Below are 57,671 nucleotides of genomic sequence, written 5' to 3'. Positions count from 1 at the left end.
TGCGCGTTTCCTGCTGAACGACAGCATGAGCCCGCTGACGGGCAATAACCAGGTGGAGCTTTTAATTAACGGTGAGCAGAAGTTTCCGGAAGTGATTGAGGCGATGAAAAATGCCAGGCATCACATACACATCGAATATTATATTTTCGAGGATGAGGTAATCGGCAACCAGATCAAGGATGTGCTGATACAAAAAGCACGCGAGGGCGTTGCCGTAAGATTTATATACGATGATTTCGGGAGCCGCTCTATCCGCAAAAACCTTGTACCCGAGTTACTCGAAGCCGGCGTACAGGCCTTTCCGTTCTACAAAGTGTATTTTATTTTACTGGCCAACCGTATCAATTACCGCAATCACCGTAAGATCATTGTGATAGACGGAACTGTGGGCTTTGTTGGCGGTATTAACGTGAGCGACAGGTATATCAACAACGATATTAACGACCAGGTTTACTGGCGCGATACGCATGTAAAGATAACCGGGCCGGGAACCTATTATTTGCAATACCTGTTTATCTGCGACTGGAACTTTTGCTCCGACTCGCACCTGAAGCCCGATCGTGAGCTTTTCCCCGAACATCCCGAAACCAATGGCGATGCCATTGTGCAGATAGCGGCCAGCGGCCCCGATTCCGACCAGCCTACCATCATGTTTTCGCTTCTGCAGGTTTTTGGCCTGGCCGAAGACGAGATACTGATCACTACACCATACTTCATCCCCGGCGAGAACATCCTCGATGCTTTACAAATGGCGGCAATCAGCGGTGTAAAGGTAAAGATATTGGTACCCGGCAAATCCGATTCGAAGTTTGTTGACTATGCAGCCCGATCCTATTATGGCGACTTGCTGAAAGTTGGCGTAGAAATATATATGTACAAAAAAGGTTTTATACACGCCAAAACCATTGTATCCGACGGGCAGCTGTCCATCATCGGCACTGCCAATATGGATCACCGGAGCTTTGAGCTTAATTTTGAGGTGAATAGCATGATCTACGACGATAAAACCGCCGGGCAATTGCGCGATGCCTTTTACAACGATCTGAAAGATGCCGTAAAGATCAACTCAAAAAAATGGGAAAACAGGCCTGCTTATAAGCAATTACCCGAAAAGGTTGCCAGGTTAATGTCGCCGTTATTGTAACGTAAAAGCGTTATGCAGCCTTAGATCTCCTTAGCATCGCTAAGGTTTATCCATCCTTCGCTTCCGTTGAGCAACCTGATCTTTATCCAGCCGCTGTTGTTTTCTACGATCGTCACCTTGGTACCATCATGTATCACAAATAAATTTTTTGCGTTGTTATCGGGGCCGCTTTTGGCCGTTACCGAGGAGCTGAAAACAATCGCCTCGTGGTGCGATTCGAAGTATGCCGTTTGCCTCCCGGCGATAAAAATACTGAATAAGCCCAGCAAAATAATAATCAAACCGGAGTAAAATGAAGCCTTTTTAAGCGCGATAGAATTTGCGAACAGGTAATAGGCAAGTAAACCAAAGCCTGCCATGAAAAACAAAATACTGATAGTGGATAGCGTATTCACCGAAGCCATCAATATGATGCTGTGCCACCAGTTCACCAGGAACAGCTGCGGGGCGTCGTCTATTTTATCAGTTGTTTTCAGATTGGCAAACTGGATATTGAAGTTGATATCATCATCGCCCGGGGCCAGTTTGCGTGCTTTTTCGTAATATAGCAAAGCTGATGGTATTTCGCCCAGTTTATAATAAGCATTGCCCAGGTTAAAATACACTGCTTCCGACTGATAACCGCTATTCAGTATTTTTTGGTACAATTCGACAGCGGCTTTATAGTTTGCTTTGGCGTATTGTGTGTTACCCTGCTCAAACAGCGCTTGCTCGGCATCCTTGCCAAAACCGGCATATGGCAGGGCGAATAATAGTAAGAAGTATATAATCCGTTTCAGCATGTTATATTTTCTCCTCAATATCGTTAATGATGTTCCGGGTACGGTCAAACACTTCCTGTTCTGATATCCCGCCTACAGGCGCAAAACGGGCCATCTCGCACAGGTCCAAAGTATCTGTCAGTTGTTTGACCAGGCCGTCATCTACCGAACGCGATTTCAGCTCCTGGGCAATATTCTCCTTATTCAGGTCGGCCGCAGGAATATTCAGTTTATCGCTGATGTACCCGTACAATCCTTTTGATATCGCCTCGTAAAAAGCATTGGTGTTGCGTGCCGTTAACTGCAACTGGGCATTGGCCAGGTGTTTGGCTGCCACCCTGCCGGCCTTGCGGCTCCTTACCTGCACTACATCGCTATTGTTCTTTTGATCCCATCTGCGGTAAGCAATTGCACCAATAAACGCCAGCGGGCCAAGCAATAGCAACAAATAATATAAAAATGAACCGTAAAAGCCCTCACCCTCTTTGTGCAGGTCGAGGCTATCTTTAATATAGCGGATATCCTTACCCAGTTCTTTTACATCCAGTTTATTAGCCGAAGTGTACGACGATACACTGTTAGCCGTAGCTATGCCTTTATCCACTTTTATCTGGAATGGCTTTGCGGGCAGCGTAACATATCTTTCGGTAGCAGGGTTAAAATACGAGAACTTAACCGGATCGATGGTGTAGGTCCCTTCATGACGCGGGATGATCAGGTAGTTATAGATCCGGCTGCCCGATACGCCGCTTGCCTTTTCGGTAACGGTGTCGGTTATCTTAGGATCGTATTTTTCAAAATCGGTTGGGAAATTGGTATTTAGTTTATCCAGCAACTTGATGTTTCCCGATCCGGTAATCTTTAACCTATAATTCAGCGCTTCGTTAGCCTTAAGTTCTTTTTTGTCCACCGAGGCATCAAAAGCAAAACTGCCCACCGCGCCCGAAAAGCCTTCGGGTTTACCCGCTTCGGGCAGCGGCTTTACGTGGATAGTTACCGGCTGACTTTCAATTTTGTATTTAACATCTTTATGACCGCCGCCAAAAAACTGCTCCATGATATCTTTTGCAGGCGCTTCCTGGCGTACGATAAAGGTCATGCCCAACGGATCGAGCACCAGGTTACCCGAATGCTCGGGGTATAATATGGTTTGGCGCAGTACGGCAACCTGGTAACGTACGCCTTTGTAGGTTTCAACCGTCCAGGTTACCTGCTGGTTGAGGTTTTTTACGTCCTGGCTCCAAAAGCCATTAAACTCGGGCTGCTTATCGCCCTGGTTGCCAACTATTGCCACCCGCGAGTATAATTTATAACTTACGGTAAGCTGCTCACCCTGGTACACATTAACTTTATCAGGAACAGCACGGATAAACAGATTTTTGGAGATATCGCCCGAACGGCCAACGGCAACATCTGGCTGCCCGCCAGACTGTTGCTGAGCCTGATTTTGCTGTGGCGCCTGCCCTTTCACTACTTTAATCGTGATCGGGTTCGATCTGTATTGTTTGCCATTTACCACTGTTGTTGCAGGGCCAATGGTAAATGTGCCTTCTTTGGTGCCTACCAGGTCATAGCTCAACGACATGCTCATGGTAGTGGCACCATTGATCATCGACATGTTCGACGATTGGTTGGGGCCGCCAACTACCTGGAAACCGTTCATATCAGGCGGCGAAAACTTCTCCATGTTGCCGTTAATAGAAAAAGTTACCTCGAAAGCTTCGCCGGTACCAACCGTACTGCGGTTAACAGAGGCGGTAAGTTTAAGGTCCTGCGCAAAAGCAATACCGGTGCAGAGTAATAAAAAAGATAGTATGTAGTACTTAATGCTCATTTACGGCTATAAATATAAGGCTTACCAATCTTTTGTGATGTGTACCTTAACACCTTTTAATTTTTTATTCTTCAGCTTGTCCTGTGTATCCTTTTCCTGGTTGTTCAAGGCATCCAACATGCGCTGGGCATCTTCTTTACTTATCTTGTTAGGTTGCTGGCCGTTCTGCTGATCCTTTTTATCCTGATCTTTATTCTGATCGTTTTTGTTTTGATCGGAGTTCTTTTTATCCTGGTCTTTCTTGTCCTGATCCTTTTTATCCTGGTTTTGCTTATTCTGATCCTGCTTGTTCTTGTCGTCTTTATTGTTTTTATTATCCTTGTTCTTATTGTTTTTGTTTTGCTGCTTTTGTTGTTTAAGTTTTTCCTGCGCATAGGCCAGGTTATAGCGGGTTTGATCATCGGCCGGGTTATTGATCAATGCTTTTTTATAGGCTTCGATACTTTCCTCCAACTTTTTCGACTCTAACAACGAATTACCTAAGTTATGGTAAGCCTGTGCTGCTACTGCTTTATTGGATGACGCGCCCAGCTTATTAAACTGCTCCTGCGCTTTATCATATTGTTTTTGTTTGTATAAGGCATCGCCCAGGTTAAAATTCCCTTCAACCGTTTCGGTCTTTTTTGCTACCGATTTGCGGTAAGCCTCTTCGGCCTCTTTATATTTTTGCTGCTCGTAAAGCTTGTTGCCCTGGTTGATATCACTTTTTTCCTGCTGAGCAAACAACAGGCAAGCGGGGCTTAACAAGGCTATCGTTAAAATCAGTCGCTTCATTTTTTGTTTACCTCAAATAGTTTAAGTTTACTCAGGCTCAGGTTTTTACGGTTCGATAAAAAGAACTCAACCAACAGTAAGATCAGCGCAAGCGCGATGAATATCTGGAAACGATCCTCAAAATCCTTAAAGGTTTTGCTTTCGTACTGTTTCTTCTGCATTTTGCCTACCTGGTCGAGCACAATGTTCAACCCACTGCTGGCATTGGTGGCGCGGACGTAAACCCCATCGCCGGCTTCGGCTATTTCTTTACACATATTCTCGTCGAGCTTACTGATCACCGTTTTACCCAAACTATCGGTATGGAAGCCTGATTCTTTGCCATTCACCAGGATCGGTATCGGCGAACCTTCTTCCGACCCCTCGCCTATCACGCTCACCACCACATCTTTATCGCGGGCGGCTTTGGTGGCGGCTACGGCATCATCCTCGTGGTTTTCGCCATCGGTGATGATGATCATGGCTTTACTGGTGCCATCCTTAAAATCGAACGACTGCATGCCCAGGTCTATCGCCGCGCCTATAGCCGTGCCCTGTACCGGCACCATATTGGTGTTGATGGTATTTAAAAACAGCTTGGCTGCCGAGTAATCGGTAGTAACGGGCAGTTGCACGTAAGCCTGCCCGGCGAATACGATAATGCCGATACGGTCATCGTGCAGGTTATCGATCATCTGCGCGATGGCGCGTTTGGCGCTCTCTAAGCGGCTCGGCGACAGATCATGCGAAAGCATACTGTTGGATACATCCAGCAGTATCATCAGATCAGAACCCTTGCGCTTTACATCTTCCATCTTCGATCCTATCTGCGGATCGGCCAAAGCCAAAACCAGCGAGGCATACGCGATGATGAACAGGGTAAATTTTAACAACGGGCGTTTGAACGATACTTCGGGTATCATCAGGTTGATCACCTGCCTGTCGCCCAGCGAGGCAATAGCATTACGTTTCCAGCGGGCTACCCACAGGTACAGCAATACCGCTGCCGGCACCAATGCCAGCGCCCATAAAAATTCGATATGTGCAAAACGGATCATCAGCTTAGGGCTCCTTTAAATTTGGTATTACGTAAGATAAACTCCAGCGAAAGCAGGATCAGTGCAATAACGGCAAACGGCAGAAACATCTCTGTTTTTTTGCGATACTGCGTTACGTCGATCTTGGCTTTCTCCAACTGGTCTATCTGGGTATAAATATTTTTCAGCGTTTCGTTATTGGTTGCCCTGAAGTATTTGCCACCGGTTATAGACGCTATTTTAGTTAAGGTAGGCTCATCAATATCCACTTCCATTTTTTGGTATTGGATGCCGTAGGGCGTTTGTACCGGATACGGGGCATAACCATGCGTACCGATACCAACAGTATACACCCTGATACCGAATTGCCTGGCTATCTCGGCGGCGGTTGCCGGCGCTATCGAACCCATATTGTTCGAGCCGTCGGTAAGCAGGATGATCACCTTGCTTTTGGCTTCGCTATCCTTTAAACGGTTAACGGCGGTTGCCAACCCCATACCAATGGCGGTACCATCTTCTATCATGCCGTTATGGATATCCTGGTAAAGATTGATCAATACACTGTGATCGATAGTCAAAGGGCATTGGGTAAAACTCTCGCCGCTGAAGATGACCAGGCCGATACGGTCGTCCGGGCGGGCTTTGATAAAGTCGATAGCGATCTGTTTGCCGGCCTCTAAACGATTTGGCTTAAAGTCTTCGGCCAGCATACTTCCGGAGATATCCGAAGCGATCATGATATCGATACCCTCGGTAGTAGTGTTCTGCCAGCTCAATGACGATTGCGGGCGCGCCAGGGCGATGATCAGTAAAATCACAGCCAAACCCCTCAACACAATGCCATAATGCCTCAAAACGCCTATATAGCTTTTCTTTGGAGTTGCGAAACCTTTGGTAGCCGACATGTTGAAAGTGCCGTATATCTGCTTTTCTTTCCAGATGTACCAGGCCACCATAAGCGGCACCAATATCAGCAGCCATAAAAATATGGCGTGCGCAAATTCAATTCCCTTAAACCAACTCATTGTTACCCTCTCCCTTATCCTGGTTTAACTGAACTTGTTTTTTAGTATTCATCACAAAAGCAATGGCATTTTCTATGCTCTGCTCGTTTTCGGCAGGCAGCGGTTTTTGTTTGGCGAATTTGACTAAGTCTGCCAATAACAATATCTGCCTTAGCTTGTTGCGGCTGTCATCATCAATATCCATGTAACGCAGCGCTGTGAATATCTCATCGCTCGTTTGCTCGTGCGCTTTGATGCCGTAGCGCTTTTCGAGATATTGACGGATGATATCGGTAAGCTCGCTGTGGTATTCTTTAACCTGATCAGCCTGCCAGAGTTTTTGTTCGCGTAAAGCGTTTAACTGGTTAATCGCCTCAATATCAGCAGGGATGAGCGGTTTTACTTCGGGCTTAGCTTCAACAGGCTTCTTAGGCCGTTTAAGCCAGAAATAAATACCGGCCAAAATAGCCAGCAGCGCCAATGCCGTACCGGCAACTGTTTTCCAATTATCGCGCAGCCAGTCGATAAAGCCATAGTCAACCTTAAAGGGCTGTTTGATATCGTAAATACCTTTGGTGGTATCAACCGCCACCGATTTAATGGTGAGCACCACCTCGTTGGTTTTGATATCGCCGCTTTTGGTATGGAAAACATACTGCGGTATAACGTACTGACCGGTATCGAACGAAGTAATTAAATACGAGCGGTGGATGGTTTCTTTATTGAGGTCATTCTTATCAAAAGTGGTATCCGGTTTACCGATGTTGAGTATCTGTACTTTGGCTACCAAACTATCGGCCAGGTGCGGAAAGCCTACAGTATCTTTAGCCGGGAAGGTGATACTCAGGTGCAATTTGGTTTGCTCGCCGATAAGCATCGTTGGCTTATCGATCTTAGCCGATACCGATACCTGCGCGCTACTTACTCCAACACAAGTAATTAAAAATAAAATGGTTATATATAAATACTTAAACTCAAATTTCATATCATCAACGCCTGCCTTCCCTCTTTTTAAATAATGTCATCAAAGGTTTAACATACGATTCGTGTGTGCCGATATCGGCTGTATCCACACCGCTGCGGCGGAAGGTATCCTGCAATATGGCGTTTCGTTTCAGGGCTTCGGCTTTGAAAGCCTGCCGCACTTCCTTATCGCTGGTGTTTACCCATTGCAGCAGGCCGGTTTCTTCGTCTTTTACAGGGATGAGGCCCAGATCAGGGAATTCCTCTTCGTGCTTATCGTACAAACGCAGCGCGATGATATCGTGCTTTTTGTTGGCTATCTTCAGTTCATCGCTAAACGCCGGGCTCATAAAATCCGAGATCACGAAAGCCGTGCTGCGTTTTTTGATCACACGGGTAAAATACTTTAAAACTTCGGCCACGTTGGTGCCCTTGTTTTCGGGTTTAAAGTCGATCAGCTCGCGGATGATCATCAGGATATGGCTCCTGCCCTTTTTGGGCGGGATGAACTTTTCGATCTTATCGCTGAAAAAGATCACGCCGACCTTATCGTTGTTTTGTATTGCAGAGAAAGCAACCACAGCGCATAACTCGGCCGCCAGGTCCTGCTTTTGCTGTTGCTGTGTACCGAAATTTCCTGAGCCGCTTACATCCATCAGCAACATTACGGTTAATTCGCGCTCTTCGTCGAACACTTTGACGTATGGATGGTTAAAACGGGCTGTCACGTTCCAGTCGATGGTGCGGATCTCGTCTCCCAACTGGTATTCGCGCACTTCGCTGAAAGCCATGCCACGGCCCTTGAATGCCGAATGGTATTCGCCCGAAAATATGTGATTGCTCAACCCGCGGGTCTTGATCTCAATTTTCCGTACTTTTTTTAACAGCTCTTTGGTGTCTCTGGCCATAACTTCTTAGTATCAAGTAGCGAGTATCAAGTATCAAGTATTTCGGACGACGTCGACAAGCAATGGGTCTCGATACTTGATACTAAATACTCGATACCATTAAGGTACTTCTACCGCGTTCAAAATCCCCGTTACAATATCCTCCTGCGTAATGTTCTCGGCTTCGGCTTCGTAGCTTAGGCCGATGCGGTGACGCAGCACATCGTGGCAAACGGCACGCACATCTTCGGGGATGACATAGCCGCGGCGTTTGATGAACGCATATGCCTTGGCAGCCAGGGCCAGGTTAATACTTGCACGCGGTGATGCGCCGTAGCTGATGAGGTTTTTATAGCTCGCCAGTTTGTACTGCTCCGGGAAACGGGTGGCGAATACGATATCGATGATGTATTGCTCTATCTTTTCGTCCATATATACCTCGCGAACCACTTTGCGGGCCTTGATGATATCTTCGGGCTTGATAACCGGGTTTGGTTTTAACATACCCGATGGCGAGATATTGGCGCGGATAATGCGTTTTTCGTCTTCTTTGCTTGGGTAGCCGATTACCACTTTCAACATAAAACGGTCCACCTGCGCTTCGGGCAGCGGGTAAGTTCCTTCCTGTTCGATGGGGTTTTGCGTAGCCAGTACCAAAAACGGCGACGGCAGCGGGAAGGTGCTTTCGCCGATGGTTACCTGGCGCTCCTGCATGGCCTCTAACAGCGCGCTTTGCACTTTGGCAGGCGCACGGTTGATCTCATCGGCCAGGATAAAGTTGCTGAACAACGGGCCCTTGCGCACAATGAACTCTTCCTTTTTCTGGTTATAGATCATGGTGCCCAGTAAATCGGCGGGCAGCAGGTCGGGTGTGAACTGGATGCGGCTGAAATCGGCCTGGATGCATTTGGCCAGCGTGTTGATGGCCAGGGTTTTTGCCAGCCCGGGTACGCCCTCGAGCAAAATATGCCCGTCGGCCAACAGGCCGATCAGCAGGCGCTCCACCATATATTTCTGACCGACGATCACCTTATCCATCTCCATTTTAAGCAGATCGATAAACTCGCTTTCGCGCTGTATCATCTCGTTTAGCGCGCGGATATCCGTTGAGTATGAAACCGGTGCCGGCGCAGCTTCATTGGTGCTTCTATATTCTTCCATGTTTTTTTGGGATGAATGAACAAGGATCAAGGAGTAAGGACTTTTTTGTCTTTGCTCCTTGATCTTTGCTCCTTTGTCTGTTTATTTCAATTCGAACCGCAAATTTATACGACATGAAATTTCACACAAGCGATATGTTAAAGTAAATTGTTAAATAATGTTAAATGGGTTGTGGGGCGAGGTGTGAATGGTTAGTGGTTTTGGAGATACACGCGGCACGCGTGCTGAAGCTATCCGAAGTCTCCCAACTTTGGATGCATATGCCTGTAGTCTTCAGACTGCAAACATAATGGTTCGAAGTCAGGAGACTCCGAACAGCAAAAGTTGTTGGCAGGATTTAACTACTACAAGTCAGAGACTTCGAATAACAAAAGACAGCAACACTCAAATTAACAGACTGTTAATAAACAACTTAACCAGTAAATTAAAAAATAACAGGACAGCACCGTGACAGCACCGGGACACGATCAGGACAGCATCGGGACACGATCGGGACAAAACTAATAAAGTAAATAAAGAGAATAATTAAATAAAGTAAATATTTATATACGCTGCGCTGTTTTTGCATTAGTGCAGTAAATGCTGCACCGGTTTACAAAGCTATCAGCTGTATCTTTGCGGCAGCTGTCTTAAAACTGTGAGACAGGTTTTACCCCGCCGTTTTTTATCTTTGGTAAATCAATGCGGGCCGTGCGTAATACGGGTAACCAGCTTGAGCGGGACTGATCCAACCGTCGGCAGTTTCACAAAACACAATAACCAGCCTGCTACAGGCTTAAAGGCACATGCCACAACAGAGGGTTTGCAAGCAATTTTTTTGATTAGAATGACCCCGCAGTTCTTTGACGTATCATTTCCCCTGTTTCTTTCTAAAATTTAACTGCCCGATACCACCACATTCCTACCCAAAGTTTTAAACCTGTCGCCGTTGGGTTGTACAACGGTGATGGTCATGTGGCCGGTTTTGCTGATGTTGATATCGCGCACGGTGCCTTGTTTGCCTTTGTGGATACCGGCTGTAACATGGCAATAGTCGCCGTTTTTTAGGTTTAGATTCGCGTCGCTCATGATATACTAATTTAAGATATTTTTCGCATCAATCGCTCGTCGTTGGTAAATGCTCGCGCGGTACGGCGTTTTTACGGTGGATGCGGTACATGAGGATAAGCATCAGGTTGTTTTTGTTGCCGCTGGCCGCCGGGGTATAATTATACTGGTTTATCCAGCCGGCCTGGAATATCCACGATCTGTCGAACTGGTAGCCCAGGGCGGCCGATACCCGATTGCGTTCAAAATTGGGCACTTCATTGTTCAGGAAAACCTCGTCGAACACCGACAGGAACCAGGTTTTCGCGATGATCTTGCTATGGTTAAAAGGCACAAACACGTTGAGCCTGTAGCGGAATCGGTTACGGTAATCGCCGTTTACCCAGCGCTGCTCCACGCGGTAACGGTGTTCGAGCTTCAGGCGGTACAGAAACTGGTTGGTAGTGATCTGCTCCCATAAACGGTTCTCGGTGGTAACGGGCCCTGCTCCTACGTTCTGATAATCGAACGTGGTATAGCGGCCGGTGCCTATAAGCGCGGTAAAATCCTTGTCGATATCATAGCTTATGCCTGCCTTTACCTCATCGTACATAAACTGGCTCATCACGCCGTTGGTACGCACCTGGAACTCGCTGTACCCGCCCCATTTATGGCTGCTGTCGCCGGGTAATACCAGCGTGGCAATTCCCCAGGTGCCCACTTTTGAATTTTGCGCAAAGGCAGCAGGCATCGTTAACAATAGTAAAAAGGCAAGGCAATACTTCAACATGTTAAATTAATGTTAATTTTTTGGCGAATATAAAACACCAAAACTTTTTAATTTAACGTTTGAAAAGAAAAAAGCTTGCTGACAGATATAAGCGCCGCGTATGGCGCTATTTTTATATTTGTATATGAGTGAAGGGCAACCAACAACCAGGTCTCAAAAACTGAAGATCCTTATAGTAGTTATTGTAGTTTTCGGCTTATCGGCTTTGATCGGTACCTGCCTCGATAGCCAGCGCAATGAGGCATTAAAAAACAGTACCATTCTGCGTGGGGTGATAACGGTTAAAACGCTGACCAAAAATGGTTGTGATTATGATGTAAGATTCGACCTTAAAGGCTACTCCCTCACCACCGAAATTTTTGCGGGCATGGATACTTTAGAGATTGGCGACAGCGTGCTTGTACAGGTATCCAACGAGCATCCACGCGATTATGCAGAGTTTATCAAAAGAGTAAAAAAGGTACATGCAACCGACTCTATAACCCTCCACTGATAACCTGTTATCGGGTAACACCCTCAAAATCCCTCCTATCCGTAAAATACTCCAAACACAAAACCCAGGCAATGTTAATGATAGCACTTAATTTTTGGATGACAGGCAAAATATCCAGGTAAGTACTGCTGAAATACAGGTACACACTGGCATAAAAAAGCAGCATCATGACGACAGAAAATACTTTAAACAGGTGCAGTTTGGTTTTGAAGATAAACACCGTGATATAGAAACAGGCAATAAGGGTAAGCGTACTGAGGATGGGCAACATGGCATCGTGTAGCGGAGTTACGGTTAAAAAAGTACAGATCACGGCTGCTACACCGCAATACCTGATCACCTTCGATGCGCCTTTGTTATCGATGTTTTTGGAGAATTTGATAAAGAAATAACCAAAGCTCAGCGCCAGGAAAAACATGCCTGCCGAAGCCCAGGGCCGTGCCAGGTTATCGGCGCCATCCATCGCTTTCGGACTGAACAGGTTGCTCATATAATTATGCCAGAAGCTGTACCCTACCGAGTGTGCGTCGGGCGGTGAGCCGCCGGGATAGCACAGCATGGCTACAGCCAGCAATATTATGCCGGTAAGTGTCCCCAAAAGGATGAGGTTTTTGCGCATAATCATATGTAAACAGATAAGTAGCACGGGGTGGTGCTACTTATACTGACATTTGAAGCTTTTATCATTTTTTATCTTTAGGCGGGGCCGGTGGTGGCGGCGGCGCTACACCTAACTGCGAAAAGAAGGTTGCTGTTGACTGTATGCTGCGGTGCGATGTCATTTTACCGTCTTTATTGAAGGTAAAGATATCGGCATCGTCGTATTTAAAGCTTTTGCCTGTGGGTTTCATACCCATCATCTCGTTTTTAAAGGTACCGGTTACCGTTCCGGTTACAATTACGCTGTCGCCATGGGCAAAGGCCATCAGGTTACTTTCTTTATAATCCGGGAAAGCAGCAATAAAGGCTTTAAGCATGGTTTTGACAGAGTCCTGATTTTTCATCGGTTTGTCTTCGCCGTTGCCATAATCAATAAAATCAGCAGCGCAGCTTGTAAACATCGGGTCGATCTTTTTGTCGCTTAAATTCTGTACCGCCGTAAGGGCCGTAATGCGGTTTTTCTCAGCCTTAACGGCTGTACTGTCGCCGCCGACAGTCAGCGTTGCATGGCCGTTACACGCCGCCAGAAAACCTGCGGCGATAACAACTGGAATGATTTTTCTCATAATCGGGAGTTTAAGTTTATACTAAGCTACAAAACAAAATGCGTGTAAACAAAATGGCGCACAAACTTGATTATCCTGCTTTCTTATCCGCAAAGAATGCAAAAATATTTATAAATTTATTGTAAGGTAATTACGTATATACCGACGAAGGGGATAATTGTAAAATTTTAACTTATCCAAAACCCAATGAAAACCTATAAAATAGCGATATCCGTTTTGTTACTCATTGCCGGCTTATTTAGCCTTGCAGCTTTCAGAACAAGCAAAAAAACAAATACCAGCTATACCGGCAACGGCTTCGCGCTGATAGAATTATTCACCAGCGAGGGCTGCTCGAGCTGCCTGCCGGCCGACGAACTGGTGGCGCGCGTGCAAAAGGAAACTAAAGACAAACCTGTTTATATCCTGGCCTACCATGTCGACTACTGGAACAACCTGGGTTGGAAGGATCAGTTTAGCAGCGCGGTGTTTTCGCAGCGCCAGCGCCAGTACGCGGCCTGGCTGAATGCCGAGGTTTATACGCCGCAGATTGTGGTGAACGGTAAACGTGAGTTTGTAGGGTCGGAAGACGGTACGCTGCACAATGCCATTCAAACCGGTCTGCAAAAAACCGACAACAATAGTTTAACCTTCAGCAACATCCGCATCGACCATAGTGAGCTGAACGTACAATACCAAACCCGGGGTGGTAACGCTTTACTGATAGCCTTTGTACTAAAATCGGCCTCAACCCAGGTAAAACATGGCGAGAATGGCGGCCGCACCCTGTCGCACATCAATATCGTAAAGAGTTTAAATGCTATAACCCTGCACCAGCCGAATGGCAATGCCAGTTTACATTTGCCCGAAGGTTATAACCCGCAAACATGGGATATCATCGGTTTTGTACAAAACACCTCGACAGGCGAAGTACTGTCGGCACAACGAATAACTGCACAAGGAGTTTAAAATGAGAAAGATCAAAGAGAAACATTCGCTGGCTATGCGCTGGTTCCATTGGGTTAATTTCCCGGTGCTCACCATCATGATCTGGAGCGGCATGCTTATTTACTGGGGCAACGATGTATATACCCTCAGCATAGGCGGGCATGTGTTTTTCAAATTCTTCCCTGAGGGTTTTTACCGCTTCTTCCATTTCAGCAGCCGCCTGGCCGAAGGGATGGCTTTCCATTTCTTTATGATGTGGTTCTTCTTTCTCAACGGGTTCCTGTATGTGGTATACAGCATCATTTCGGGCGAGTGGCGCAATCTGTTTCCCGAAAAAAAATCGTTTAAAGAAGCCTGGCTGGTACTATTGCACGATCTCCACATCCGTAAAACGGCTCCGCCGCAAGGCAAGTATAATGCTGCGCAACGCATTGCCTACTCAGCCATTATTGTGATGGGTTTTGGCTCAATAGCTACCGGTTTAGCGATTTACAAGCCCGTGCAGTTTAACTGGTTGTGCTGGTTGTGCGGTGGTTACCATGTGGCGCGCATCATCCATTTTATATTGACTTTGGGTTACGTATTCTTTTTTTTGATTCACATTTTACAGGTAGTATTGGCCGGCTGGCGTAATTTCCAGTCGGTGATCACCGGGTTCGAAGTTGTTAAAGAGCCCTCTGCAGAAACTGTACCACCTGTAACCGAAACACCGATAGACGATGGAAACGCCAATTGATCCAGAACAAAACCCCGAACCGGAAAAACCGGCAGCCAAAACGCCCGAACAAATCGCGAAAGAGCAGGATGCTTTGCTCGACGCTCAGATCAAACGGCGGAGCTTTATCGCTTTCGGCACATTTACAGCGTTGGGAGTTGCCGCTTATGGTTCGTGGCGCTGGTTGCTGAAATCGCCTGATGAGGTTGCTGGTGTAACCGCGGGCGCACACGCCCCGTTACGCCGGGCGCTCAATAAAAACGAGTTGTTCTTCAGGAAGCTGTTTTATAACGAAAAGCACCTGGTACGTACCTATCCTAAAGAAATGGCCGCAAAAAACGTGCGTGTGAACAGCGATGAGGGCCTCAAAACTAAGTTCGACCCGGCAGCCTGGGTATTACAGGTAAAAAAGAAATCGGGCGAGGTTTTAAAGATTACGATAGATGAGATACGCGCCTTGCCTAAAACCGAGATCGTGTTCGATTTTAAGTGCGTTGAAGGCTGGGACCAGATATCGCACTGGGGTGGCCTGAAATTCAGTGATTTTATAGAACACTTCGGTCTGCAAGAGGAAGCGAAACTCGAGTATTGCGGAATGGAAACGCCAGATAAACAGTATTACGTAGGCCTGGATATGCCAAGCGTGATGCACCCGCAAACCATGCTGGCTTACGAGGTAAACGACAAGCCGCTTCCCTTGGACCATGGCGCACCTTTAAGGCTGATCATCCCGGTAAAATACGGTATCAAAAACCTGAAACGCATTGGTACCATTAACTTCAGCGATCAGCGCCCGCGCGATTACTGGGCCGAGCTGGGTTATGATTATTACTCAGGATTATAAAGCAGCGACGATTTGTTGTACTGATGCCCGGTGTTTATAATTAGGGTCGAAAAACACGTGGGATATCTTTAGCTTTTTATCGATGATAAAGGTGGCCGGTACCGGTAGAACATGGTCGTTGTTGCCGTTGTTCACGTCCATATCGATCTTGTATTTTTTCATCAGGGCCAGCGTGGCATCATCAACCGTGAGGTTTACGCCGAAAGCCTTCATAATTTTGTACTGGATATCATGAATGATAGGGAACGACGCCCCGGTTTTGGATATGGTGGTGATGATACCCAGGTCGGTTTCGGGTGTAACCGCAATCACTACCGCTCCTTTTGCAGTAATGAGGTGCAGCGAGTCCTGCATATTTTTCACTTGCCTGATGCAGTACGTATCCCATTGGCCGCGATAAAAGAATACCACTACGGCATTATGATCCTTCATCAGCGATTTAAGGTTGAGCTTTTTATCGTTGTTATCGACGCCAGAGAACAGGGGCGCCTTATCTCCGGCTTTTAAAGGGGTTTGCGACCAGCTGTTGGCAAAAGCAAAAATTGCCAGCAGGGTAAGTATGCACTGTCTCATCAGTTAAGTTTAACGAAAATTGGGTGCATAAAGTTATAAAACAAAACGGGACAGCAAATGATTTTTTGCCATCCCGTTGAAACTATATATAAGGTTTGGTTAGTTAAAACACTTGTTCAAACATATTGATAGCGTCCTTGCTTTCCAAAGCCGAATGTCCCATCAAAAATTCGTCTACTTTACGTGCGCATTCCCGGCCTTCGCTAATGGCCCAAACCACCAGCGACTGACCGCGGCGCATATCGCCTGCTGCAAATACTTTACCTACATTGGTGCGATAGACACCCTCGCGGGCCTTTACGTTCTTACGCTCATCCAGGTCGACACCTAATTGCTCCAACATGCCGTGGTGTTGCGGATGCAGGAAGCCCATGGCTAAAAATACAGCCTGACAAGGTATCTCACGCTCCGAACCTTCAACCTCGGTTGGTTTTACCGGGCGGTTCATCACGTCGAGCTCCCAGGTTACGTCTACAACTTTCAGTGCGCGCAGGTTGCCGTTTTCATCGCCCAAAAACTCTTTGGTGCTCACACCCCAGTGGCGCTCCGCTCCTTCTTCGTGGCTGCTGGTTACTTTCAGCAGCATCGGGTAAGTTGGCCACGGCATGTGTACGGTGCGTTGCTCTGGCGGTTTGCCCATTACCTCAAACTGGGTAACCGATTTTGCTCCCTGGCGATTTGATGTACCTACGCAGTCGCTGCCGGTATCGCCACCGCCGATCACTACCACATCTTTACCCGCCGCCGAAATAGCCTCGCCTTTAAAATCGATACCGCTCACACGTTTGTTCTGTTGTTTCAGAAAATCCATCGCAAAGTAAATGCCTTTCAGCTCCCTTCCGGGGATAGGCAAATTACGCGGGATGGTCGATCCGCCGGCCAGGACTACTGCGTCATTATTGCGGATCAACTCTTCAGGGCTGATATCTTTACCAACTTCGGTGTTGCATTTAAACACGATACCGTCTTCTTCCATCACCTTGATACGGCGCTCGACAACACCTTTTTCCAGCTTAAAATCAGGGATGCCGTAACGCAGTAAACCGCCCGGGTTGTCATCACGCTCGTAAACGGTTATGGTATGACCTGCTTTTGCTAACTGTGCTGCAGCGGCTAAACCTGCCGGGCCGGAGCCTACTACGGCCACGTTTTTACCTGTTTTGATCAGCGGAGCGGTTTTTTTCACCAGGTTCTTCTGGTAAGCGATCTCGATGATATGTTTCTCGATCTCCTCGATAGCTACCGGTGGCTTGTTAATACCCAGTACACATGCCGACTCGCACGGAGCCGGGCAAATACGGCCTGTAAATTCGGGGAAATTATTTGTTGACGATAAGATCGTATAAGCCTCCTCCCACTCCTTGCGGTAAACAGCATCGTTAAACTCGGGGATGATGTTGCCCAGCGGGCAGCCCGAATGGCAGAACGGTACGCCGCAGTTCATGCAACGGGCCGACTGTTCGTTCAGCTTTTCTTCAGGGTATAAGCTAACAAATTCTTTATAATTAGCGATACGCTCTTTTGGCGATATCTTGGACGGAAGCTCTCTTCCAAATTCTTTAAATCCAGTTGGTTTGCCCATTATTCTACTCTACTTAGCTTATTGTTTGATATTGTGCCTGTTGCAAAACTTTTTTGTACTCTCGCGGGAATACTTTAACAAATTTGAGTTGTGCCGCTTCCCAGTTCTCCAGCAGAGATTTAGCAACGGTACTTCCGGTAATTTGTACATGCTTGCGCAGCAATGTAACGATCTGTTCCTTATCTTTTGCCGACAGCGGGTCGAGGTCGACCATTTCGGTATTGCAGTTTTCGGTGAATGTGTGCTCCGGATCGTAAACCCAGGCTAAACCGCCGCTCATACCGGCAGCAAAGTTGCGGCCGGTCGAACCTAAGATCAGCGCGCGGCCGCCGGTCATGTACTCACAACCGTGATCGCCTACGCCTTCTACAACTGCTGTGGCGCCCGAGTTACGCACGGCAAAACGTTCGCCTGCCATACCGCGGATAAATACTTCACCGGAGGTAGCGCCATACAAGGCCACGTTACCGATGATGATATTCTCTTCAGGAGTAAAGGTTGCTTCTTTTGATGGATAAATAGCCAATTGCGCACCCGATAAACCTTTACCTACATAATCATTCGCTTCGCCTTCCAGTTCAAAGGATAAGCCCTTGGTTGAAAAAGCGCCGAAACTTTGCCCGGCCGAGCCGACGAACTTGTAGTTAATGGTATTTTCGGGCAATCCTGCCGAGCCATACACTTTCGATATCTCGTTGGATAACATGGTGCCGATGGTACGATCGGTGTTTTTCACTTCGAACGATCCGAATACCGGGCTTTGGTCTTCCAAAGCAGGCTTGGCTTGCTCCAGCAATTTCCAATCCAGTATCTCGTCCATACCATGATCCTGTTTTTCGCTGTTGTAAAGCGTTAAGCCTTTGGCATTCGATACCGGGTGTAAGATACCCGAAAGATCGACTTTCTTCACTTTCCAGTGTTTCAGACCCTCTTTCACTTTCAGGAACTGTACCCGGCCGACCATCTCGTTAATGGTGCGGAAGCCTAATTCGGCCATAATCTCACGCATCTCTTCGGCCAGGAAGCGGAACAGGTTGACGATATGCTCCGGTTTGCCGCTGAACAGCTTACGTAGCTCTTCATCCTGGGTGGCAACACCTACAGGGCAGGTGTTCAAATGGCATTTACGCATCATGATACAGCCGCCTGCAACCAGGGCAGCGGTAGCAACGCCCCACTCTTCAGCGCCCATTAAACAGGCTATCGCTAAATCGCGACCGGTTTTCATTTGCCCGTCGGCCTGCAATACCACGCGGCTGCGCAGTTTGTTGCGAACGAGTGTCTGGTGAGCTTCGGCCAAACCTAACTCCCATGGCAAACCGGCGTGCTTGATCGAGCTGATAGGCGATGCACCGGTACCGCCGTCGTATCCTGCGATCAGGATCACATCGGCATGAGCCTTGGCAACGCCCGCAGCAATGGTACCAACACCGGCCTTCGAAACCAGCTTTACATTGATACGCGCAGCACGGTTAGCATTTTTTAAATCGAATATTAATTGCGCCAGATCCTCGATCGAGTAAATATCGTGGTGCGGCGGCGGTGATATTAAACCTACGCCTGGTGTGGCATGGCGGGTTTTCGCGATCCATTCGTCAACTTTATGACCTGGTAGCTGCCCACCCTCGCCAGGTTTAGCGCCTTGTGCCATTTTTATCTGCAATTCGTCGGCATTGGTAAGGTAGTTGGCAGTTACACCAAACCTTGCCGAAGCGATTTGTTTGATAGCCGAGCGCATCGAATCGCCGTTCTCCAGCGGGATATAACGCATTTCGTCCTCGCCGCCCTCGCCGGTATTGCTTTTAGCGCCGATGCGGTTCATGGCTATCGCTAAAGTGCTGTGCGCTTCGTGCGAGATAGACCCGAACGACATCGCGCCTGTAGCAAAGCGCTTCATGATGGCTTCTGCCGGTTCAACCTCGTCGATAGAGATCGCTTCGCGGTGGTGCGCAAAATCGAGCATACCGCGTATGGTAAAATGCTTATCTGTCTGATCGTTGATCAGTTTAGCATAGTTTTTATAAACGTTGTAGTCGTTGGTACGGGTAGCGTGCTGCAGCAGGTGGATGGTTTGCGGGTTGAACAGGTGCTGCTCGCCGCGGCGCTTCCACTGGTAAATGCCGCCTTCTGGTAACAGATGGCTGGCGTCTTTCGATGCGCCGAAACCGATGCGGTGTTTGCATAGTGCCTCGCGGGCTATCTCATCCAAACCTAAACCGCCTATGCGGGTTACGGCTCCTGCAAAGCAACGGTCTACCACGTCCTGATTAAGTCCCAGTATCTCAAACACTTGCGAACCGTGATATGATTGTAAAGTTGAGATACCCATTTTACTGAATATCTTCAGCAAGCCATCGCTAACGGCTTTCACATAGTTCTTTTGTAAAGCTTTCTGGTCGAGGCTCGCACCTAATTTGCCTTCGGCTTTCAATGTATCGATAGTAGCCAGGGCCAAATATGGGTTGATGGCCGTAGCGCCAAAAGCCAGTAAGCAGGCAAAGTGATGTACTTCCCAGATATCACCAGCCTCAACAACCAAACCTACCGAACCACGCAGGCCTTTTCGTACCAGGTGGTGGTGTACGGCCGATACTGCCATTAATGAAGGTATCGGCGCATGTTCAGAGTCAACTGCACGATCCTGAAGGATCAATACTTCAAAACCGTCTTCAACTGCATCTTCTGCATAGCGGCAAAGCCTGGCTATCCCCTTTTCGAGCGAGCCCGGCTGGCCATCGGCTTTAAAATAAGTTTGCAGTGTTTTAGCATGGAACAAGCCTGTATCGATACTGCGCAGCTTTTCGAGCTCATAATTGGTAAGGATGGGCTGTTTTAGCGCCACGCAATGGCAGTGCATTTTATCTTCATCCAGCAAATTGCCATTGCTGCCGATGAATGTTGCCAAACTCATCACCAGGCGCTCGCGGATCGGGTCGATCGGCGGGTTAGTTACCTGCGCAAAGAATTGCTTAAAGTAGCTCGATAAATGCTGGGGCTTGTCGGACAGAACAGCCAGCGGCACGTCGGTACCCATCGAACCAACGGGCTCTTTACCATCAAGCGCCATCGGCATGATAATGGTTTCGATATCCTCGCGCGAATAACCGAATACCTGCTGGTAACGGAACACCGAATCGGCCGAAAGGCTCGAGAACGATAAACGCGGCTCGGCCAGTTCCTCCAGTCGGATCTTATAATTTTCAAGCCAGCGGCCATAAGGCTGTCGCGAGCTTATTTTTCTTTTGATTTCATCATCAGCAATGATCTTACCTTGTTCGGTATCGATCAAAAACATCTTGCCGGGCTGCAAGCGGCCTTTGCGTACCACATCAGACTCGCGAAGCGAAGCTAATACACCCGCCTCTGATGCTGCAATAACACGGTTATCTTTGGTGATGACGTAGCGCAGCGGGCGCAGGCCGTTCCTGTCGAGCAAAGCGCCGATCAGCTTACCATCGGTAAACGAAATAGCAGCCGGGCCGTCCCATGGTTCCATCAGGGTAGCATGGTATTCGTAGAACGCTTTCTTAAGCGGGTCCATCTGCTCGTTGCCATCCCAGGCTTCGGGGATGAGCATCATCATCACGTGCGGTAACGAACGACCGGTGTGCAGCAATATTTCGATAATATTATCCAAACAGGCTGAGTCGGATTGGTTATTGTCGATCACCGGCAATAACATCTCCATCTCTTCCTGGCTGAAATAGGATGAAGCTAACGATTTCACACCCGAATAGAACCAGTTGAGGTTGCCCGTAAGGGTGTTGATCTCGCCGTTATGAGCAATCATGCGGAACGGCTGCGCCAAACGCCAGGACGGGAAAGTATTGGTTGAGAAACGCGAGTGGATCATACCAAAGGCCGACTCCATACGCGGGTCAGAAAGATCGTTAAAATACTGGCGTACCTGGTAGGTGGTTAACTGACCTTTATAAATAATGGTTTTGCACGATAACGAGGTGAAATAGAAATCGGCAACGGCGTCTTTCAGCGTTTCGTTAACGGTTTTGGTGATGAAGCGCCGCAGCACATATAACTTACGCTCAAAATCGTCGGCGTTGGTAATATGGTGCGGGCGGCCAATAAACAACTGTTCTACATCCGGTTCGGCGGCTTTGGCAGTTTCGCCGATGCCAGAGTTATCCACAGGTACTTTACGATAACCTAAAAATATCAAACCCAGCTTTTCAACAGCGTTTTTAATAATATTACGGCAGGCTTTCTTAACTGTGGGATCTTTTGGAAAAAAGGTCATCCCCACACCATACTCGCCGGGTTCGGGCAGGCTTATCTCGAGGGCGGCACATTCGTCCATAAAAAATTCGTGCGGCAATTGTATCAAAATACCCGCACCGTCGCCCGTTAGCGGGTCGCAGCCGCAAGCGCCGCGATGCTCCATATTTTCTAAAATGGTCAGGGCATCTAAAATGATCTGGTTTGATTTTTGTCCGTTAATGTGGGTAATAAAGCCGGTACCGCACGAGTCGTGTTCAAATTCGGGCCTGTATAAACCCTGCTGGTTAGAATCAGTAAGTTCCATGTTCGTTCAAAAACGCTATTAAAAGGTGTAATAACGAAGTTAGGCAATATGATGAAAATTATAAAATGTTTAATGTTTTTTTCACATTATCAAATTTCAGACTAATATTTATTATAAAAATTAAAAAAATGATAATTAATTTAAACATCTGTTATCAATTATTTAAAAAAACAAATCTTAAACTTACTTGTTAACTCAATATAAAGCCTACAATATCAATAGATTTTATATCAGATAGGCGAAGATTTTCTTTTTTTCAGAAAAACTTAACGCAGATATCCCAATGAAGATCGGAATTATAGGCGCGGGTAAAATCGGGGCGACAACCGCTCAGTTATTTGTCAAAGCCGGGCATGCGGTAGCTATCAGTAATTCGCGCGGACCCGAATCGCTGCAGGAGATCGTAAAAAAGCTGGGCGACAACGCAATTGCATTAAGCAAAAATGATGCTGCCGCTTTTGGAGAGATCGTATTGCTTGCCACGCCGTGGAGCAAGACAGAGGCCCTGCCCGACCCGCAGCTGGTGAAAGATAAAATTGTGATCGACGCCATGAACCCCTATAAACCCGGCGGCGGTTTATATAAACTGAGCAACTCGACAAGCAGCGAAGAAACTGCCAGGAAACTTCCCGGCGCCATTATAGTAAAAGCATTCAATACAAAAAATTTTAAGCACCTGGAGCTGGGAGGCCGTAAGGATTTACCTTTGCAGGAGCGAAAAGCCATTTTTATGGCCGGCGACAGTATCGAAGCCAAAGCCAAGATATCGCGGTTAATTGAAGAGATTGGTTTTGCCGCAGTTGATACGGGTAACCTGCACGATGGCGGTGAACTGCAGCAGCCGGGAACAAAAATTTACAATAACGATATTACCTGCGCCGAGGCGCGTGGGTTATTGGGGAAATAGGCCCCAACCAACCCTCCCCGCAGGGCTTTAAAAAAGTCTTCCCAACTGGGAGAGATTATTAATCGATGATTGTATTTAAAGGCGTTAATGAGGGCCTCGCCGTTTAGATGGGACTTTGCTCATCATGCCAATTTTAATAAATTTGTTGAAATGAAATTCGGAAAATTCATCCTTACCTCGCTCCTGCTTTTCTTTGCAGGTATCATAGCCCAGGCGCAAACCCTGCAGGTTGCTGCGGCGGCCAACCTGCAATCGGTAATTAAAGCGCTGGGGGCCGATTTTAAAAAGCAAACCGGTATCGAGATACAACCGATCACCGGCTCATCGGGCAACCTGGTTAACCAGATCAAGAACGGCGCTCCTTTCGATGTTTTTTTATCTGCCGATATTAGCTTTCCGGAGAGTCTTTATAAAGCGGGCTTCAGCATGGATGAGCCGGTGGTGTATGCCTGGGGTAACCTCATTGTTTGCAGCCGGCAAAAACTCGACCTGAAAAACTGGCAAAGCCTGTTACAGAAAGGCAAGGTTAAAAAAATAGCCATAGCCAATGCCGCAATTGCCCCATATGGCAAGGCTGCCGAAGAAGCACTGATCAAAACCGGCATCATGAACAGTGTAAAGCCCAAACTGGTTTACGGCGAAAGCATTGCCCAGGTAAATACTTACATCACCACCGGTGCGGTTACGGTAGGTTTTACCAGCCAGTCGTTTATTAAAGATGCCGATAAGAATGCAAAGCTTTACTGGGCGCCTGTCGACGTGAATTTGTACACGGCTATACAACAGGGCATGGTTATTTTAAAACACGGCAAGGAAACCAATTTTGAAAACGCTCAAAAGTTTTATAAATATATTTTATCTCCATCGGCAAAAGCTATATTTACCCAATATGGCTATCATGTACAATAAATCGTTTTGCTGCTGATGGATTGGTCGCCTATATGGCTAACGCTCAGGCTGGCCGCCATTACCACTGCTGTTTTGCTCGTTATCGGGTTGCCTGTGGCTTATTGGCTGGCCAAAGGCCGCTCTGTCTTTAAGCTCGTCATCGAGGCTGTCATTACTATGCCGCTGGTATTGCCGCCATCGGTTTTGGGGTTCTATTTATTGATAGCCTTCAGCCCGCAGCGTGGCTTAGGTTTATGGCTGCAGCAGCATTTCAACATCCAGTTTGTTTTTTCTTTCGAGGGATTGGTACTGGCCTCGGTTATCTATAGTATGCCTTTTATGATAGGGCCTGTTAAGTCGGCTTTGCAGCAATTGCCGTCTTCGCTGGCACAGGCATCATACACGTTGGGCAAAACCGAACTGCAAACGTTTATCAAGGTATTATTACCTAACATCCGGGCGTCTCTGCTTACGGCCATTGTGCTTACATTCGCGCATACTTTAGGTGAGTTTGGCGTTGTGCTGATGATCGGCGGTAATATCCCGAATGTTACGAAGGTGGCTTCGATCGCTATTTACGATTCGGTCGAGAATATGGATTATGCCACAGCCAATTCATATTCGCTGTTTCTGTTTGCCGTTACTTTTCTCATTGTGATGGCTGTTTTCATTTTTAACAAACGTACTGCTAAGATCCCGCTGGAATGATCATCATCGATATCGAAAAAAAATTGCGGGCCTATGAAGGACATAAGCTATTAAAGGTGAATACCGAGATAGCGCCTAACAGCATTACCAGTGTTACCGGTCCGTCGGGTGCCGGAAAAACTACTTTACTGAAGATGATAGCGGGTTTAACCACTCCTGAGAAAGGCAGGATCATCGTCAATAATGAGATTTGGCTTGACGCCGGTACGCGTATCAATCTATCCCCGCAAAAAAGAAAAACAGGTTTTGTATTCCAGGGTTATGCGCTTTTCCCCAATATGACGGTTAAACAACATCTCGAGTATGCCACAACCGACCAGGAATGGACAAATGAGTTGTTGCATTTTGCAAAGCTGGAGACTTTGGCAAATCACAAACCCGAATATCTTTCGGGCGGGCAGCAGCAGCGTTTGGCAATCATTCGCGCGTTGGCTGTTAAGCCTCAATTAATGTTGATGGATGAGCCTTTTTCGGCGTTGGATATGGAAATGCGGCAGGAGCTTATTGTGCAGTTAAAAGTATTACTTCAACGGTTCGACACGACCTGCCTCATCGTAACCCATAATCCGTACGAACTGGAAGCGCTTACCGGCAACACCATTCATATCTCATAAAAAAAGCTTCCCGGAATATCCGGAAAGCCTTAATTTATATAAGGGATGTTAATGAACTGTTTATTTTACTTGTTTAAAAAAGTACACATCGGCATCAGGAGTTACCCTAACCAATATTTCTTCTTTAGCGCTTTTTAAGTCGACAAAATAAACTACCGCATCGTTTTTGAAAGCGGAGCCGGCGTACAAATCGGTTACATCTCTTTCTTGTTTTGGTTCTAATTTGATCACTTCGCCAACTGTATAGCCTTTGTAGCTGGCAGCGATATCTTTTTGAGCGTCGGCCGGGATAGTTTTGTAGTCAACCGGTTGGGTTAAACCTAAAAACTCGCCGGTTAAGCTGTAAAAGGCAGTTACTTTTTTACCTTCTAAAACAAACTCTGCTTTCTGGCAGTTGCCGTCAACTTTCCAAACTACGTTTTTTGCGTCTTTATAATCGCTGCTGAATTGATTCAGGGCTGTGTAAGATGCTGCACTTGAGTTGCTGTTATCATTACCTTTTTTACCGCCATCCGCAAAAACACCTAATGATAAACCTGATACTAATATGGCTGTGATGAATACTTTTTTCATGACCTTGCTTTTTTATGTGTGTAAGTATTAATTACACAACAAAGGTGAGCATTTATTATTAATTTTACAACATAATTTAAATTTTTATGACATTTTGATAACAAAATGAAATTTTTATTAAAATTTTTAATTTCGACAGCTAAATACAGCTCCATATTAAAAATATCGCAAACCCAAAAACCCGGCACAGCAATTGCCAATTAACTGCAGATTAAAAGAACCAAACCTATCCCCCGAAAAAATTAACTCTTTGCGACAATTTGGTTACAAAGGCACAATATAAAGGAGATAGATAACTTTTATCTGTCGCAACGAACCCGGTATAAAGCCAATAGGGTTTTATGCTTTAATTATTTAGCCGATGCCAAAAAAAATACTCGCAGTTGATGATGACCTTTTTATACTGGATGCGTTAACAGAGCTTCTTAAGTATTCGGGATACGATGTCGAGTCGACCCCGAACGGGGACGATGTGTTTAAAAAAATAGACAGCTATGTACCGGATTTGGTACTATTGGATGTAATGCTGGCCGGGCTTGATGGCAGGGATATCTGCAAAAAAATAAAAAGCGAAGAAAAAACAAAGAATATTCCTGTTATTATGGTGTCGGCAACGCCGGCGGTAAACCAAACCATTCAAGATTACGGGGCCGACGATTTTGTAGCCAAACCCTTCGATATTTTTCAGCTGCTTAATAAAATTGAAAATTTATTGGCTGCTTAAAGCGCTTTAATGTAGTTTAAAAACAAGGTCATCGCCTGCTTCTTCTCATCGGTTACATCAAAATCTATCTTATGCATCAGGTAATCTTCCACATCAAAATTATCCACCTGTGGCAGTTCTTTAAATAATTCGCTGCGGCTGTCTAACCCTAATTTTAACGCTTTATTAAATTCGGTAATAAAATCTGCGTCGATGGGTTTGTTGGCTATCCAGCCGGCAAACATAAAGGGCAGCCCGGTAAAATTCAGCCATACTTCAGCCAGGTCGTACACGTATTTATACTGATCTTTTTTACCGAAGGTACGGTCGCCTATTTGTACGAAAGCCGTATGCCGATCCGTTGATTGTGAATAATCATCCGCGCCAACGATCAGTTCGGGCGATAGCTTCCAATAGTTTTTCAGCAGCACTTTAGCCAGGTTATTCGATGAGCGCGACTGCGGATCTAACTGAATGCGTTTAACATCCGTAATATCGCAATTGCTGAAGATGAAAACCGAGTTAACCGCCCCTACCGCACCGATGCAATAATCGGATACGATTTGCCAGTTTGGTATATTCAGAACCGCTGCTACGGGTATCAGGCCGATATCTGCCCGATCATCGATCAGTTTTTGAGCGCAATCGGATGGGGTATCAAGGCTTAAATCGATTTTATCCGATATATCGGCGTGTTGGATGCCGTAAATGAAAGGCTTGGTATTGGTATAACTAACGGCGGATATTCTAATTTTTTTCACAGATCGGTAGCAAGGTGTTTCAGGTGGTCGGAGTTATTAAAATCGGCGATACTAAATTTTTCGCCGTCGTAATTCACTTTGTATAAGATCACATTCTGGTGCGGAAAATCGTCCATCTTGGTCAACGGCACATTGGTCAGCAGGCACAAAAACAAACGCATGGCACGGCCATGCATGGCTATTAACACAGTTTTTTCTTCGGGATGGCTCATGATCACGTTGAGCGCCTCTTTTTGCCGCGCCTGTACTTCATTGGGGCTTTCGCCACCTTCAAATTTCGAATCTAAGCGGCCTTCGAGCCAATCGCGCATGATGTTTAAGAATGCCAGCCTGTTTTCGGGGGTGCTGGCTTCGCCTTCGTGTATGCCCCAGGCCAACTCGTCTAAACCGGGCAATTTTTCGAAAGGTATGCCCAGATCGATAAACTGTTGAACGGTTTGCCGGGTACGTTTCAATTCGGATACGTAGATCTTATCAAAAGGTACATCGCGGTAAGCTTTAAAAAAAGCTGCGGCCTGCAAGCGGCCCGTGTCATTCAAATCGGCATCGATGCCGCGTCCCTGGATAATGCCTTTTTTATTAAGTTCGGTTTGCCCGTGGCGGATAATGTATAGTGTTTTTTGAACCATATAGTGAGTGGTGAGTGGTGAATAGTCAGTTATTTAAATATTCACAACTGACTATTGACCACTCACTAATTTATTACCGGTAATTTATAAAATTGTGGCTTGGGTTCGTCAGGAAACTCAAAGTCGTTATAATCTGTCATTACGTTATATAAGGTATCCCTCTCTATCGGGTAACGGCCAACCTGTTTAATCAGTTCGACCAGTTGTTTGGTGCTCATGGCCGGGTTTTGCTCTTCGGCTCCTGCCATCGAATAGATCCTGGTGGTATCATCCAGCGTTCCGTCGATATCATCCACGCCAAAGTTTAACGACAGCTGAGCCGTGGTACGGCTGATCATCGCCCAATAAGCTTTGATATGATCAAAATTATCGAGGTAGATACGCGATATGGCGTAATTACGCAAATCCTCCACCACGGTAGATTCGGGCACGTTCGACATCTGGTTATCCTGGTTGCGGAACTTTAATGGGATAAAAGTCTGGAAGCCGCCGGTTTTATCCTGTAAAGTACGCAAACGCTCCATATGATCTACCCGGTGCCAGTATTGCTCGATGTGACCGTATAACATAGTCGCATTACTGCGCATACCTAATTTATGCCACTCTTCGTGGATGGCCAGCCATTGATCGCCCGTACATTTATCTTTAGCTATCTGGTCGCGGATTTCAGGGTGGAATATCTCTGCGCCTCCGCCGGGGATAGACTCGAGGCCCGAGTCTTTCATCAGTTTCATGCCCGTGGCGTAATCTATCTTAGCCTTTTTAAAGATGTAATGATATTCAACAGGGGTTAATGCTTTAACATGCAGATCGGGACGGTGTTGTTTTATTTTGCTGAACAGCGTGCTGTAAAACTCCACATCGTACTGCGGTAGCACACCTCCTACAATGTGCACTTCGGTAACCGGTTCGCCATCGTATTTTTTTACGATGTCGAGCATCTCGTCCATAGTATACTCCCAGCCTTCCGATCGTTGCTTGATCAGGCGCGAGTACGAGCAGAATTTGCAATCGTAAACGCAAAGGTTGGTAGGCTCGATATGAAAGTTGCGGTTGAAATAGGTTTTGTTGCTATGGCGCTTTTCGCGGATATAATTGGCCAGAGCGCCCAGATAGGATAGTTCGGCCTTTTCGTAAAGTAGTACGCCTTCATCAAAGGTGATGCGCTGGTTATCATATACTTTTTGAGCGATGGCTTTAAGTTCGGCCGAAAGGCGGGGATTATCCAGTAGTAGCGTTAAAGTTTGCTCAGCGTCCATATAGATTATAAACTTTGGGTACAAAAGTACAATAATGAGGATAATTTCATCATCATTTTGATGTAACAAACAATAGGTACGGCTTATTTAGAAATTATCTATTAAAGCAAATCCAATTCAATCCGTATTTTTACAGCTCAACATTCTTATCTTCATGAAAATCGAAACCATAGCCATACATGCCGGTAACCAGGCCAACGATTCTTCGGGCGCAGTAATACAACCCATCACCATGGCTACCACCTTTAAGCGCGGCGAAGACGGCGGTTACCCCGGTGGTTACATCTACAGCCGCAGCAGCAATCCTAACCGTACTGCTTTAGAAAATGTGTTGGCCAAGCTGGAAGGCGGTTCGGTTGCAGCCGCATTTTCATCGGGCAATGCGGCGGGAATGTCGGTTTTTCAAACCCTGAAACCCGGCAATCATATCATTGCGCCTGATGATATGTACCATGGTTTACGCAACCAGCTTAAAAACCTGTTTGCTGATACTTTGGAGTTCGATTTTATTGATGTGAATGACCAGGCGGTTCTGGAAAGCCATATCAAACCCAATACCAAACTCATCTGGCTCGAAACACCATCGAACCCGTTGCTGAAAGTTACCGATATTAAAATGGTGATCGGTGTAGCCAGACAACACCACATTAAAGTAGTATGCGATAATACTTTTGCTACGCCGGTATGCCAGCAACCTTTGGCTTTGGGCGCCGACCTGGTGATGCACTCTACTACCAAATACTTCGGCGGGCACAGCGACCTGATGGGCGGAGCTTTAATTGCTGCTCATGACGACGAATGGTGGCAAAAGATCAAACAGGTACACGAGTATGGCGGCGCTATCCCCTCGCCTCACGATTGCTATATGCTGGTGCGCAGTATCAAAACCTTACCTTACCGTATGAAGGGCCATGTGGACAATGCGATGAAGCTGGCTGATTTTTTAGAGAAACAACCGCAGGTCGAAGCGGTAATGTACCCTGGCCTGGCATCACACCCGCAACATCAGATCGCTAAAGAGCAGATGCTGAGTTTTGGAGGCATGCTGTCATTCGCGGTAAAGGGCGGCGAAGATGCCGCTCGCAAGGTGATCAACAGCTTAAAGATATTTACACAGGCCACAAGCTTAGGCGGTGTTGAAAGTTTAATAGAACACCGCGCCAGTGTTGAGGGGCCGGATACCAAAACGCCGAAAAACCTGCTCCGTGTGTCGGTCGGACTGGAAAATATCGACGACCTGATCGAAGATATAACGCTATCATTCAGTCACTTATAAAATATTGCAAAATTATGTTTTGCAGAGCTTACTACTAAAGTATATATTTGAAACATTATTTGGTAAAAACACCAAGATCAACACCCCTCAAAAAGGTTTTGATTTATAAAGAAGTGGCGAGAGATCAGGCTCATTAACCCACTGGCAACCCTCCTAAACGGGAGAAGGTGCCAAATCCTGGCCCGGCGAAATGGATTGCCGGGGAATATAAATGAATAACCATGAAAACGTTGTTTCAATTTTTAGATCCCTTTAATTCACGGAATGCCTTCCGTAGCAAATTTACATTTACGCCTGTTCCAAACGGTTGTATTTGTATGTGTTGTTGCTGTTGTTAAAACGCTATTAACTCAACTTATTTGGCTTTTGCCGGAAGTAATTTGTGTAAACGCCAGGGGCCCGAAGGTTCCGGGCGCGATTCTTTAATCCAGAGTCCAATTAAAAATCTAAAAACCATAATCTATGTCAACACCAAATTTCAAATTCGAAACCTTACAGTTACATGCCGGCCAGGAAGCCGATCCAACCACAGGCGCACGCGCAGTACCTTTGTATCAAACTACATCGTTCGTATTTAAAAACGCCGAGCACGGCGCAAACCTTTTCGCTTTAAAAGAGTTCGGCAACATTTACAGCCGCATCATGAACCCAACTACCGATGTGTTCGAAAAACGCATTGCAGCTTTAGAGGGCGGCGTTGCGGCATTGGCTACAGCATCGGGCCAGGCAGCACAATTTTTAGCACTAAACAACATCTTACAGGCCGGTGATAACTTTGTAACCTCGCCTTTTTTATACGGGGGCACTTACAACCAGTTTAAAGTTGCTTTTAAACGACTGGGCGTTGAGGCCCGTTTTGCAAAAGACGATACAGCGGAAAGTTTTGGAGCACTAATAGATAAAAACACCAAAGCCCTCTACCTGGAAACTATAGGCAACCCTGGCTTCAACATTGCCGATTTTGATAAGGTATCGGCTTTAGCCAAAAAACACGATCTGCCGTTAATAGTAGATAACACTTTTGGCGCTGCGGGGTATTTATTCCGCCCGCTGGAGCATGGCGCGCACGTAGTGGTACAATCGGCCACCAAATGGATTGGCGGACATGGCACCAGCATAGGCGGCGTTATCGTCGACGGCGGAAACTACAACTGGGGCAATGGTAAATACCCGCAGTTTACCGAACCCGCAGAAGGTTACCACGGCCTCGTATTTTCGGATGTGTTTGGTATCGGCGGGCCGTTCGGTAATATCCAGTATATTATTCGCGCCCGTGTTGAGGGCTTGCGCGATTTCGGGCCGTCGCAATCGCCGTTCAACTCGTTCCTCTTTATCCAGGGTATCGAAACCTTATCGCTGCGCGTACAACGCCATGTAGATAATGCGCTCGAACTGGCTAAATGGCTCGAAAAGCACCCGCAGGTTGAAAGTGTAAACTATCCGGGCCTGGAATCATCGCCGCAGCATCAGTTAGCTAAAAAATATTTAAAAAATGGTTTTGGCGCAGTTTTGACTTTCGAGGTTAAGGGCGACAAGGAAAATGCCGGCAAGTTTATCGATAGCCTTAAACTGGTGAGCCATCTGGCTAACGTGGGCGATGCCAAGACACTCATCATACAACCATCGGCCACTACACACCAGCAGTTGTCGATCGATGAACAGATCTCGGCCGGGGTAACGCCGAACCAGCTGCGTGTCGCAGTAGGTATTGAGCATATTGATGATATCAAAGCCGACTTTGAGAATGCGTTCGCTGCAATAAAACAGCAAACGCCCGAATTAGTATAATATAATAATGAAGCCCTCCCGGTTTTTAACCGGGAGGGTTATATAAATAATGAGCGCAGAAACATTTAAGTATTCAAAAAACTTTATACTCGAATCGGGTAAACAGCTGCATGGCCTGCAGGTTGGCTACCATACCTTCGGTAAACTAAATAAACACCGCAATAACGTGATCTGGGTGTGCCACGCTTTAACGGCAAACTCGGATGTATTGGACTGGTGGGCCGGCCTTTTCGGCGATAACAATTTGTTTAACCCTGCCGATCATTATATCGTCTGCGCCAATGTGCTGTCGTCTCCTTACGGCAGTACCCATCCCCTTGATATTGACGAAACTACGGGGCAACCTTACTATTTATCATTCCCGCTCATCACCATTCGCGATATGGTGAAAGCGCACCAGTTACTGGCCGATCATCTGGGTATCGACCAGATCAACGTTTTAATAGGCGGTTCGTTAGGCGGGCAGCAGGCTTTGGAATGGTCGCTGATCGATCCGGCTAAGATTAACAACCTGATATTGATCGCTACAAACGCCCTGCATTCGCCATGGGGCATCGCTTTTAACGAGTCGCAACGATTAGCCATTACTGCCGACCGTACCTTTTACTCGAATACGCCCGATGGCGGAGCGAAAGGTTTAAAGGCAGCACGCAGCATCGCCCTGCTCTCCTATCGCGGCTATGCTACTTACCATACAACGCAAAAGCACGACGAGCACGATAAACTGGAAAACTACAAAGCGGCATCGTACCAGAATTACCAGGGCGAAAAGCTGGTAAAACGTTTTAATGCCTACAGCTACTGGTATTTAAGCAAAGCGATGGATTCGCATAACGTGGGCCGCAACCGTGGCAGCGTTGAGGAGGCATTGGCACAGGTAAAATCAAAAACATTGGTGATCGGTATCAAATCGGATATCCTGTTCCCTGTTGCCGAGCAGCAATACCTGGCGGCACATATCCCTGATGCGTCGTATGTGGAGTTCGACTCGATATACGGGCACGACAGTTTTTTAATTGAGACCGAGACACTGACCAAGATCATCGGTGATTTTTTGGGCTCAGACATTAACGGAAAAGTAATAAAGCTGCAAACAGCATAATGTATAATGAGTAAAAAGTTAAAAATTGGCCTGTTCGGCTTTGGTGTTGTTGGACAAGGACTGCACGATATCATCATCACCAAAAATCTGAACCTCGAAATTGTTAGAATAGCTATTAAAGATGCGGCCAAGCACCGCTCCTTACCGGCAGAATTATTTACCACCAACCGGGACGCGATCCTGAACGACCCGGAGATCAATACCATCGTAGAGCTGACCAACGACCCGCCGGCGGCTTTCGAAATTGTAAAAAAAGCTTTAAGCAGCGGTAAAAACGTAGTATCGGCCAATAAAAAAATGATAGCCGATAACCTGGCCGAGCTGATCGAACTGCAATATCAACATGGCACTTCGCTGTTGTACGAAGGCTCGGTTTGCGGGAGTATCCCGATCATCCGCAACCTGGAAGAATATTATGACAATGAATTACTGCATTCTATCAGCGGTATTTTTAACGGTTCGTCAAATTACATCCTGACCAAAGTATGCAACGAGGGTTTAGATTATAACACTGCATTAAAACAGGCGCAGGATTTGGGTTTTGCCGAAACCGACCCCACTCTTGATGTAGGCGGGTTTGATGCCAAATACAAACTGGTGATAGCGGCTGCGCATGCTTACGGCGTGGTTGTAAAACCCGAGGATGTGTTGAACATCGGTATCCAAAACCTGGCTGCCGAAGATATTCAATACGCGCGCGAAAAACGCTTAAAGATCAAGCTCGTACCTGTAGCTAAAGAACTCGATGCCAAACATGTAGCCATGTTTGTAATACCCAAACTGGTTAACGACAGCGAGTTTTTATACAACGTAGAGAACGAATACAATGGCGTTGTGGTGCAGGCAGCTTTCGCCGATCAGCAGTTCTTTTTCGGCAAGGGCGCGGGCGGGCACCCGACCGGTTCGGCAGTACTGTCGGACATTGCGGCCCTGCGTTACGACTACCAGTACGAGTACAAAAAGGCGCACAGCAAACGCGACCTGAATTTTACCAACGACATCGAGCTGAACGTTTACCTGCGTTATAACGATGAAGGTTTGATCGATGCGTTAAAGTTCGAGCATATCCACGAGCGTTTTTACTCGGATACCTTCCATTTTGTAACCGGAAAGATCAAATTAAAAAATCTGATCGAAAACCAGGTACGTATATCAGATGACAAGGCTTTTATCGCTTTAGCCGGGCAGATAAAAGATGTGAGTTTGATTGTGTGATAAATAAAGATGACCGGAGTTTTTTGTAGATTTCTCCGGGATAAAAGGCCGCGATAACCCCGCGGCCTTTTGCGTTTTCGAGCATTGTTTACACCTGTAAATTTTATTTTCTTATTTTTACGTCAATAAACCCATACGCTACAACTCTTGATCGCATCCATCAAAAAGCTTTTTACCAACAAAACCTTTGTACTGGCGCTTTATTTTGGTTTGAGTTTACTTTTTGCTCTGAAGCAGGACCTGCTGCACGTTTACAACAACTATAAGATCTATAAATACACTTTTTACGATCTGATCCACCAGAAAAACCTGTTTTTGGAGTATCCGCAGTTTTTTGAGGATAAAAATCACTACGGGCCTGTTTTCGCGGTTTTAATTGCGCCATTTTACCTATTGCCCGATGGTATTGCTGTGATGTTGTGGAGTTTGTTCAACTCGTTTATGTTGTACAAGGCTGTTACGATGCTGCCTGTCGATAACAAAAAACAAGTGGCGATTTTACTGATCTGCACTAACGAACTGGTGACCACTTCGCTGAGCGTACAGGTAAACCCTTTTATTACCAGTTTGATCATTTTCAGTTTTGTGTTCATCCGGAACGGGAAAGATTTCTGGGCGGCGTTGGCTATTGCCCTGGGTACTTTTATTAAGCTTTATGGTATTGTTGGTCTGGCTTTCTTTTTCTTCTCACAAAACAAACCGAAGTTCGCGCTGAGCATGGTGTTTTGGTTCGTGGTGTTGTTTTGCTTGCCGATGGTATTTTCGTCGCCGCATTTTGTTGTGCAATGCTATAAGGACTGGTATCACAGCTTATCGGATAAAGACATTCAGAACAGTGGCTCAACCATGCAGGATATTTCGGTTAAAGGTATGGCCAGGCGCATTTTTGATGTGCCAAACCTCTCGAACATCTGGTTTTTAATACCGGGCGTGGCGCTTTTCTTTTCATCGTACCTGAAAATTAAAAATTACAGGTTCGTCGGTTTTCAGTTGCTGATACTGGCCTCTACCCTCATCTTCCCGATCATTTTCAGCAGCAGCAGCGAGTCGCCCACCTATATCATTGCCTTTGCCGGCGTAGCTATCTGGTACATCAACGCGCCGAGGCCGGTAAGCGGCTTAGATATATTTTTGCTGGTATTTGCTCTGGTACTTACCAGCTTCTCGCCTACCGACCTGTTCCCGCATTATCTGAGTGATCATTATACCAAACGATATGCCTTAAAAGCCTTACCTTGCGTGGTGATATGGCTCAAGATCATATACGAAACGCTTACGCGGAAATTTGAAGACGTTGACCCTCATTCGTTAGCAAGCTCATGAACAAGAAAATATCGGTAGTAATACCCTCTTTTAATGAAGAAGGGAATATTGAACACCTGGCCAGTCGTTTGCTTGCGGCTATCAAGGCATTGAGCAATTACGATTATGAAATTATTTTTATCGACGACGGCAGCTCGGACGGTACGCTCGAAAAGCTCAAAGGGCTAACCCTCATCGATAATCATATATTTTACCTGGAGCTTTCGCGCAATTTTGGCCATCAGAATGCATTGAAAGCCGGTTATGACTTTGCCACCGGTGATGCCATTATCAGTATGGACGGCGATATGCAGCACCCGCCCGAAATGATCGACCAGTTTGTTGCGAAATGGGAAGAAGGCTATGATGTGGTTTACTCGTGCAGAGAGTATACCGACGATGCTACCATCCTGAAAACCAAAACGAGCGACATTTTTTATAAGATGATCAACTCGCTATCGGATACCAAACTGGAAAAAGGCACAGCCGATTTCAGGCTGATTGACCGTAAGGTAGCCAACGTTTTGGTACAGCTCAACGAAAACGGTTTGTTTATGCGCGGCCTCATCAAATGGCTAGGCTTTAAGCAATACGCCATCCATTACACCGCCGATGCGCGTTTTTCGGGCAAGAGCAAGTACACTTTCAAAAAAATGGCACGCTTTGCTGTCGAAGGTATTACAGCATTCAGCGTTCGTCCGTTAAATATAGCTATTGGCGTGGGCGCTTTCTTCTCGTTCGCATCGCTGCTGTATATACCTTATATTTTGTACAGTTACTTTTTCCGCCCGCAATATGAAGCGGCCGGCTGGGCCTCGCTATTAGCTACCGTCGTGTTTTTTGGGGGAATGAACCTGATGGTGCTGGGCATCATCGGCCTGTACCTGGGTAAAATGTTTATGCAAAGCAAGCAGCGCCCAAATTACATTATCCGTTCTACAAATTTGGATAGGCTTAAATAATGGTGCTGTTAAGTTTTGATATCGAAGAGTTTGATATGCCGTTTGAGTATGGCAAGGATATATCATTTGAAGACCAGCTGGGCATATCTACCGAAGGCACACAGAAGATACTGGCCATCCTGAAAAAGCACAGCGTTAAAGCTACTTTTTACTGCACGGCCAATTACGCGCAGCATAAGCCCGAAGTTATTTTACAGATCATTAACGATGGGCACGAAGTAGCCTCGCATGGTTTTTATCATTCGGATTTTAAGGTTGAACATCTCAAACAATCGAAAGACGCGCTCGAAAAACTGACCGGTCACCCTGTAAAAGGTTACCGCATGGCCCGGATGATGCCTGTTGATGAAAAAGAGATCTATAATGCCGGTTATCAGTATAATTCATCTATCAATCCTACTTATCTGCCCGGCAGGTATAATAATTTTAGTAAGCCGCGCACCTGGTTTTACCAGGATGGTGTGCTGCAATTGCCATCGTCGGTTTCCCCGTTAATACGTTTCCCGCTGTTCTGGCTATCTTTCCATAACCTGCCGATGGGTTTGCTAAAATGGCTTTGCAAGCGTACCCATAACAAAGATGGTTACCTCAACCTGTACTTCCACCCCTGGGAGTTTACAGATCTGAAACAACCTGAACGCTTTGGCTTCCCGGGCTATGTAATGAAGAATACCGGTGTTGGTTTTGAAAGACGACTGGATGAGTTTATCGGCTGGGCGCAGAGGCAAGGTTTTAGCTTTAGCCGGACGGATAGCTTTGCAAATAAGATAAGCCACCCTGTCCGCTAAAAGCGGGAGCAAGTGCCAGCGCCTGGATACAAAACATTGTTAGCCAAATGTTTGAATGGGCAAAGCGAAAATGTCAGAAAATTAATATCTTTAGTTGTATTAATTTATTTCCTAAACTGTTATGGATCAAAAAGCTGCCACACCGGTTAAAAAGCCTGCCCATAAAGCCCATAGGAACGAAGTATATGTATTGAGGGGCTGGAAGGAATATATGGGCGAATCACTGTTGATCATATTCAGCGTTTTGCTGGCTTTGTTTCTAACCGAGTATATAACCAACCTTCACGAAAAAAAACAGACACGCGAAATATTACACAATATCAGGGAGGAACTGGTTAAAAACAGGGAAGCCGAAACCATCGAACATGCGTACGAAGCAAAGATCTTAACCCGTATCGACTCCGTATTGGTAAGCGCCGATCTGCAACAAAAGATTGTCGCTAACGATGAGTTCCACTTTAAAATGATTGCCCCGGCAGGTGCGCAATGCCGCGATTTGAACACAGTGGCCTGGGATGTTGCCAAAAGCCAAAGTATAACCAATAAGGCCAATTTTGAGCTGCTATCGAAACTTACCGACATTTACGATAACCAGGCCAGGATAACCAAGCTTGAAGATCAGATAGCTAAAATTTTATTGGCTTATGATTCCAGAAAATTAGCCAATGTCCGCACTACATTACTGTTGGTGAGAGACTCTTATCATGGCTGGTCTTACGACAGGGCGCAAAGCTTGCTCAAAAAATACGATGAGGCTATCAAAATGATCGATGATGATAAGTTATAGATCAGGTTTATTTAAGCCTGAGCGGGTGGTCGTTCCAAACAAAAAAGCGATGCTGAAATAATCAACATCGCTTTTTTTTCCCCTTCAGGGGGTTACACCTCCCTGTTAATATCCCATGCTTCCAAATAATCGGCCACGCGGCGAATGAATGAGCCGCCCAGGGCGCCATCAACCACGCGGTGATCATACGATAACGACAGGAACATCATATGCCTTACCGCGATCACGTCGCCGCTTTCGGTTTCGATAACGGCAGGTTTCTTTTTGATAGCGCCTAAGGCCAGTATTGCAACCTGGGGCTGGTTGATGATCGGCGTACCCATTACGTTGCCGAAGGTACCTACGTTGGTTACGGTAAAGGTGCCGTCCTTCACATCATCGGGCTGCAGTTTACCGGTACGGGCGCGGTTGGCCAGGTCGTTTACAGCTTTGGTTAAGCCCACAACGTTCAGTTCATCGGCCTTGCGGATCACCGGAACAATGAGGTTACCGCTTGGCAAGGCAGTCGCCATACCGATATTAATATCTTTCTTTTTAATGATCTGCGTACCGCTTACCGAAACGTTGATCATCGGCATATCGCGGATGGCGCGGGCCACGGCTTCGATAAATATCGGCGTGTAGGTAATCTTGGTGCCTTCGCGTTTTTCGAAAGCGGTTTTATTTTTTTCGCGCCACAGTACGATGTTGGTTACGTCAACTTCAACAAACGATGTTACGTGCGGCGAGGTGTGCACGCTTTTCACCATGTGCTCGGCAATCAGGCGGCGCATCCTGTCCATCTCTATGATCTCGTCGCCACCGCCGGTCGGCGCGGCCTTAGGCTGCTGCGTTTGCGGAGGAACCGGTTGAGCAGGTTTAGCAGCTTCTGCAGCGGGTGGTTTTGGTGCCGATGGTGCCGGAGCAGGTTCTGTGGGTGCTGCCGGTTTAGGCGCTTCTGCCACAGGTTTAGGTGCTTCAGCTACGGGTTGGGCAGCTACTGGTTTAGCGTCAGGAATAGCTCCTGTAACAAAGGCAGGCTGTGTTAAACTATCCGATGGCCTTGGTGTTGACGGTATTTCCTCCTGGGTAACAACAGGTTTTACCGGTGGCAGCGTACCCCTTACCCTATCCTGGATGTATTTAATCAGGTCGTCCTTCGTTAAACGGCCGTCGATGCCGGTTCCGGGTATTGAGTCAAGCTCGTGCTGGCTTACTTTTTCCTGCTGGGCAATACTTTTTACCAGCGGCGAGTAAAACCGTGACGAATCGTTTTGAACAGGCGGCTGTGCCGGTGCAGCCGGCTTTTCGGGTTCGGCAGCGGGCAGCTGGTCGATACCGGGTATATGCTGTGCTTGCACGGGAGCCTCCGATAAAAGTTCCTCCTCGTGCATCTCATCTTCTTCTATCGAAGGTATTACAGTAGGTATTTGTACCGGATCGGCAGTTGCCGCTACGGGTGCCGGAGCCGCTGCTTCGTTCTGTTCGGGTGTGGTTTCTTCATTGGCTCCGTCATCGCCGGTATCAATAATCGCGATTACCGAACCAACCTGAACAACCTCGTCGACATTGCAAAGTTTAAGGGTTAATGTACCTTTAACAGGCGACGGTACTTCAGAGTCGACTTTATCGGTGGCGATGTCCAATATGGCTTCGTCCATTTCCACCTTGTCGCCAATATTCTTATTCCATTTAATGATAGTAGCTTCAGCGACACTCTCGCCCATTTTGGGCAATAACAGTTTATATTTAGCCATAGATACGCTTAGTAATTGGCGTAAAATTAAGGATTTGGGGGCTTTATTGATGGGTATCGCGCAGTAATTTTACCAACATACCGAGTGCTGTAATTGCCGTGCGTTCAATGTTTTGCATGCGCTTTTTACCAAAAGTGTACTTATGTGCAAAAGTTTTTTTGGAATTGGCCACTGCAATCCATACTGTGCCTACGGGCTTATCATCGGTACCACCGCCAGGCCCCGCCACGCCGGTTACTGCCACCGCATAATCTGATTTGAAATTGATCAGCGCGCCCTCCACCATCTCCACAACGGTTTCCCTGCTTACTGCGCCATGGCTCCACAGCGTTTCGTTCTTAACACCGAGCAGGCTCTCTTTCAGATCGTACGAATAGGATATCGCACCGCCGAAAAACACTTTCGACGAGCCAGGGTGCTGGGTAAACAAATGCGAGATATAACCGCCTGTACAGCTTTCGGCAACCGAAAGTGTCAGCCCTTTTGCTTCCATCTCATCGAGTATGGCTTTTTCGATCGGTACATCGGTATCGGTTACCACGGCTTTACCGATACGTTCGGTAAGCTGACCGGCAAAGAGTTCGACCTCCTGCCGTAAAACCTGTTCGTCGTTACCGAAAGCACTTAAACGCAACCGTACCGAGCCCAATTTGGGCAGGTAGGCCAGTTTTATGTGCGCAGGAAGCGAGCTCTCGATATCCGCAATTTTTTCAGCCAGGAATGATTCGCCCTCGCCAACCGTTAAAATGGTTTTGTGAACAATGGCCGGGAGGCTGAACGTGTTTTTCAGTTTAGGCAGCACAACTTCCTCCATCATATACATCATTTCGTGCGGCACGCCCGGCATGGATATGTATACTTTGCCCTGCTCGTTAAACCACATGCCCGGCGCCGTGCCGTTGTTGTTGATGATAACCTCGCAATTTTCGGGCACATCGGCCTGGCGGATGTTCACCTCCAGCAAGGGGCGGTTATATTTGGCGAAAATCTGTGCCACGTTATCGAGCGTTTGCTGGTTGCGCACCAGCGGAACGTTAAAATATTCGGCAATTGTCGATTTGGTGATATCATCTTTTGTGGGCCCGAGCCCTCCGGTTATCACAATGATATCGGCACGTTTGGCAGCCTCGGCCAAAGCATTGAGGATATGTTGCTTATCATCAGAAACCGAACTGATCTGCTTTACGCGGATACCAATGGCATTAAGCTGCTGAGCGATCCATGCCGAATTGGTGTCTACGATCTGCCCTATCAATATTTCGTCGCCTATGGTGATAATTTCTGCCAGCATGATTAGTTGTTGTTGTAGTAATCCTTGCGTTTACTGAGCTTAAGATCCTGTAAAATAGATGCTTTTACCCGTAAATCAAAACTGTAATATTTATAGTAGCCAAACGGTATCCACTGGAACGACATGTCCCAGCAATGGAGGTCGCGATAGATACCTATTGACGAAGTACTCACCTGCATGGCCCGCAGATCGACACCGCCGTTATAAGTTACTTTCCATTTGGGCGTAACGGTAATATCGCCGCTCACCTGCACCGTATTGCCTACGCTGGTTGAGACACCTGTATTGCTAAAAAAGAAACTGTAACTGGCATTGATGCTCCAGGGGATATTAAAATCGACAAAAGCATTGGCATCCGGGTTGATCAGCGCCAGCTTTTGTGCCTGTGCAGCCGTCATACCGACCGGGGTGTTTAAGTTTTGATTGGGGCCGGTCGGGTTGCTCCTGATAGATTTGGAGCTAAAACTCATACTGGCTGATACGTTGAACGAGGTAAGCATCGGGAATTTACCTTGTTGCCAGGTGTACTGATTGATCACATGCGCATACCTGATGAGGCGGCCGGCAGATACCGAATCGCGGATCTGGGTAACGTAAGGGTTGAAAACCCCGCCAAAGCTGATGCCCAGCTTTTGATTGAATAAAGCGGTATGGCCCGAAAAGTTGATGGGCGACAGCTTAAGCGAATCGGAAACAAAATTGTAAAAGGTCGAAAACGACAAGCCCTGTATCAAAGGTACATTGTGGGGTTTACCGGATGTATCGGATTTACCTGCAGCAACCTTAGCCTCGATGTCGTTGTTGACACTGATGGCTAAACCGGCAGATTTGCCGCCGCCGGGGCCTCCGTAAACACTCTGCTCAAAGATGGAATAAGTTTGCGAGGTGTATGGATACGGAACCGTAGCATTGCTTACGATGGTATTGTAATATCCATACTTAGGATCGGAAAAATCGGGACGGTACTGGAAACTTACCGATGGCGTAATTACATCGCGGATAGCTCTGATCTTTCCTTTAAACTGCATCATACCGTATACTTTGGTTGAGAAACCGGTGGAGATGGAATAATCGCCGGCGCGTTTAAACCCCTGCACAGTATCGGTTACCAGCGAGTCGGCGCCCGATATGCTGCCGCGTGCATAATGCTTGCGGATGGTTTGAAAATAATCGCGCTCGTTATAACTGATGCTCGAATTAAACTGGAAGTAGCGCGCCACTGTGAGGTTTAAGGCCACGGGTATCTGCTGCTGGAAGCCGTTTTGAAATTTTTTGGAAAAAGTGTTTGCTGTAAACAACTCCGACTCGGGTATGGCGTTCAGTTTATTTGTGCCCTGCAAACTGTAACCTATCGTGAGGTTCTGGTACCATTTTTTATCGCCCACCTGGTCTTTCTTCTCGAAAGGGCTCAGCGTCGTCATGTTCAAACTAAAGGTCGGTAGCTCGAGCGTTACCGTTTTACGCGTAATATCCTGGCTGTGGCCCAGGTTTGCTGTAAAGTTAAACGGCGAACCCGGCCAGGTTTTACCGTAGGATATGCTGGAACGCAGGTTATTTTGGGTAAGCGACTGCAGGTTGTAACTTGTTTGCCCCGGCGAATTTTGATAATAGCTTGATGTGCCCGCGTTCACCGACGCGCTGAAAGTAGTACCGGGGTTGGCTGCCGGATCCTGCGAGTGGGTCCAGGTAATGTTAAAATCCTTGCTTGCGGGGTCGGTTTCCAGGCCGTACTTATGCGAGCCATAGCCCAAAATCAGGGTACCCTGGTATTTATATTTTTTGAGATAGCGCGAAGTGGCGTTTAAGTCGTACGAGCCTTTGGTATAATAAGTGCCTGTGGTAGTCAAATCAAGATAATCGTTAAAAGCCAGGTAATAGCCAAATCCCTTTAAGTAAAAGCCCAGTTGGGAATCTTCGCCGAAAGTGGGCAAAATAAAGCCCGAGGTTTTCTGATCAGGTTTCGGGAAGAAGCCGAAGGGCAACACGATCGGTAAAGGTACACCTTCTATCTCGAGATAAGCCGGCCCCGAAATGATCTGGTGTTTTTCGGCTATACCTTTTTTTATAACGATACCAAAATGCGTATCGGGATACGGCAGGTTACAGGTACTGAAAAGCACATCGCGGAAAGCAGTTTCGGCGTCATTTAAACGCTTGGCCTGCCCGCCGCTCAGGTAATCGCCGTCCTGGTCGGTAGCAACGTTATAGATCTTGGCCTTTTTTGTTTCGTAGTTATAGATGAGCGAGTCGGCAGTTATCGCGTTTTCGCCTTTTTGCACAAAATTGGGCCGGCCTTCGTACCGGTGGGTTTTCGGGTTGATGCGCCCGCTGGCAAAAACCAGGTGCCGCTTCTGATCCACCCGGATAAAATCGGCATCCAAAGCAAAATCAACATAAGTTACCCGCGCCGCACCCCAAAGGTAAGCAATGCCGGTACCTTTATCCACGGTACTCGAATCTTTTGATGTCGATTTGATCTCATCTTCCAGTCCGCCACTGCTTTTTTTCCTCGTGGTATCCGTTATATTTATTCCTTTTAGCTTAACTGTATCTTTTCCCCTGTTACGCCGGTTGCTGTTGCGGCGCAGTATATTGCGGTCTTTTACAGTATCGAGTTTGATGAGATGGGTATTGGTATCGATGACAGCATAGCTATTGCGGCCTGCATTATGGCCCGATGCAGCAAAAATTGGTGTGAGTAAAATGAACGTTAAAAGAAAAAAAAGCGTTATAAATTTCAAAATTGATTATGAATAGTATTTTTGCAGATAAAGTTTACTCGCGGTCAAAAATAATGAAAAATAGGGCATTGAAAAGACTCATCTATAGTTTAACATTTGTTGTTTGCATATTTATCCTACCCTCATTTAGCATAAACGGAGAACCGAAACAAGATACTACAGCTAACAGATACCGGATGAAAACCATTGTGGTTGATGCCGGTCACGGTGGCCATACTGGCGCCAAGGGCTCATACAGTACCGAAGAACAAGTAACGCTTGCCCTGGCACTTAAATTGCAAAAGGCCATTGAAAAAGAAGTGCCGGGCGTAAAAGTTGTGATGACGCGCACTACCCCCGCAGGTGTTGGCTTACAGGCCCGCTCGGATATTGCCAATGCGGCCAAAGGCGATCTTTTCATCTCGCTGCATTGTAACTCGCTGGCAGATAAGATCATCACCGTACATGGCAAAAAGAAACGCGTTCCAAACCAATCGGGCCGCGGCGTGTTAGAGCTGGTGTACCGCTATGGCCGCGATAACGAAGAAGCAGCCGCCTTGCGCGAGAACTTATTTGAAGAAGAAGGCAGCAAGGATGTGCAGGCCATGCTCGACCCGGCAAACCTTATCCTGCTGAATGAATTTAAAAAGAAGTACCGTAAAAACAGCATTATGTTTGCCAGCATGGTGAACGATGAGTTTGTGCAGGTTGACGGCCGCCCGAGCGATGGTGTGATCGAACAGGGCATTTTGGTTTTGTGCCATACGGCCATGCCATCTATACTGATAGAAACAGGATATATCAATAACCCTAAGGACGAGGATTATTTAAACTCGGAAGATGGGCAAAATGAAATAGTGGCATCCATAATACGCGCCATACAAAAATATAAAGCAACATTGGAGCAACCCCAATAACCATTAAACACAATTAAAACGGAAAGAAGATTTTGAAAATATCAAACGAAACAAAAATAGGTGCGTTAACGGTAGTATCAGTAGCCATACTGATGTTGGGTTATAGTTTTTTAAAAGGGAACGATGTTTTTACCAGCGAAAACCGGTTTTACGCAACCTACGCCCGGGTCGATGGCTTATCGGTATCCAAACCGGTTTTGGTGAACGGCTTCCCTATCGGGCGGGTATCGCACATGACTTTACTGGGTGACGGCCGCACGTTAGTAGAATTAAAAATTGAGCCTAAATACGATATACCCAAAAATACCCTGGCTAAACTGGAGGGAACCGACTTACTGGGCAGCAAAGCTATCATTTTTGAACTGGGCGACAGCAAAGTAATGGCCGAAGATAAAGATACGCTGCGCTCTGACGTGAAAGGCGGCCTGGCCGAGACACTGCAGCCGGTACAAAAAAAGGCCGAATTAATTATCTCAAAGATGGATTCTATCCTGTCGTCGGTTAACAATATCATGAACCCGCGCTTTCAGAAAAATGTCGACCGCAGCTTTAACAGCATTGCCAATACCCTGCAATCGCTCGAAGGTACCAGCAAAAAGGTGGATAACCTGGTAGGCGTACAAAGTGTGCATATCAATAACATTTTGGCTAATGTAGAGTCGATCTCGGGCAACCTGAAAGCTAATGGCGCATATCTTACCAAAACTATGGCCAACTTTAATAAGGTGAGCGATGATATAGCGGCATCGAACATTAAACAAACCCTTGATAACACCAATAAGGCCATTGCCGAATTGCAAAGCGCTATTGCCAAGGTAAATAATGGACAAGGCTCATTAGGCAAGTTATTAACTGACGACGAAATGTATAACCATTTGCGCGATGCCTCGGCCGATCTGGATAAACTGCTGATCGACCTGAAAGCCAATCCGAAACGCTACGTACATTTCTCGGTATTTGGCGGGAAGGGCAAGTAGTTTGGCAGAGATGGTAAATAGTGAGCTGTGAGCAACTATTTGCCACTTGTTAATTTGCATTAGAGGACTTTTTTAGTTATATTGTATAGGTGTGAATGCCCTGAAATGTGAATTTGATAACAAAGTTATCCGCACTGAAAAAAAATGCCGACAATTTCCCCCCTGCTTTGACGGGGCGATTGTCAAATTCGCAAAACCAATGAAAACCATTAAGCCCGATCTGTCTGCTGCCGAGAAATGGCACTTAAAGAAATCGGGCATAAAGATCAATAATTGAATCAATAACTCGATAAATAATGACAAAAGCCTATTTTAAACAGTTATTCGAGTACGACAAGTGGGCCAGCGACCTGCTGATGGAAAAGTTTGAAAAACAGTTCCCGCAAAACCCGAGGATATACGAGCTGTTCTCACACCTGATATCAACCCAACGTATCTGGCTCGACCGTATTTTGGGCATCCCCCAAAGCGTTGAGCGTTTTCAGGACAGGCTGCCCGAAGAAATGAAGGGCGACCTGGAAAATTACCACCTGGCCTGGATGGAATTTATCGATCAGCTCCAGCCCGGCGACTTTGACCGCGTGGTAAGCTATGTCCACCCGAACGGTACGCCGTATAACGAAAGATTGGTCGACATTATGGCGCACGTTGTCAATCACGGTACCCATCACCGCGGCAACCTGGTTGTTTTAATGAAAGAGGAAGGTTTTGTGATACCCACACTGGATATGATATTTTACGTAAGGGAAAAATGACCCCTTCCTAAGCCTGTCAGGCGGGAGGCTAAGAAACCCGGTCATTTGCACATTCACTCATTTGCCTATTTGCACATCAAACGTTTAACTGTACCTTTGCGGCGATGTTAAACAGAGTTACGGCTATATTGCTCATTGTTTTTACGCTATCGGCTAATTTTTCGAAGCTGTTTATTTTTGCGGGCTTCGAACTGAACAAGACCACGATAGCATCAACCCTCTGCGAAAACCGCAATAAACCCTGGATGCATTGTAACGGCCGTTGTTATTTATTGAAAAAGATAAAACAAGCCGAAGAGAAAGAAAAAAGCGAAGAGCGCCAGACCGGTAAAAGCCTTTTCCAGGAAGGTATCGTTACCCATCATTTCTCATTTAACTATACTCCACGCCTGTTAGCTGTTTTAACCGTCCCCACGAACCATACCGAATTGCCTGACTATTCGGCATCAGTATTCCAACCGCCTAAAATAAGCGCTTAGTCAAACGCTTATCGTCATTCATTTATACTAACGCATTAAAGCTATGATGCTTTAATGCGGCTATAGATAAGCTTTTGGCTACCCATCTGATTTTTATTATTCCAAACGGTTTTGAGGCGCTAAGCCTCGAAACGCATTTAAAATCTTATGAAAAAGCTTATTTTAATTGTATATACTTTATTGATATCCTGTGTCTTATATGCGCAGAAACCCATCGCTATAACCGGCAAAATATTCGATGCGATAAGCAAAGAACCGATAGCCGGCGCAACCATATCGGATGGTAACAACATATCGGCAACATCGGGTGTTTCGGGAAAATTTAAGATTATAACCACTGCTGCAGCTATACAGGTTACGTTTATTGGCTACACTACCCGTAGCATCGCGGTAAGCGGGCAATCGCTGGCTATTTCCATGCAACCCTCAAACACCGAGTTGCAGCGCGTAGTGGTTAGCGCCAACCGCACTGCCGAAAAACGCAGCGAGGCCCCTGTCTCCATAGCGACTATATCGCAGCAAACCATTGAAGATACCAAGGCTCAACGCCTCGACCTGCTGGTGAACAAAGTAAGCGGCGTTAACATGGTGAACCTCGGCAACGAGCAGCACGAAATGAGCATACGGCAGCCCATGAACACCAATAACCTGTTTCTGTACCTCGAAGACGGCCTGCCGTTGCGTACGTCGGCGGTATTTAACCACAATGCTTTGCTGGAGATGAATATGGCGGCGGCTAAAAATATCGAGGTGATCAAGGGGCCATCATCAGCTTTATACGGCGCAGAAGCCATTGGCGGCGTAGTAAATCTGATCACACAGGCGCCGCCCGCAGTTACTTCGGGCTATATTAGCGCGCAATTGAACAATCAGGGCTACAAACGAACCGATGCGCAGATCGGTACCACATCGGGCAAGTTGGGTTTTATTGTGAGCGGCTATTACGCCAACCAAACCAACGGGCCGATACAATACAGCGATTTCCACAAAACAGCTGTTACCGGCAGACTGGATTATAAGATAGACAAGAATACAACGTGGACGAACAGTGCATCGTACATTGCTTATTTCAGCGATATGTACGGCAGTTTGGATAGCGCCCATTTTATCCGTAAGGATTATTCGGCGCAGGCATTTTTTACCTACCGCAAGGTTAAGGCTCTAAGGGCACGGTCGACCATCAGCCACAATTGGAGCGACAGCAGCAGTACTAATGCTACTTTTATGTTCAGGGATAATTCGGTTATTCAGAACCCGTCCTACTCCATCGCTAATTATCGTACTGGCGGCAAAAGCAGCAACCCGGTTTCGCCGGATACGGCGACGGGTAATATCAATAACAACTCCTTTAAATCGTACGGGTTGTTTTTGCAGCATGTGCAGAAATTCAAATTACTGCAAAGTAAACTCATTATCGGTGCCAGTGCAGAGCTTGATCCGCAATCGTACTACCAGGAGTTTATCTGGATCAAAAAACAAAACCAAGGCGGTGTGAGCAATTATGTGAGCTACACCAAAGCCGAGCCTGACCAGGTGATGGCCGATTACAATACCGTGGTGAGCAACTTTGGTAGTTATGCGGATTATGATTTTACCGTTTTGCCGGGACTACGCATTTCGGCGGCGGTACGTTATGATGCTTTTCAATACGCATTTGTGAATTACCTGCCGGGCTCGGGCGTTGCCGGCGGGCCATCCACCATCACCAACTATGGTAAAGTGGCTCCGAAAATTGGCTTTACCTATAATTATCAAGGTATTGGTTTTTACGGAACTTACAGCGAGGGTTATGTGCCGCCACAGATAACCCAGGTATTCGGTAAAACCAGCAACAGCGCTTACCTGCTGCCGCAAACTTTTGCCAATTACGAACTGGGCGGATGGCTTTCGCTGCTCGATAATAAACTTTACATTGATTACAGCGCTTACCTGATGAACGGCACGAACGAGATCATCAATGTAAAACTGGCCGATAATACCACGCAACCGCAAAATGCCGGCGCAACCCGGCACATCGGTTTGGAGTACGGGCTGAGCTATCGCCCGGCAGATGACCTGTATATCCGCATAAGCGCCACCAATGCCAAACATACTTTTGTGAATTACATTGCCGGCGGCATAAACTATAACGGCAGACAAATGGCCAGTGCGCCCAATTTTTCGGGCAATGCTGAAGTAGTGTATAAACCGCATTATTTGAAAGGCTTTAGGTTTGGCATAGAGGAGCAGCAAATCGGCAAATACTTTATGGATAACCTGGAACAGTATACCTACGGCGGGTTTAAAGTAACCAATGTACGTGGAGGTTACCAGGTTGGCAGAGCAGACGTTTGGGTAAACGCCCTGAACGTATTTAATACCTATTACGCCACTATAGCTACGGCAACCGCCACGGCTAACGGTGCGGCATCATATAGTTATAACCAGGGCGATCCGAGGGCGTTTACTTTGGGGTTATCGTACAAATTTGGTAAACAATAAACACAGCGGCCGGGATGTTATTAAAATAATAATTTGGCAGCAATATCAACTTAATGATACCTTAGGGCAGTAATAGTCCCTAAGGTATCCTTATCCTAATTTAACAACCATGAAAAAAATACTTTATACACTTTTAGCAATAGCTGCTGTTTTAACAGCCTGCAACAACGATAAAAAACAGGAAAAAGACCTGCAGAAACAGGTGATCGACTTTCACGAAAAAGTAATGGCCGATGACGAAAAGGCAATGGTAAGTAAACTAAAGCTTGATACTGTAATGATGCAGGCCAGGCTGGCTAAAGCCGATACTGCCGAAGCGCACAAGCTAAGCGCCGCACTTATGGCCGCTGATGACGATATGGGCAACTGGATGCAGAAATTCGAGCCCGATTTTAGCGGCAAAGGGCACGATGATGTGATGAAATACCTCACCGAACAGCAAACCAAAGTAAAAGCAGTGGATGAGCAGTTGATTGAAGCGACCAAACAAGCACAAACTTACCTGCAAACTGTTAAAAAGAAATGAAGAAATTAATCTACCTGATGGCCGGGCTGGGCTTACTGGCTGCCTGCCATACCGACGATAAGAAGCTGCCCATTTTAGGCAACCGCCAAACGGTAACGAAAACTGTTGATGGGAAACCTGAAGTAGATACGGTTTATGCCACCATCCCTCCTTTTAGTTTTACCAACCAGTACGGCAAAACCATTACCGATAAGGATCTGGACGGGAAAATTTACGTGGCCGATTTCTTTTTCACGAGTTGCCCGTCCATCTGCCCCGTTATGCAGCGCAATATGCTGACGGTTTATAACGAGTTTAAGAACGATCCGAACGTGAAGATACTCTCGCATACTATCGACCCGAAGCACGATACTATCCCGGTACTAAAGCAATACGCGGATAAGCTGGGCATCAGCGGGGACACCTGGTGGCTGCTGTATGGCAAAAAAGAAGAAATTTACCAGATTGCTGAAAAAAACTACCTGGTTTCGGCTAAGGACGATAACCAGCAGGGCTATGTGCACGATGGCTATTTTTTGTTGATCGACAAGCAAAAACGCATCCGCGGCAGTTACGATGGTACCGATATGAAACAGGTAACGCAGCTGGTGGCGGATATGCATACGTTGGAGAAAGAGTAAGTTGTGAGTTATCTGTTGTCGGTTGTGAGTTGCGGGTTGTGAGTTTTAAGTACTAATTTGATTGATGAAAATTAAATTTCCTTTATTGCTGCTTGTCGGATTTTATGTTGCTGTAGTTTCGTCCTGCCAGGGCGAGGGCGAAATGACCTATGCACGTTATTACTCTGTAGGCAGCACTATTTACATTAATCATTGCCAGAACTGCCACGGTAATAACGGTGAGGGTTTGGGTAACCTGATCCCACCGTTTACCGATTCGGTTTACCTGCATAAAAACCTGGCCCAGCTGCCTTGCTTTATAAAAAACGGTTTAAAAGATACCATTACCGTCGCCGGGAAGAAATTCAGCGGGATGATGCCTGCGCAAAGTAGCCTATCGCCTATCGAAATCGCCGAGGTGCTGACGTATGTTACCAATTCGTTCGGGAATAAGATGGGGTTGGTTGATGTGTCGAAGGTGGAGAAGGATTTGAGTAATTGCAAATAGCGGCTCCCAACATGTCATTGCGAGGCACGAAGCAATCGCACGGAGAAAGGCGGACTTACAGGGCCGCTCTGCATAGCAAGAGATTATTCATTTGTGTTTGTTTTTTATAGGTATGAATGAGCTCACTTTTGTTCGGTTGTCCACGCTATCGCTCGCAATGACATTTTTATTTGCAAACCTGTGTTAGGGATTGCAGCGGATACCGGCCTGTGGCTAATGCCTGTGTAGTATGAGCGGAAAGCTCGGGCCGCAGGCAACACCCTGATTAAAGTCAAAATTAAAAATTCAAAAATCAAAAACTGCTTGAATAATGGCTCTGCTTATGTAGAGATTGCTTCGTGCCTCGCAATGACGTGTAGTTTAATTTTTAATCGCCCGGATCTTCCGGACTTCCTGACTCTCGAACAAAAATGCTCGCTTTCACAAAACCTTTTTCAACAATTAACCTTATGGGTTTATAACACGTAAAATTTATTTACATATTTGTTACATACAAAATCAAGACCACAATTAAATATTGATACTATGCAGGAATTAGACGCATCTGTGCAGGAAAAAGTAAACACCTGGCTTAACGGCAACTACGATGCCGATGTGAAACAGCAAATACAAAAACAGCTTGATGATAAGGCTTATACCGAACTAACCGACGCCTTTTACCGCGACCTGGAGTTTGGTACCGGCGGTTTGCGCGGCACCATGGGCCCGGGTTCGAACCGGGTGAACAAGTACACCATCGGCGCGGCTACACAGGGTTTGGCCAATCACTTAAAGAAAACCTACCCCGGCGAGAAGATCAAGGTTGCCATTGCGCATGATAGCCGTAATAATTCGGATGTGTTTGCGGGCATTACTGCCGACGTGTTTTCGGCCAATGGTATACATGTTTACTTTTTTAAGGCGCTGCGCCCTACCCCTGAGCTTTCGTTCGCAATACGTGAGCTGGGCTGCAAAAGCGGTGTAATGCTGACGGCCTCGCATAACCCGAAAGAGTATAACGGCTATAAAGCTTACGGTGCCGACGGCGGCCAGTTTGTCTCGCCCGAGGATAAAGCAGTAATGGCCGAGGTTGCCAAGGTGAGCAATGTGGATGATATCAAATTTGGCCGTGTTGCTGAGAATATTGAACTGATAGGCGAAGATATCGATCAGAAATACCTGGATGCGATCGCTTCGCTGTCGATCTCGCCGGAAGCTATTAAACGCCAAAAAGATCTGAAAATAGTTTATTCGCCGATACACGGTACGGGCATTACCCTGATGCCGAAGGCTTTGGCGCAGTTTGGTTTTGAGAACGTGACCATTGTTGAAGAGCAGGCTACACCCGATGGCAACTTCCCCACCGTGGTTTATCCTAACCCGGAAGAGAAAGAAGCGCTTACCCTGGCTATGAAAAAGGCCAGGGATATCGATGCCGACCTGGTTTTGGCTACCGACCCGGATGCCGACCGCGTGGGCATTGCCGTGAAAGACAATAAAGGCGAATGGGTGCTGCTGAACGGTAACCAAACCGGCAGCTTGCTCATCAATTACCTGCTGACCGCCTGGCAGCAAAAAGGTAAGCTGAACGGCAAGCAATACATCGTAAAAACCATTGTTACCAGTAACCTGATCGAGGAGATTGCCAAAGCCAAAAACGTAAAATATTTTAACACTTTAACCGGCTTTAAATACATCGGCGAGCTGATGACCCAGTTAAGCGGCAAGGAAACGTTTATCGGCGGCGGCGAAGAAAGCTATGGCTACCTGATCGGCGAGTTTGTGCGCGATAAGGATGCCATTGTTTCGGGCGCGTTCATCTCCGAAATGACGGCGTTTTATAAAGACAAAGGCAGCAGCCTGTTCGAAGCCATGCTGGATATGTACCTGGAGTACGGTTTTTACAAGGAAACGCTGATATCCATCACCAAGAAAGGCAAAACCGGCGCCGAAGAAATTAAAGCCATGATGCAGCAATACCGCGAAAACCCGCCGAAAACGTTGGGCGGCGCCAAGGTGGTTGCTTTAAAGGATTATGAGAACCGTGTGGAAACCGACCTTACGGCAGGCAAAACCACACCTATCGACCTGCCAAAAAGCGACGTACTGCAATTCATTACTGAAGACGGCAGCATTATTTCGGCAAGGCCATCGGGTACGGAGCCTAAGATCAAGTTTTACTGCTCGGTGAACACCAAGTTAACCGACAAAGGCGCTTACGAGGCTACTAATAAGGCTTTGGATGAGAAGATTGACGGGATTATGAAAGACCTTGGGGTTTAGTTGGGTTGTCAGTTTTCGGTTGTGAGTTGTCAGTTTTTACTTACAAGCAACGATCGAAAGATAATATTTGATAGGGAATGCTCAATCGCGAGGTTGGGCATTTTTTTGTTTGTATGTAGTTAGGATATAGCTTATTTTCCGTATATTTATACAAAAGCGCAATGCTTTTTTAGTATCAAGTTTTAGTGTCAAGTAGCAACACTAATTCTAATTATTACCGACACACGCATGGGTACACCCATGAATACCCATGTGTTTTATGGGTGTAAAAAACGAAAAAAATGGCCATACGTGGCTTGAATGAGGGTTTTAGCGGAAAGTTCAATTAAAACACCCATAAATACCCATGTCTTCGGTTCACTGGTTCAGTAGTTCATTGGTCATTAGTTCATTGGTATTGCCACGTCAAATACATAATGCAGAGTAATTGTCATGTTAGGTACTGAACAAGTTCAGCATGACTAATAGTACTTACATTTTATACCTGCTGTTCGATGGTTTGGCGCTCATATAAAACACCAGCTTACCGCCGTTCATAATTTCGGCGTGGGTAAGGTAAGGGCGGTCGAGCGGCTGGCCGTTCAGGGTTACTTTTTTTACGTAAACGTTTTTGTCGCTTTGGCCCACAGCTTCAATACTGAAAGTTTTGCCGCCGCCTAAGTCGATAGTCGCGCCATCGAAAGATGGGCTGCCTAAGGAGTACCTGTCGCTGCCCGGGGCAACCGGGTAAAAGCCCAGCGTGCTGAAGATATACCAGGCGCTCATCTGGCCGGTATCATCGTTGCCGCCCAGGCCGTCGGGTGTTGGTTTGTACATACGCGGGATGATCATTCGTACGCGTTCCTGGGTTTTCCAGGGCTGGCTGGTCCAGTCGTACAGGTAGGCCACGTGGTGGCTCGGTTCGTTGCCGTGCACATAGTTGCCGATAATGCCGTCGCGGGTGATATCCTCGGTTTCGGCAAAGTACTTATCGGGCAGGTTCATGGTGAAGAGTGAGTCGAGGTAAACGATGAAACGCTTATCGCCGCCCATGAGTTTGATCAGCGTGGCCGGGTCATGCGGAACGTATAAGGTATAGTTCCAGGCGTTGCCCTCAATAAAACCCTGGTTGATGGTGGATAGCGGGTCTACGTTCTTTTTGAAAGTGCCATCGCCAAGCTTTGGCCGCATAAAGCGGGTTTGTGGGTCGAACACATTGGTGAAATTTTGCGAACGTTTGATGAACTCGTTATACACATCGGTTCGACCGAGCTTTTTGGCCAGTTGCGCAATGCACCAGTCATCGTAAGCAAATTCTAAGGTAGAAGATACAGCGTTACCGTCCTTATCATCGGGGATATAGCCTTTATCAATATAGTAACCCAATCCCATAAAAAAGCGCTGATGGGCAGTGGTTATACAGGCATCCAAAGCCTTATTTGCATCAACGCCTGGCGCGCCTTTGATGGCGGCGTCGGCCAGAACGGATACGCTATGGTAGCCGCTCATACACCAATTCTCATTAGCTGAGTTCGACCAAATGGGCAGCATATGCTCGGGGCTTTGCTCAAAATGCGCGATCATCGACTGCACCATATCGGCATTGCGCTGCCGCTCGATGATATTGAACAGCGGGTGCAGCGCGCGGTGCGTATCCCACAGCGAAAAGGTGGTGTAATTGGTAAACCCATCGGCGTGGTGCACGTTTTGATCAAGCCCTTTGTATTGCCCGTCCACATCCATATAAACCGTTGGGTTGATGAGGGCGTGGTACATCGAGGTATAAAAATTCTGCTTGTCGCCGATGTTTTTGGTGCTGATGGTGATCTTGCTCAGCTCCTGCTGCCAGGCAGCCTGCCCATCGTTCTTTACTTTTTCAAAATCCCAGCCTGGTATTTCGGCCTGCATGTTTTTCAGGGCGCCATCCATACTTACCGGCGAGAGCGCCATTTTTACCTTGATCTTCTCTCCTGCCGTGGTCGCAAAATCAAAGTAAGCGCGTATCTGCTTCCCTGCCACTTCGGGGAAGTTATGGCTCTGGTTGAATTTACCCCAGAAGCCGCGGTAAACTTCGCGTTTTGAGCCGTTCACATTGCCGTACTCAACAAAGGGTTTTGAAAACTTCATAGCAAAATACAGCGTGCGGTTTTTGGCCCAGCCGTTGGTTTGGCGATAACCTACTACGGTACCGTCGTCCATTACGTGCAGGTAGGTCCACACGTTTTTATCCTCGTAGTTGTAAATACCTGCCATCAGGTCGAGGATGATATGCGCATGATTACTCGCCGGGAAGGTATATTGGTGAAAACCCACGCGGGTGCTGGTGGTCATTTCGGCGATGATATCGTAATCGTCTAACTTTACCTTGTAGTAATTAGCTTCCGATACCTCGTTGGTGTGCGTAAAGGCAGAGCGATAGCCGCTGCGCGGTTTATCGGCCGTGCCCGGGTTCAGCATCAGTTTGCCAACCGTAGGCATGATCAGGAAATCGCCCAGGTCAGAGTGCCCTGTCCCGCTAAAGTGTGTATGGCTAAAGCCGACAATGGTTTTATCATCGTACTGGTAACCGGCGCAGTATTTATACACATCCGGATCGTACTTGCCGTTCTTTACGTAACCTACCGTGTCGGTTTCCGGGCTCAGCTGCACCATCCCGAAAGGAACGGTCGCTCCGGGAAAAGTATGCCCCATGCGTTGTGTGCCGATGATAGGTTTGACGTATTGCACCAGGTTTTCGGCAGTTTTGGTTTGTGCGAAGCCGATAACAGGGAGCGTAGAAATAATTGCGGTCAGTAGTTTTTTCATTTGGTCAGTAGCTTTACGCGATGAGGTATCGCCGATCCAAAATAGCACAAAAATCAGGACATTTAAAAAGCACATGGCCCAAAAATGGTATATCCTTACATGTAAATTATCTTTTGTAGATTTAGCTTTGCAAATTCGCTAACCTGGCCTTATGAAACACAGACTGTTTTTCCTTACGGGGATACTATTCGCGGTAACGTCTAAAACTTTGGCGCAACAATTTGCGCCGTCCGTAGCGCTATACATCAAAGTAAATACGCCCACTGTAGCCATAACCAACGTGACATTGATTGATGGCACCGGTAACCCGGCCAAACAGCACCAAACGGTTGTTTTTAGTAATGGCAAGATAACCCAGGCTGGCGATAGCAAAACGGTAACCGCACCGGCGGGCGCACAGGTGATTGACGGCACAGGCAAAACGCTGATACCCGGTCTGGTGATGCTGCACGAACACATGTATTACACCGTGCCTGCAGGCAACCTGTTCAATGTGGCCGAAATGCCTTTTTCCTTTCCGCGTTTGTACCTGGCAGGTGGCGCAACCACCATACGCACGGCAGGCAGCATCGAGCCGCAAACCGACCTGGCTATTAAGCGTTTTATCGCCGAGGGTAAGATGCTCGGACCGGATATGGATGTCACCGCGCCCTATATCGAAGAGCAGGGTTATGATATCCCATCCATCAATATTGTAAAAGGCCCGGCCGACGCGGCAGCCACCGCCAATTTTTGGGCCGACCGTGGCTGCACCTCGTTCAAAATGTATGTACATGCCACCAGGGCCGATATGGCGGCCGTTGTACGCGAAGCGCATAAGCGCCATATGAAAGTTACCGGGCATATCGGTGCGGTTACCTATCGCGAAGCTGCCGAAATTGGCATGGACGATCTGGAGCACGGCTTTATGGCCTGCTCCGATTTCGACAGCGTAAAAGTTGCCGACCAGATCAATGATAACGAAGAACGGCAGTCGCTGTTAAAACTCGATGTGAACAGCCCGAAGATGACCGAGCTCATCAAATTCATGATCGGCAAACACATGGCGCTCACTTCTACGCTTACGGTATTTGAACCCAATACCGGCCGCGAAATGGTACCCGGCGGCGGTGAA

At 46.8% G+C, this 57,671-nt stretch carries 51 protein-coding genes and 1 riboswitch (2 of these 52 cut by a window edge); of the genes, 28 read left to right on the top strand and 23 right to left on the bottom strand.

What is annotated here, in order from left to right; all coding sequences use genetic code 11:
- Positions 1–1,144 carry the 3' portion of a cardiolipin synthase gene (gene cls / locus BEL04_RS02695; protein WP_065999910.1) on the top strand. It extends 326 nt beyond the left edge of the window, so the window shows 1,144 of its 1,470 coding nt (coding positions 327–1,470); its start codon lies off the left edge, out of view; it ends in the stop codon at positions 1,142–1,144.
- 20 nt (positions 1,145–1,164) lie between these two features.
- Here cls and BEL04_RS02690 read toward each other — a convergent pair whose 3' ends face one another.
- The 10 genes from BEL04_RS02690 to BEL04_RS02645 all read right to left on the bottom strand — a co-directional run bounded on the left by BEL04_RS02690 (position 1,165) and on the right by BEL04_RS02645 (position 11,360).
- Positions 1,165–1,926, bottom strand: a complete 762-nt coding sequence (locus tag BEL04_RS02690) for a tetratricopeptide repeat protein (RefSeq protein ID WP_083227735.1) — start codon at positions 1,924–1,926, stop codon at positions 1,165–1,167.
- Position 1,927: 1 nt separating this feature from the next.
- Entirely contained in the window at positions 1,928–3,739 is a 1,812-nt protein-coding gene (locus tag BEL04_RS02685) for a BatD family protein (RefSeq protein WP_065999909.1), read from the bottom strand.
- Between the two features lie 21 nt (positions 3,740–3,760).
- Complete coding sequence (locus BEL04_RS02680; RefSeq protein WP_065999908.1) at positions 3,761–4,513, bottom strand: tetratricopeptide repeat protein; 753 nt, start codon at positions 4,511–4,513, stop codon at positions 3,761–3,763.
- On the bottom strand, positions 4,510–5,550 hold the full coding sequence (locus BEL04_RS02675) for a VWA domain-containing protein (RefSeq protein WP_065999907.1): 1,041 nt from the start codon (positions 5,548–5,550) through the stop codon (positions 4,510–4,512). The genes BEL04_RS02680 and BEL04_RS02675 overlap by 4 nt, the downstream gene beginning before the upstream one ends.
- Positions 5,550–6,554 (bottom strand): VWA domain-containing protein, encoded by a 1,005-nt coding sequence (locus BEL04_RS02670; protein ID WP_175403984.1) that lies wholly within the window; start codon positions 6,552–6,554, stop codon positions 5,550–5,552. Before BEL04_RS02670 ends, BEL04_RS02675 begins: the two co-directional genes overlap by 1 nt.
- Positions 6,541–7,518 (bottom strand): hypothetical protein, encoded by a 978-nt coding sequence (locus tag BEL04_RS02665; RefSeq protein ID WP_065999902.1) that lies wholly within the window; start codon positions 7,516–7,518, stop codon positions 6,541–6,543. Before BEL04_RS02665 ends, BEL04_RS02670 begins: the two co-directional genes overlap by 14 nt.
- A 4-nt stretch (positions 7,519–7,522) precedes the next feature.
- Positions 7,523–8,404, bottom strand: coding sequence for a DUF58 domain-containing protein (locus BEL04_RS02660; RefSeq protein ID WP_065999900.1), 882 nt, complete (start codon positions 8,402–8,404; stop codon positions 7,523–7,525).
- 99 nt (positions 8,405–8,503) lie between these two features.
- The gene (locus BEL04_RS02655) at positions 8,504–9,466 is read right to left on the bottom strand and encodes an AAA family ATPase (protein ID WP_371327585.1); all 963 of its coding nucleotides are present in this window, start codon (positions 9,464–9,466) and stop codon (positions 8,504–8,506) included.
- A gap of 954 nt (positions 9,467–10,420) precedes the next feature.
- Positions 10,421–10,612 (bottom strand): RNA-binding protein, encoded by a 192-nt coding sequence (locus tag BEL04_RS02650; protein ID WP_065999895.1) that lies wholly within the window; start codon positions 10,610–10,612, stop codon positions 10,421–10,423.
- A gap of 28 nt (positions 10,613–10,640) precedes the next feature.
- Positions 10,641–11,360, bottom strand: coding sequence for a DUF2490 domain-containing protein (locus BEL04_RS02645; protein WP_065999892.1), 720 nt, complete (start codon positions 11,358–11,360; stop codon positions 10,641–10,643).
- Between the two features lie 124 nt (positions 11,361–11,484).
- Here BEL04_RS02645 and BEL04_RS02640 point away from each other — a divergent pair, with 124 nt between their 5' ends.
- Complete coding sequence (locus BEL04_RS02640; RefSeq protein WP_065999890.1) at positions 11,485–11,853, top strand: hypothetical protein; 369 nt, start codon at positions 11,485–11,487, stop codon at positions 11,851–11,853.
- 7 nt (positions 11,854–11,860) lie between these two features.
- Here BEL04_RS02640 and BEL04_RS02635 read toward each other — a convergent pair whose 3' ends face one another.
- Together BEL04_RS02635 and BEL04_RS02630 are read right to left on the bottom strand one after the other, a co-directional pair.
- Entirely contained in the window at positions 11,861–12,472 is a 612-nt protein-coding gene (locus BEL04_RS02635; protein ID WP_139112899.1) for a hypothetical protein, read from the bottom strand.
- 64 nt (positions 12,473–12,536) lie between these two features.
- On the bottom strand, positions 12,537–13,079 hold the full coding sequence (locus BEL04_RS02630; protein WP_065999888.1) for an ester cyclase: 543 nt from the start codon (positions 13,077–13,079) through the stop codon (positions 12,537–12,539).
- A 186-nt stretch (positions 13,080–13,265) separates the two neighbouring features.
- Here BEL04_RS02630 and BEL04_RS02625 point away from each other — a divergent pair, with 186 nt between their 5' ends.
- The 3 genes from BEL04_RS02625 to BEL04_RS02615 are packed head-to-tail and all read left to right on the top strand — an operon-like array spanning position 13,266 to position 15,565.
- Positions 13,266–14,027 carry a thioredoxin family protein gene (locus BEL04_RS02625; protein WP_065999886.1) on the top strand — a complete coding sequence of 254 codons (762 nt, stop codon included), beginning with the start codon at positions 13,266–13,268 and terminating at the stop codon, positions 14,025–14,027.
- Between the two features lies 1 nt (position 14,028).
- Positions 14,029–14,742 carry a cytochrome b/b6 domain-containing protein gene (locus BEL04_RS02620; protein WP_065999884.1) on the top strand — a complete coding sequence of 238 codons (714 nt, stop codon included), beginning with the start codon at positions 14,029–14,031 and terminating at the stop codon, positions 14,740–14,742.
- The gene (locus tag BEL04_RS02615) at positions 14,726–15,565 is read left to right on the top strand and encodes a molybdopterin-dependent oxidoreductase (RefSeq protein WP_083227733.1); all 840 of its coding nucleotides are present in this window, start codon (positions 14,726–14,728) and stop codon (positions 15,563–15,565) included. The genes BEL04_RS02620 and BEL04_RS02615 overlap by 17 nt, the downstream gene beginning before the upstream one ends.
- Here BEL04_RS02615 and BEL04_RS02610 read toward each other — a convergent pair.
- The 3 genes from BEL04_RS02610 to gltB form a co-directional block, all read right to left on the bottom strand.
- Positions 15,560–16,138 (bottom strand): peroxiredoxin family protein, encoded by a 579-nt coding sequence (locus tag BEL04_RS02610; protein ID WP_065999882.1) that lies wholly within the window; start codon positions 16,136–16,138, stop codon positions 15,560–15,562. The genes BEL04_RS02615 and BEL04_RS02610 overlap by 6 nt on opposite strands.
- A gap of 103 nt (positions 16,139–16,241) precedes the next feature.
- The gene (locus tag BEL04_RS02605; protein ID WP_065999880.1) at positions 16,242–17,720 is read right to left on the bottom strand and encodes a glutamate synthase subunit beta; all 1,479 of its coding nucleotides are present in this window, start codon (positions 17,718–17,720) and stop codon (positions 16,242–16,244) included.
- A 13-nt stretch (positions 17,721–17,733) separates the two neighbouring features.
- On the bottom strand, positions 17,734–22,260 hold the full coding sequence (gene gltB, locus BEL04_RS02600) for a glutamate synthase large subunit (protein ID WP_065999878.1): 4,527 nt from the start codon (positions 22,258–22,260) through the stop codon (positions 17,734–17,736).
- A 283-nt stretch (positions 22,261–22,543) separates the two neighbouring features.
- Here gltB and BEL04_RS02595 point away from each other — a divergent pair, with 283 nt between their 5' ends.
- From BEL04_RS02595 to BEL04_RS02580, 4 genes are all read left to right on the top strand, one after another.
- Positions 22,544–23,167, top strand: a complete 624-nt coding sequence (locus tag BEL04_RS02595; protein ID WP_065999876.1) for an NADPH-dependent F420 reductase — start codon at positions 22,544–22,546, stop codon at positions 23,165–23,167.
- Between the two features lie 150 nt (positions 23,168–23,317).
- Positions 23,318–24,076 carry a molybdate ABC transporter substrate-binding protein gene (gene modA, locus BEL04_RS02590; protein ID WP_066003379.1) on the top strand — a complete coding sequence of 253 codons (759 nt, stop codon included), beginning with the start codon at positions 23,318–23,320 and terminating at the stop codon, positions 24,074–24,076.
- 15 nt (positions 24,077–24,091) lie between these two features.
- Positions 24,092–24,763, top strand: coding sequence for a molybdate ABC transporter permease subunit (modB, locus tag BEL04_RS02585; RefSeq protein ID WP_083227731.1), 672 nt, complete (start codon positions 24,092–24,094; stop codon positions 24,761–24,763).
- A complete protein-coding gene (locus BEL04_RS02580) occupies positions 24,760–25,377 on the top strand; it encodes a sulfate/molybdate ABC transporter ATP-binding protein (RefSeq protein ID WP_065999875.1) in 618 nt (205 codons plus the stop codon). Before modB ends, BEL04_RS02580 begins: the two co-directional genes overlap by 4 nt.
- Before the next feature lie 60 nt (positions 25,378–25,437).
- Here BEL04_RS02580 and BEL04_RS02575 read toward each other — a convergent pair whose 3' ends face one another.
- Positions 25,438–25,950 carry a hypothetical protein gene (locus tag BEL04_RS02575; RefSeq protein WP_065999870.1) on the bottom strand — a complete coding sequence of 171 codons (513 nt, stop codon included), beginning with the start codon at positions 25,948–25,950 and terminating at the stop codon, positions 25,438–25,440.
- A gap of 361 nt (positions 25,951–26,311) precedes the next feature.
- On the opposite strand from BEL04_RS02575, the gene BEL04_RS02570 reads away from it, so the two are divergent.
- Positions 26,312–26,674 carry a response regulator transcription factor gene (locus tag BEL04_RS02570; protein WP_065999866.1) on the top strand — a complete coding sequence of 121 codons (363 nt, stop codon included), beginning with the start codon at positions 26,312–26,314 and terminating at the stop codon, positions 26,672–26,674.
- On the opposite strand, the gene BEL04_RS02565 is transcribed toward BEL04_RS02570, so the two are convergent.
- The 3 genes from BEL04_RS02565 to mqnE form a co-directional block, all read right to left on the bottom strand.
- Positions 26,671–27,414, bottom strand: a complete 744-nt coding sequence (locus BEL04_RS02565; RefSeq protein ID WP_065999865.1) for a menaquinone biosynthetic enzyme MqnA/MqnD family protein — start codon at positions 27,412–27,414, stop codon at positions 26,671–26,673. The genes BEL04_RS02570 and BEL04_RS02565 overlap by 4 nt on opposite strands.
- Positions 27,411–28,043 (bottom strand): histidine phosphatase family protein, encoded by a 633-nt coding sequence (locus BEL04_RS02560; RefSeq protein WP_065999864.1) that lies wholly within the window; start codon positions 28,041–28,043, stop codon positions 27,411–27,413. Before BEL04_RS02560 ends, BEL04_RS02565 begins: the two co-directional genes overlap by 4 nt.
- 65 nt (positions 28,044–28,108) lie before the next feature.
- On the bottom strand, positions 28,109–29,302 hold the full coding sequence (gene mqnE / locus BEL04_RS02555) for an aminofutalosine synthase MqnE (protein WP_065999861.1): 1,194 nt from the start codon (positions 29,300–29,302) through the stop codon (positions 28,109–28,111).
- A gap of 154 nt (positions 29,303–29,456) precedes the next feature.
- Here mqnE and BEL04_RS02550 point away from each other — a divergent pair, with 154 nt between their 5' ends.
- The 8 genes from BEL04_RS02550 (at position 29,457) to BEL04_RS02515 (ending at position 38,522) form a co-directional block, all read left to right on the top strand.
- Positions 29,457–30,578 (top strand): PLP-dependent aspartate aminotransferase family protein, encoded by a 1,122-nt coding sequence (locus BEL04_RS02550; RefSeq protein ID WP_065999859.1) that lies wholly within the window; start codon positions 29,457–29,459, stop codon positions 30,576–30,578.
- A 100-nt stretch (positions 30,579–30,678) separates the two neighbouring features.
- Positions 30,679–30,792: riboswitch (SAM riboswitch) on the top strand.
- A gap of 248 nt (positions 30,793–31,040) precedes the next feature.
- Positions 31,041–32,366: an O-acetylhomoserine aminocarboxypropyltransferase/cysteine synthase family protein gene (locus tag BEL04_RS02545; protein WP_065999857.1), complete on the top strand. Its 1,326-nt coding sequence runs from the start codon at positions 31,041–31,043 to the stop codon at positions 32,364–32,366.
- A 49-nt stretch (positions 32,367–32,415) separates the two neighbouring features.
- A complete protein-coding gene (metX, locus tag BEL04_RS02540; protein WP_065999855.1) occupies positions 32,416–33,468 on the top strand; it encodes a homoserine O-acetyltransferase in 1,053 nt (350 codons plus the stop codon).
- A gap of 6 nt (positions 33,469–33,474) precedes the next feature.
- Positions 33,475–34,683 carry a homoserine dehydrogenase gene (locus BEL04_RS02535; protein ID WP_065999854.1) on the top strand — a complete coding sequence of 403 codons (1,209 nt, stop codon included), beginning with the start codon at positions 33,475–33,477 and terminating at the stop codon, positions 34,681–34,683.
- Positions 34,684–34,830: 147 nt separating this feature from the next.
- Positions 34,831–36,006: a glycosyltransferase family 87 protein gene (locus BEL04_RS02530; protein WP_254659515.1), complete on the top strand. Its 1,176-nt coding sequence runs from the start codon at positions 34,831–34,833 to the stop codon at positions 36,004–36,006.
- Positions 36,003–36,947, top strand: coding sequence for a glycosyltransferase family 2 protein (locus BEL04_RS02525; RefSeq protein WP_065999851.1), 945 nt, complete (start codon positions 36,003–36,005; stop codon positions 36,945–36,947). Before BEL04_RS02530 ends, BEL04_RS02525 begins: the two co-directional genes overlap by 4 nt.
- Entirely contained in the window at positions 36,947–37,735 is a 789-nt protein-coding gene (locus BEL04_RS02520; RefSeq protein ID WP_065999849.1) for a polysaccharide deacetylase family protein, read from the top strand. The genes BEL04_RS02525 and BEL04_RS02520 overlap by 1 nt, the downstream gene beginning before the upstream one ends.
- Positions 37,736–37,856: 121 nt before the next feature.
- Positions 37,857–38,522, top strand: coding sequence for a hypothetical protein (locus BEL04_RS02515; protein ID WP_065999847.1), 666 nt, complete (start codon positions 37,857–37,859; stop codon positions 38,520–38,522).
- Between the two features lie 92 nt (positions 38,523–38,614).
- Here BEL04_RS02515 and BEL04_RS02510 read toward each other — a convergent pair whose 3' ends face one another.
- Genes BEL04_RS02510 through BEL04_RS02500 form a run of 3 tightly spaced genes read right to left on the bottom strand, consistent with a single transcriptional unit; the run spans position 38,615 to position 44,290 of the window.
- On the bottom strand, positions 38,615–40,258 hold the full coding sequence (locus BEL04_RS02510) for a dihydrolipoamide acetyltransferase family protein (RefSeq protein ID WP_065999844.1): 1,644 nt from the start codon (positions 40,256–40,258) through the stop codon (positions 38,615–38,617).
- Positions 40,259–40,301: 43 nt separating this feature from the next.
- Entirely contained in the window at positions 40,302–41,549 is a 1,248-nt protein-coding gene (locus BEL04_RS02505; RefSeq protein WP_065999841.1) for a competence/damage-inducible protein A, read from the bottom strand.
- Between the two features lie 2 nt (positions 41,550–41,551).
- Complete coding sequence (locus tag BEL04_RS02500; protein ID WP_065999838.1) at positions 41,552–44,290, bottom strand: putative LPS assembly protein LptD; 2,739 nt, start codon at positions 44,288–44,290, stop codon at positions 41,552–41,554.
- Positions 44,291–44,466: 176 nt separating this feature from the next.
- Between BEL04_RS02500 and BEL04_RS02495 the strand changes: the two genes are divergently transcribed.
- The 9 genes from BEL04_RS02495 (at position 44,467) to BEL04_RS02450 (ending at position 53,773) form a co-directional block, all read left to right on the top strand.
- On the top strand, positions 44,467–45,186 hold the full coding sequence (locus BEL04_RS02495) for an N-acetylmuramoyl-L-alanine amidase (RefSeq protein WP_175403983.1): 720 nt from the start codon (positions 44,467–44,469) through the stop codon (positions 45,184–45,186).
- Positions 45,187–45,218: 32 nt separating this feature from the next.
- A complete protein-coding gene (locus BEL04_RS02490) occupies positions 45,219–46,163 on the top strand; it encodes an MlaD family protein (RefSeq protein ID WP_065999836.1) in 945 nt (314 codons plus the stop codon).
- A 296-nt stretch (positions 46,164–46,459) separates the two neighbouring features.
- The gene (locus BEL04_RS02480) at positions 46,460–46,918 is read left to right on the top strand and encodes a DinB family protein (RefSeq protein WP_065999831.1); all 459 of its coding nucleotides are present in this window, start codon (positions 46,460–46,462) and stop codon (positions 46,916–46,918) included.
- 104 nt (positions 46,919–47,022) lie between these two features.
- A complete protein-coding gene (locus BEL04_RS02475) occupies positions 47,023–47,397 on the top strand; it encodes a hypothetical protein (protein ID WP_065999829.1) in 375 nt (124 codons plus the stop codon).
- 147 nt (positions 47,398–47,544) lie between these two features.
- Positions 47,545–49,878 carry a TonB-dependent receptor plug domain-containing protein gene (locus tag BEL04_RS02470; protein ID WP_065999827.1) on the top strand — a complete coding sequence of 778 codons (2,334 nt, stop codon included), beginning with the start codon at positions 47,545–47,547 and terminating at the stop codon, positions 49,876–49,878.
- 109 nt (positions 49,879–49,987) lie between these two features.
- A complete protein-coding gene (locus BEL04_RS02465; RefSeq protein WP_065999824.1) occupies positions 49,988–50,404 on the top strand; it encodes a hypothetical protein in 417 nt (138 codons plus the stop codon).
- Complete coding sequence (locus BEL04_RS02460; protein WP_065999822.1) at positions 50,401–51,024, top strand: SCO family protein; 624 nt, start codon at positions 50,401–50,403, stop codon at positions 51,022–51,024. The genes BEL04_RS02465 and BEL04_RS02460 overlap by 4 nt, the downstream gene beginning before the upstream one ends.
- Before the next feature lie 64 nt (positions 51,025–51,088).
- Positions 51,089–51,511 carry a cytochrome c gene (locus BEL04_RS02455; RefSeq protein WP_065999820.1) on the top strand — a complete coding sequence of 141 codons (423 nt, stop codon included), beginning with the start codon at positions 51,089–51,091 and terminating at the stop codon, positions 51,509–51,511.
- Positions 51,512–52,036: 525 nt separating this feature from the next.
- Complete coding sequence (locus BEL04_RS02450) at positions 52,037–53,773, top strand: phospho-sugar mutase (protein WP_065999817.1); 1,737 nt, start codon at positions 52,037–52,039, stop codon at positions 53,771–53,773.
- A 471-nt stretch (positions 53,774–54,244) separates the two neighbouring features.
- On the opposite strand, the gene BEL04_RS02445 is transcribed toward BEL04_RS02450, so the two are convergent.
- A complete protein-coding gene (locus BEL04_RS02445; protein ID WP_066003370.1) occupies positions 54,245–56,557 on the bottom strand; it encodes a GH92 family glycosyl hydrolase in 2,313 nt (770 codons plus the stop codon).
- A gap of 151 nt (positions 56,558–56,708) precedes the next feature.
- Here BEL04_RS02445 and BEL04_RS02440 point away from each other — a divergent pair, with 151 nt between their 5' ends.
- Positions 56,709–57,671, top strand: partial view of an amidohydrolase family protein gene (locus BEL04_RS02440; protein WP_065999815.1) — the 5' portion only. 462 nt of this gene lie beyond the right edge of the window; only the first 963 of its 1,425 coding nucleotides appear in the window; its start codon is at positions 56,709–56,711; its stop codon lies beyond the right edge, outside the window.

The organism is Mucilaginibacter sp. PPCGB 2223 (genome assembly GCF_001705515.1).
Taxonomy (GTDB): Bacteria; Bacteroidota; Bacteroidia; order Sphingobacteriales; family Sphingobacteriaceae; genus Mucilaginibacter.
Note: the sequence above shows the minus strand (reverse complement) of the source record. Positions and strands in the feature narration are given on the sequence as shown.

Coding starts and splice junctions, on each gene's coding strand:
- BEL04_RS02570 (WP_065999866.1), top strand. CDS start 26,312: ATGCCAAAAAAAATACTCGCAGTTGATGATGACCTTTTTATACTGGAT.
- BEL04_RS02610 (WP_065999882.1), bottom strand. CDS start 16,138: ATGAGACAGTGCATACTTACCCTGCTGGCAATTTTTGCTTTTGCCAAC.
- BEL04_RS02575 (WP_065999870.1), bottom strand. CDS start 25,950: ATGAAAAAAGTATTCATCACAGCCATATTAGTATCAGGTTTATCATTA.
- BEL04_RS02645 (WP_065999892.1), bottom strand. CDS start 11,360: ATGTTGAAGTATTGCCTTGCCTTTTTACTATTGTTAACGATGCCTGCT.
- BEL04_RS02650 (WP_065999895.1), bottom strand. CDS start 10,612: ATGAGCGACGCGAATCTAAACCTAAAAAACGGCGACTATTGCCATGTT.
- BEL04_RS02460 (WP_065999822.1), top strand. CDS start 50,401: ATGAAGAAATTAATCTACCTGATGGCCGGGCTGGGCTTACTGGCTGCC.
- BEL04_RS02660 (WP_065999900.1), bottom strand. CDS start 8,404: ATGGCCAGAGACACCAAAGAGCTGTTAAAAAAAGTACGGAAAATTGAG.
- modA (WP_066003379.1), top strand. CDS start 23,318: ATGAAATTCGGAAAATTCATCCTTACCTCGCTCCTGCTTTTCTTTGCA.
- BEL04_RS02510 (WP_065999844.1), bottom strand. CDS start 40,258: ATGGCTAAATATAAACTGTTATTGCCCAAAATGGGCGAGAGTGTCGCT.
- BEL04_RS02690 (WP_083227735.1), bottom strand. CDS start 1,926: ATGCTGAAACGGATTATATACTTCTTACTATTATTCGCCCTGCCATAT.
- BEL04_RS02495 (WP_175403983.1), top strand. CDS start 44,467: ATGAAAACCATTGTGGTTGATGCCGGTCACGGTGGCCATACTGGCGCC.
- metX (WP_065999855.1), top strand. CDS start 32,416: ATGAGCGCAGAAACATTTAAGTATTCAAAAAACTTTATACTCGAATCG.
- BEL04_RS02655 (WP_371327585.1), bottom strand. CDS start 9,466: ATGATACAGCGCGAAAGCGAGTTTATCGATCTGCTTAAAATGGAGATG.
- mqnE (WP_065999861.1), bottom strand. CDS start 29,302: ATGGACGCTGAGCAAACTTTAACGCTACTACTGGATAATCCCCGCCTT.
- BEL04_RS02545 (WP_065999857.1), top strand. CDS start 31,041: ATGTCAACACCAAATTTCAAATTCGAAACCTTACAGTTACATGCCGGC.
- BEL04_RS02685 (WP_065999909.1), bottom strand. CDS start 3,739: ATGAGCATTAAGTACTACATACTATCTTTTTTATTACTCTGCACCGGT.
- BEL04_RS02445 (WP_066003370.1), bottom strand. CDS start 56,557: ATGAAAAAACTACTGACCGCAATTATTTCTACGCTCCCTGTTATCGGC.
- BEL04_RS02680 (WP_065999908.1), bottom strand. CDS start 4,513: ATGAAGCGACTGATTTTAACGATAGCCTTGTTAAGCCCCGCTTGCCTG.
- BEL04_RS02625 (WP_065999886.1), top strand. CDS start 13,266: ATGAAAACCTATAAAATAGCGATATCCGTTTTGTTACTCATTGCCGGC.
- BEL04_RS02480 (WP_065999831.1), top strand. CDS start 46,460: ATGACAAAAGCCTATTTTAAACAGTTATTCGAGTACGACAAGTGGGCC.
- BEL04_RS02465 (WP_065999824.1), top strand. CDS start 49,988: ATGAAAAAAATACTTTATACACTTTTAGCAATAGCTGCTGTTTTAACA.
- BEL04_RS02515 (WP_065999847.1), top strand. CDS start 37,857: ATGGATCAAAAAGCTGCCACACCGGTTAAAAAGCCTGCCCATAAAGCC.
- BEL04_RS02580 (WP_065999875.1), top strand. CDS start 24,760: ATGATCATCATCGATATCGAAAAAAAATTGCGGGCCTATGAAGGACAT.
- modB (WP_083227731.1), top strand. CDS start 24,092: ATGGATTGGTCGCCTATATGGCTAACGCTCAGGCTGGCCGCCATTACC.
- BEL04_RS02615 (WP_083227733.1), top strand. CDS start 14,726: ATGGAAACGCCAATTGATCCAGAACAAAACCCCGAACCGGAAAAACCG.
- BEL04_RS02595 (WP_065999876.1), top strand. CDS start 22,544: ATGAAGATCGGAATTATAGGCGCGGGTAAAATCGGGGCGACAACCGCT.
- BEL04_RS02635 (WP_139112899.1), bottom strand. CDS start 12,472: ATGCGCAAAAACCTCATCCTTTTGGGGACACTTACCGGCATAATATTG.
- BEL04_RS02640 (WP_065999890.1), top strand. CDS start 11,485: ATGAGTGAAGGGCAACCAACAACCAGGTCTCAAAAACTGAAGATCCTT.
- BEL04_RS02455 (WP_065999820.1), top strand. CDS start 51,089: ATGAAAATTAAATTTCCTTTATTGCTGCTTGTCGGATTTTATGTTGCT.
- BEL04_RS02605 (WP_065999880.1), bottom strand. CDS start 17,720: ATGGGCAAACCAACTGGATTTAAAGAATTTGGAAGAGAGCTTCCGTCC.
- BEL04_RS02450 (WP_065999817.1), top strand. CDS start 52,037: ATGCAGGAATTAGACGCATCTGTGCAGGAAAAAGTAAACACCTGGCTT.
- BEL04_RS02535 (WP_065999854.1), top strand. CDS start 33,475: ATGAGTAAAAAGTTAAAAATTGGCCTGTTCGGCTTTGGTGTTGTTGGA.
- BEL04_RS02630 (WP_065999888.1), bottom strand. CDS start 13,079: ATGAGAAAAATCATTCCAGTTGTTATCGCCGCAGGTTTTCTGGCGGCG.
- BEL04_RS02505 (WP_065999841.1), bottom strand. CDS start 41,549: ATGCTGGCAGAAATTATCACCATAGGCGACGAAATATTGATAGGGCAG.
- BEL04_RS02675 (WP_065999907.1), bottom strand. CDS start 5,550: ATGATCCGTTTTGCACATATCGAATTTTTATGGGCGCTGGCATTGGTG.
- BEL04_RS02670 (WP_175403984.1), bottom strand. CDS start 6,554: ATGAGTTGGTTTAAGGGAATTGAATTTGCGCACGCCATATTTTTATGG.
- gltB (WP_065999878.1), bottom strand. CDS start 22,260: ATGGAACTTACTGATTCTAACCAGCAGGGTTTATACAGGCCCGAATTT.
- BEL04_RS02475 (WP_065999829.1), top strand. CDS start 47,023: ATGTTAAACAGAGTTACGGCTATATTGCTCATTGTTTTTACGCTATCG.
- BEL04_RS02620 (WP_065999884.1), top strand. CDS start 14,029: ATGAGAAAGATCAAAGAGAAACATTCGCTGGCTATGCGCTGGTTCCAT.
- BEL04_RS02560 (WP_065999864.1), bottom strand. CDS start 28,043: ATGGTTCAAAAAACACTATACATTATCCGCCACGGGCAAACCGAACTT.
- BEL04_RS02550 (WP_065999859.1), top strand. CDS start 29,457: ATGAAAATCGAAACCATAGCCATACATGCCGGTAACCAGGCCAACGAT.
- BEL04_RS02665 (WP_065999902.1), bottom strand. CDS start 7,518: ATGAAATTTGAGTTTAAGTATTTATATATAACCATTTTATTTTTAATT.
- BEL04_RS02520 (WP_065999849.1), top strand. CDS start 36,947: ATGGTGCTGTTAAGTTTTGATATCGAAGAGTTTGATATGCCGTTTGAG.
- BEL04_RS02470 (WP_065999827.1), top strand. CDS start 47,545: ATGAAAAAGCTTATTTTAATTGTATATACTTTATTGATATCCTGTGTC.
- BEL04_RS02525 (WP_065999851.1), top strand. CDS start 36,003: ATGAACAAGAAAATATCGGTAGTAATACCCTCTTTTAATGAAGAAGGG.